Consider the following 57671-nt stretch of genomic DNA (forward strand, 5'->3'; position numbering starts at 1 on the left):
GGCGGTGGGGCGGTGGGGCGGTGCAGGTGCCACGAGCCCAATGAGGTCGCGCAATTCAGGTTTGGCGTTTCAGTCGGGACCGTGTGGGCTGGGTGAAGGTGTGCTCGCAGTTGTCTAAGGAGCAGGTTGAAGGCTTCTGTTCCTTTTGATCTTCAGGCCGCGTCCCCCTGCCTTAGGCTGGCAGAAGAAGAAGCGGGACCCCGGCTCAGGGCGGGGGTGACGGAGGGTTTTGGGCCGGGTTGGGTTTTTGGGTACGCCTGGTGTGCTTGGTGCGTGGGCGGCTGGGCGGGCGAACTTTCCTCCTTGGATCACGTTCTGGTAGCGCTTGGGTGAACAGGGGAGGGTGTATGACCAGCGCGTTGGATTGGAACGGGCGTGTCGGCGATGTCTGGGCCGCGGAATGGCGGCGGACTGATCGCAGTCTGGCGGGCGTGGGTGCCGCGCTGAACGCCGCGATCCTCGACGTGGCGCCGCAGCGGGGTTCGGCGCTGGATATCGGGTGTGGTGCGGGGAACACCGCGCTGGCGCTTGCCGCTGAACGGCCCGATCTGTCGGTCACCGGCATAGACTTGTCGCCTGCGCTGGTGGAGATCGCGCGCGGGCGGGGCGATGGCATTGCCAATCTGCACTTCGAAGTGGGCGACGCGCAGGGCCTGGGCGGGCGCGGTGCCGACCTGATCGTATCGCGGCATGGGGTGATGTTCTTTGCCGATCCGGTTGCCGGGTTCGCAGCGTTGCGCGCGTCGGCGGTGTCCGGAGCGCGGCTGGTCTTTTCCTGCTTTGCGCCGCGCGCCGAAAACCAGTGGACGATGGTGGCCGACGCGGCGGTCGGCAACGATCCCGCACCTGCCGCCGGCTATGCGCCTGGCCCTTATGGCCTGGCCGACGCTGACTTCACGGGCGACGTGCTGCGCCGCGCGGGGTGGGTCGACGCCGCGCCGCAGCTTGCCCCGTTCCGCTATGTGGCCGGCGCCGGGCCGGACCCCGTCGAGGACGCATTGAGCTTCCTGTCGCGGATCGGATCGGCGGCGCGCACGCTTGCCGATGCCACGCCCGAACGGCGGGAGGTGCTGCGCGCTTCGCTGCGTGACGCCTTGACCGAGCATGTCCGCGATGGTGTCGTCGCGTTCGACGGCGCCGCCTGGATCTGGACCGCGACCGCAGGAGAGAGCGCATGATCATCGTCCACCATCTCGAGAATTCGCGCTCGCAGCGCATCCTATGGCTGCTGGAGGAACTGGGGCTTCCCTATGAGGTGCGCCGGTATGAGCGGAACAAGGCGACGATGCTGGCGCCGGCCGAGCTGCGGCGCGTCCACCCGCTCGGCAAGGCGCCGGTGATCGAGGATGGGGATCATGTCATCGTCGAGACCGGGGCGATCATCGAGTATCTGGTCGAAAAGGCCGATGGGCGTCTGGGGGCGCCGGCGCACCGCGCCGATGTGCTGCGCTATCGGCACTTCCTCCATTATGCCGAGGGGTCGCTGATGCCGCCGCTGTTCACCACGCTGATCCTGAGCCGGGTGCCGTTGTTCGGGAAAACGGCGATCAAGAAGTTCCGGCCGATGGTCGAGGTCCATCTGGACTATGTCGAGGGCGAGCTGGCGCAGCGGCCCTGGTTCGCCGGCAAGGAGATGACTGCGGCGGATGTGATGATGAGCTTTCCGCTGGAAGCCGCAGTGAAACGCGCCGGGGCGACGCAGGGGCGGCCGCACCTGGCGGCGTGGCTGGAGAAGATCCATGCCCGGCCTGCGTATCAGGCGGCGCTCAAGGCGGGCGGGCCTTATGCTTATGCTTGAGGGCTAGTTGCAGCGCATTTTAGCGTCGCGCGCCTTTTCGACGTCGTTGCAGCTGGACCCCGGCCTTCGCCGGGGAACTGGAGCGGGTGAGGTGGCGCGCCTGCGTGACCGGGCGCACCGTGGCTCGTCGACGATTGTGGTCGGACTGCCGCTAGCGGTTCCCCGGCTTTCGCCGGGGAACAGATGGGTCGAGGCTTGCCCGCCTTAGTGGCGGGGTTGGCCGTATTCCTGGAAGCTGTCGGCGTCGTCCGGCAGTCCGGCCGGGATGGGGACCACGGGGTCGGGGTTCTCGGGCGTGTCGAGTTGCCCCTCCCAACGCGCCACCACGGTTGCGGCGACGGCGTTGCCGATGACGTTGGTGGCGGTGCGGCCCATGTCGAGGAAGTGATCGACCGCGAGGATCAGCAGGATGCCGGCCTCCGGTATGTCGAAATGCGCGAGCGTGCCGGTGATCACCACCAGGCTGGCGCGCGGCACGCCGGCAATGCCCTTGCTGGTGACCATCAGGATCAGCAGCATCTGGATCATCGTCGCCCAGTCGAGATGGATGCCATAGGCCTGCGCGATGAAGATCGACGCGAACGTCATGTACATCATCGATCCGTCCAGATTGAACGAATAGCCGAGCGGCAGCACGAAGCTGGCGATCCGGGGCGGTACGCCGAAGCGGTCGAGCGCTTCGAGCGTGCGCGGGTAGGCGGCTTCGGACGAGGCAGTCGAGAAGCCCAGCAGGATCGGATCGCGCAGATAGCGCATGAGCATGCCGGTGCGCGGCCCGACGAACAGGAAGCAGGCGCCGAGCAGCACCGCCCACAGTGCGATCAGGCCGATATAGAAGCTGGCCATGAAGAAGGCGAGATCGCCGACCACGCCCAGCCCCTTGGTCGCGAGCGTACGGGCGACGGCGCAGAACACCGCGACCGGCGCGAACAGCATCACATAGCCGGTTACGGTCAGCATGACGCTGACCAGTGCTTCGAGGCCGCGGACGAGCGGCGCGCCCTTTTCACCGACTGCGGCGAGGCCGACGCCGAAGAAGAGCGAGAAGATCACGAGCTGGAGGATGTCGTTCTTTGCCATGGCATCGAGCGCCGAGGTGGGCACGATGTGGATGAAGAATTTGGCAGCGTCGAAGCCAGCGCGGTCGACGCCGCTGGAGGCGGCCGCATCGGGAAGCGGCAGGTTCAGGCCGACGCCGGGCTGGAGCAGGTTGACGAGCAACAGGCCCAGGGTCAGCGAGATGAGGCTGGCGCAGACGAACCACAGGAACGCCTTCAACCCCACGCGGCCGATCGCGCCGCCGCCGCCCATATGGGCAATGCCGACCACCAGCGTGGACACCACCAGCGGGGCGATGATCATCTTGATCAGATGGAGGAACATCTGCGTCGGGATGTCGAAATAATAGGCGATGTCGTCGAGGGTCTTGGTGCCCGCCCCGCCATCGTCATAGGTGACGTTGAGCGCCCAGCCGAGCACGCCGCCCAGCACCAGCGCCGCCAAAATCCACCAAGTAAGTCGCTTTCCCACGCAATCCCCCAAAAAGTTCGCGCCACGGAAGGGGATTGTCGCCGCCGGGTCAAGCGCCCTATCGCTGTCGGCGTGTTTTCAGGGGAGTTTTTGCGATGCCGCTCACCACGCGCCGGCAGATGCTGACAGCGGCCGCAGCGCTTCCGCTGCTGGGGGTTTCGCACGTTGTGCGGGCGGCGGAGCCTGACCTGTCGGGCTTGCGCGACATGACGCGCGATGCGCAGCCGATAACCGTGGAAGAGCGGCGGGGGCGGATCGCCAAGGCGCAGGCGTTGATGAAGGCGGCGGGGATCGGGGCGATCGTGGTCGAGCCGGGATCGTCGCTGGTGTATTTCACCGGGTTGCGCTGGGGGCGGAGCGAGCGGTTGACCGCGCTGGTGCTGCCGGTGGAGGGCGAGCCGTGCATCGTCACGCCGTTCTTTGAGGCGCCGCGCACGCAGGAAGGGCTGGCGGTGCCGGCCGACATCCGCGTGTGGCAGGAACATGAGGATCCGCTGCGCTTGGTCGCGGGGTTTCTGCGCGAGCGCAAGCTGGCGAACCGGCCGATCGGGATCGAGGAAACGGCGCGGTTCTTTGCCTTTGACGGGTTGCGGCAGGCACTGCCTGGGACTGCTATCACTTCGGCCAACCCGGTGGTGCGCGGCTGTCGGATGATAAAGTCGAGCGCGGAGATCGCGCTGATGCAGCGGGCGACTGACGTGACGCTGGCGGCCTATCGCTTCGTGCATGCGCGGATCGAGCGGGGCATGTCGCAGCGCGATATTGCCGGACTGATGGATGCGGCGACCGCGAAGCTGGGCGGGGACCCCGAGTTCAGCCTAGTGCTGGTGGGCGAGGGGGCGGCCTATCCGCATGGCACGCGCACGCCGGCGGCGGTGGCCGACGGGCGCATCGTGCTGATGGATTGCGGGTGCACGGTGCAGGGCTATCAGTCCGACGTGTCGCGCACCTTTGTGCATGGAGCGGCGTCCGCCGAGCAGCGCAAGGTGTGGGACCAGGTCGCGCGCGGACAGCAGGTGGCGTTCGCGGCGGCGAAGCTGGGCACGCCGGCGGGGCAGGTCGATGACGCGGTGCGGGGCTATTATGCGAGCCTAGGCTATGGGCCGGATTACAAGCTGCCGGGGCTGTCGCACCGCACGGGGCATGGCATCGGGCTGGACGGGCATGAGCCGGTCAATCTGGTGCGCGGCGAAGCGACTCGGCTGGCGCCGGGGATGTGCTTCTCCAACGAGCCCGGCATCTACATCCCGGGCAGCTTTGGCGTGCGGCTGGAGGACTGTTTCCATATGACCGCGGGCGGCCCGCAATGGTTCAGCACCCCGCCGAAGTCGATCGACGCGCCGTTGGGGTGATGCGGCACACCGTTTCGCTTGAGCACGGACGCGCCACCGCTTAAGTCGGCGCTCATGACGTCGACCAACGATATCCGCCGCTCCTTCCTCGACTATTTCGAGGGCCAGGGTCATGCCCGTGTTCCGAGCGCGCCGCTCGTGCCGCACAACGACCCCACGCTCATGTTCGTGAATGCGGGCATGGTGCCGTTCAAGAACGTGTTCACGGGGCTGGAGACGCGGCCCTACACCACGGCCACGTCGAGCCAGAAGTGCGTGCGCGCGGGCGGCAAGCACAACGACCTGGACAATGTCGGCTATACCGCGCGGCATCACACCTTTTTCGAGATGCTGGGCAATTTCTCGTTCGGCGATTATTTCAAGGAACAGGCGATCACGCACGCCTGGACCCTGCTGACCAAGGTGTGGGGGATCCCTGCCGAGCGGCTGGTGGTCACGGTCTATCACACCGACGACCAGGCGTTCGAGCTGTGGAAGAAGATCGCCGGGTTGCCCGAGCACAAGATCATCCGCATCGCCACCAAGGATAATTTCTGGGCGATGGGTGCCGATGGCCCGTGCGGGCCGTGCTCGGAAATCTTCTACGACCATGGCGAGCACATCTATGGTGGCCCTCCCGGCAGCCCGGAGGAGGATGGCGACCGCTTCGTCGAGATCTGGAACCTGGTGTTCATGCAGTTCGTGCAGGAAGCCGACCAGATCGTGGGCGACCTGCCCCGCCCAAGCATCGATACCGGCATGGGGCTGGAGCGCGTCGCGGCGGTGCTGCAGGGCGTCCATGACAATTACGACACGGATACCTTCAAGGCGCTGATCGCGGAGAGCGGCGCGCTGACCGGCGCCGCCACGACGGGTGAACATCAGGCGAGCCACCGCGTCATCGCCGATCACCTTCGCTCGTCGGGCTTCCTGGTGGCCGATGGCGTGCTGCCGGCCAATGAAGGCCGCGGCTATGTGCTCCGCCGGATCATGCGCCGGGCGATGCGGCACGCGCACATCCTGGGCGCCAAGGACCCGTTGATGCACCGCATGGTGCCGAGCCTGGTGGCAGAGATGGGCGCGGCGTTCCCCGAGCTGGTGCGCGCGCAGCCGCTGATCGAGGCGACGTTGCTCCAGGAAGAGACGCGGTTCCGCAAGACGCTGGCCAACGGCCTGCGGCTGCTGGACGAAGCGACTGCGGACATGGGCGAAGGCGCGACGCTGCCGGGCGAGACGGCGTTCAAGCTGTATGACACGTTCGGCTTTCCGTACGACCTGACCGAGGACGCGCTGCGTTCCAAGTCGATCAGCGTGGACCGCGCCGGCTTCGACACCGCCATGGCCGAGCAGAAGCGCGCCGCGCGCGCGGCCTGGAAGGGTTCTGGCGAAAAGGCATCGGACGAACTGTGGTACGACATCGCCGACGAGTTCGGCGGCACCGAGTTCACCGGCTATGCCGCCGAGGAAGGCGAGGGCGAAGTGCTCGCGATCTTGAAGGACGGCGTGCGCGTGGAGCGCGCGGCGCAGGGCGAGCGCGTGTCGGTGGTGTTCAACCAGACGCCTTTCTATGGCGAGAGCGGCGGTCAGGTCGGTGACGCCGGCACGATCACCAGCGACAAGGGGCTGCACGCCACGGTGTCGGATACTCGGAAATATCTGGGCCGGGTGTGGGCGCATGAGATGGTGGTGGATGCCGGCGAGATCGCGCTGCGCGACGCGGTGCATCTGCGTGTCGATCATGCCCGCCGCGGCGCGATCCGCGCGAACCATAGCGCCACCCACCTGCTGCACGAGGCTTTGCGCGAGCGGCTGGGCGGCCATGTCGCGCAGAAGGGCAGCCTGGTTGCGGCCGAGCGACTGCGGTTCGACTTCTCGCAGCCGACCGGCATGACGTCAGAGGACATCTCGAAGGTGGAAGCCGATGTGAACCGGCACATCCGCGGCAATGGCAGCGTCGTCACGCGGCTGATGACGCCCGACGAGGCGATCGAAGAAGGCGCAATGGCGCTGTTCGGCGAGAAATATGGCGACGAGGTCCGCGTGGTGTCGATGGGCACCAACGACGATGGCAAGACCTATTCGCTTGAACTGTGCGGCGGCACGCATGTGAACGCGCTGGGCGAGATCGGGCTGTTCAAGATCGTCGACGAAGGCGCGTCCTCTTCGGGCATTCGCCGGGTCGAGGCGCTGACCGGCGAAGCCGCGCGGCAATGGCTGGCGGCGCGCGACGAGAAGCTGCGCGAGACGGCTGCGGTGCTCAAGGCATCCCCCGACGAAGTGCCGGCGCGGGTCGCCACGCTGGTCGAGGAGCGGCGCCGGCTGGAGCGCGAACTGGCCGAGGCCAAGAAGGCACTGGCGCTGGGCGGCGGCGGCGGGGCAGCCCCTGCCGGTCCCGAGCAGGTCGGCGGGGTCAACTTTGTCGGCCAGGTGCTCGACGGGTTGGAAGCCAAGGCGCTGCGCGGCGCGGTGGACGATGCCAAGCAGCGCATCGGTTCGGGCGTGGTGGTGCTGGTCGCGACCAACGATGGCCGCGCTTCGGTGGCGGTGGGCGTGACCGACGGGCTGGGACTGAGCGCAGTCGACCTAGTCAAGGTGGCGGTGTCGGTGCTGGGCGGGCAGGGCGGCGGTGGCCGTCCCGACATGGCGCAGGGCGGCGGGCCCGATGCGGCAAAGGCGGACGACGCAGTGGCCGCGGTGCGCGCGGCGCTGGCGGAGAACCGCGCGGCGACGTGAGCGCGAGCTGATCTGAACCAGGCTGTTCCCCGGCGGAGGCCGGGGGCCAGTTGCAATGCGGTTTGATTTGCAGTCCTCGCTTACCAAGTGCGTGGCAGCTGGGCCCCGGCCTTCGCCGAGGAACTGATTCAGTGTGATGGTTAACCTTTAGTTTTGCGGCAGCAGCCGTTCAGGACGCTTCCTTGCCCAGGCGCACTCGGCGCAGGCGCGGGTCACGTTCGAGGCCGGCGGCGAGGCGGATGGATTTGCGCATCTCGTCGCGCTTTTCGTGGATCGACGCGATCACCGGGCCGACCGCCACGCCCAAGTCGACCAGCACTGCCTCGGACAGCTGGAGTGAGCTTTCCAGCGTTTCCGGTACCGCGTCGGTGACGCCGGCGCGGTAGAGTTCGGCGGCGTGGTTGGCGTCGCGCGCGCGGGCGATGATCGGAAGGTCCGGCACCCAGGCGCGCACCCGCTTGGCGAGGCGGACCGTCAGCACCGGGTCGTCCATGGTGAGGATCAACGCCCGTGCGTGGCCGAGCCGCAGCTGGTCGACCAGTTCGCTGCGCGTGACGTCGCCGAACACGACCGTGAAGCCGTCGCGGCGGGCGGCGTTCACATTGTCGATATCAGCGTCAACCGCGAGGAAGGGCAGGTCGTGGCGCCGCAACATGTCGGCCACGGTACGCCCGACCCGGCCAAAGCCGATGATCACTGCGCCGGGCCCTGCTTCGTCGATCGCGAGTCCCGACGCATCGGTGGGCGTGTTGCGCTCGATCAGGCCGGAGATCATCTGTCCGGCCTTGGCCAGCAGCGGCGTGGCGGTGAGGCCGATCGCTGTCACGGTGGTCCAGAACGCGCCGGTGGTGGGGGAAAGCAGCCCTGCCGCCCCGGCCACACCGAGCACGATGAGGGTGGTCTCGGATGGGCTGGCCATCAGCACGCCGGTTTCGGCCGCGGTGCCACTGCGGGCGCCGGAAATCTTGAGCAGGCCCATGGTCACGCCGGCCTTTACGACCATCACCAGCATGGTCGCGCCGAGCAGGGCGCCCCAGTTCTCGGCAACGAAGCGCAGGTCCAGCCGCATGCCGACGGTGATCAGGAAGACGCCGAGCGCGAGGCCCTTGAACGGTGCGGTGATCGCTTCGACTTCGCCGTGATACTCAGTTTCGGCGATCAAGAGCCCTGCGATCAGGGCGCCGACGATCGGCGACAGGCCCGCCGCGGCGGTCGCCAGGCTGGCGACGATCACGACCAACAGGCTGGCGGCGAGGAACAGTTCGGGGCTCTTGGTGCGTGCGGCCTGGGCGAACATGCGCGGGAGCAGGAAGCGACCGCCGACGAACAGCGCCGCAACGGTAGCGACGCCCAACCCTAGCGTGCGCAGCAGGCCCCACATGCCCGCGTCGCCTGCGGACGGGGCTAGCGCGCCGAGCATGAAGATGATCGGGACGAGCGCCAGATCCTCGAACAACAGCATCGCGAAAGCGGCGCGTCCCACCGCGCTGCTGGTCCCGGCGATCGGGATCACCAGGGCGGTGGAGGAAAGCGCGAGTGCGAGGCCGAGGCCGATCGACCCGCCGGTGCTGAGGCCGGTGAGGTAGAACGCCCCTGCCAGGATGAGGCCGGCGCCGAGCAGTTCCGCCGCGCCGACGCCGAATACCAGCGCGCGCATTGCCCACAATCTTCGGAACGATAGCTCCAGGCCGATCGAGAAGAGAAGCAGGATGATGCCGAATTCGGCGAACGGCTCGATTGAGTGCACGTCCGAGATGGTGAGGTAATAGAGCCAGGGGCTTTCATCGACCAATGCGCCCAGGCTGGAAGGTCCGACCAGGATGCCCACCAGAATGAAGCCGATCACCGGGCTGATGCGGAAGCGGGCAAAGGCGGGGATCACAAGACCCGCCGCGCCGAGGATCACGAGGGCGTCGCTGAGGCCACTGTTCTGGAGCGTGAGCATGGGGCGCATCTAAACGGCTAATGCCGACGATGTCATGCGGCGGATGCGCTTCGGGTGGCGGTTTGGGCCTTGAGAAAAGCGGCGGAAACGAAAAAGCGCGGGAGACGTCGCCGCCTCCCGCGCTTTGTTCGCGTGCCTTGGGCGGATGGCTTACTGCCAGCTGCCCATTGCGGTTTCGAGGTTGACGCGGATCGCTTCGAAGAACTGCTCGGTGGTCATCCAGGCCTGATCGGGGCCGATGAGCAGGGCGAGATCCTTGGTCATCTTGCCGCTCTCGACCGTCTCAATGCAGACGCGCTCGAGCGTCTCGGCAAAGCGAGTCACGTCGGGCGTGCCGTCGAACTTGCCGCGATACTTGAGGCCGCCGGTCCATGCGAAGATCGACGCGATCGGGTTGGTCGACGTCGCCTTGCCCTGCTGGTGCTGGCGGTAGTGGCGCGTGACGGTGCCGTGCGCAGCCTCTGCTTCGATGGTCTTGCCGTCGGGCGACATCAGGACCGAGGTCATGAGGCCGAGCGAGCCGAAGCCCTGTGCGACCTGATCCGACTGCACGTCGCCGTCATAGTTCTTGCAGGCCCAGACGAACTCGCCGTGCCACTTGAGCGCGGAGGCGACCATGTCGTCGATCAGGCGGTGCTCATAGACGATGCCGGCTTCCTGGAACTTCTCCTTGAAGCCTTCGGTCTCGAACACTTCCTGGAAAAGGTCCTTGAAGCGGCCGTCATAGGCCTTGAGGATGGTGTTCTTGGTCGACAGGTAGACCGGCCAGCCGAGGTTGAGGCCGTAGTTCAGCGACGAGCGAGCGAAATCGCGGATCGAGTCGTCGAGGTTGTACATTGCCAGCGCGACGCCGGCGTCCTTGAAGTTGTACACTTCGCGGTCGATCTTTTCGCCATTCTCGCCTTCCCAGACGAGGCGCAGCTTGCCGGCACCGGGCACCTTGAAGTCGGTTGCGCGGTACTGGTCGCCGAACGCGTGACGGCCAACGACGATCGGCTTGGTCCAGCCCGGGATCAGGCGAGGGACGTTGGAGATCACGATGGGTTCGCGGAAGATCGTGCCCCCCAGGATGTTGCGGATCGTGCCGTTGGGCGACTTCCACATTTCCTTCAGGCTGAATTCCTCGACGCGCTGCTCGTCGGGGGTGATCGTGGCGCACTTCACGCCGACGCCATATTGCTTGATCGCGTTAGCCGAATCGATCGTGATCTGATCGTTGGTCTCGTCGCGCTTCTCGACCGAGAGGTCGTAGTACTTCAGATCGATGTCGAGATAGGGGAGGATCAGGCGCTCGCGGATCCACTGCCAGATGATCCGCGTCATCTCGTCGCCGTCGATCTCCACGACCGGCGTTGCAACCTTGATCTTCGACATTGGCTCGCTCGTCCTTGTGTGTTTCGGGTTGAGCGAGCGTCTAGGAGGATGGGGGAGGGGGATCAAGCGCCCTCAGGCGCTTACTCCTTCCAGGCCCACCAGAGCTGTGCCGGCGGGATGTTCCACCATTCCACCTCATGGTCGATGTTCGACCAGTGCGGCGTGAGGAAGTTCCGGACCTTGGGGTTGTACTGATAGACCAGGAAGGCGCCGCCGGGACGCAGCACGTCGTGCGTCGCCTTGGCGATCTGGTCGCCGACACCGGGTGGCAGGGTGGAAAAGGGGAGGCCCGAGGTGATGTAGTCGGCCTGCTCGAAGCCGTGTTCGTTGACGATGCGCTGCACGTCGGCGGCCGAGCCGAGCACCGCGGAGAAACGCGGATCGTCGATTGTGGCGCGCAGATACTGGATGAAGTCGGGGTTGGTGTCGATCACCACCAGCTTCGCGTCGGGACCCAGCTGTTCGAGGATCGGGCGCGTGAACGTGCCGACCCCGGGGCCATATTCGACGAACAGCTTGCACTGATCCCAGTCGACCTTGGAGATCATGTGGCGCACCAGCCGCTGCGACGAGGAGGCGACGGCGCCGACCATCACGGGGTTCTTGAGGAACCCCTTGAGGAACATCACCCAGGGCGAAGGCACGCCGGCCGCGCGGGCACGGGCGCGACGGCGCTTCGCGGCAGCAGTCGATGCGGGCATGAACATCCTTTGATATCGTAACGAAGGTGGCGCAATCGCCTGCAAAAAAGCGAACGAACTTGCAAGCCACGCGGTTGCATTATTTGCGGGACAGGGCGCCGTTTACCGCATCGGGCGAGCGTGAAACTGATCCTAGGAAAGTGACCTGCACCCCGCTACACCCAGGGCATGGCATCGCTAGACAAGCCTCCCGTGGGCACCACCACGGTCAAGTGGCGCTTTCCAGATATCCATCCTGAGGGCCGCAAATACGTCCTGATCGCCGCTGCGGTCGCGCTGCTCAGCCTTTTCGTGTGGGATTTCGTCACCTGGCCGCTGGTGTTCCTGACGGTGGGGGTCGCCGCGTTTTTTCGCGATCCGGTGCGCGTCACGCCACAGGGTGACGGGCTGATCGTGTCGCCCGCCGACGGGCTGGTCACCATGATCGAGCGCGTGCCGCTGCCCCCCGAACTGCGCGGCCCGGGCGCGCTGGGCGAGGCGCCGATGGTGCGTGTGTCCGTGTTCATGAGCATGTTCGACGTGCATGTGAACCGCACGCCCATTGCCGGCACGGTCCGCCACGTCATCTATATCTCCGGCAAGTTCATGAACGCGGACTTCGACAAGGCCAGCGACGAGAATGAGCGGCAGCACTTCGTGGTCGAGGACCGCGACGGGCTGCGCATCGGCTTCACGCAGATCGCAGGGCTGGTCGCACGCCGCATCGTGGCGTTCGCCAAGGCTGGCGACATGGTGGTTGCCGGACAGCGCATCGGGCTGATCCGCTTCGGCAGCCGAGTCGATGTGTTCCTGCCTGACGATTATGCGTGTGACGTCGTGCTCGGCCAGCGGACCATCGCCGGGGAAACGATCCTGGCGCGCCGCGGCGGGACCAAGGCGCAGGGGATTGCGCAGTGAACAGTATTTTTCGCTTCAGTGAGGCAGTTCGACATGCGTGAACCCAAGCTTGACCGTTCGCCCCGCAATCTGCGCTTTACCAATGCCGCGCGCGGGATCCCGCTGCGGGCCGTGCTGCCCAACACCGTAACCGCGCTGGCGCTTTGCTCGGGTTTGACCGCGACCCGCTTTGCAATGCTGGGCAACTGGGAAGTGGCGGTGCTGATGGTGCTCGCCGCCGCAGTGCTAGACGGCGTGGATGGCAAGATCGCGCGGCTGGTTCGCGCGGAAAGCCGGTTCGGAGCCGAGCTCGACAGCCTGTCCGATGCAATCTCCTTTGGCGTCGCGCCCGCGCTTATTCTCTATCTGTGGTCGCTCAATACGCTTGGCCGATTCGGCTGGCTGGTAGCGCTGCTGCTGGCATTGTTCTGTGCGCTGCGCCTGGCGCGCTTCAATGCCGCGATCGACCAGAAGGAGCAGCCGCACAAATCGGCCGGGTTCCTGACCGGCGTTCCTGCGCCGGCCGGGGCGCTGCTGGCGCTGACGCCGCTCTATCTGTGGTTGTGGACGGGGGAAGCGACGCTGGCCGAGCCGGCGATCGTTGCGCCCTGGACTGTGCTGATCGCGGTTCTGATGATTTCGAGCATCGCGACCTTCGCACCCACTATCCGCCTGAAGCAGAATGTGCGTTTCGAAGCGGTCGCGGTGCTGGTCGTATTCGTTGCCGCTCTGGTTTCGGCGCCGTGGCCGACGCTGGCGGTGATGGCGCTCGTCTACCTGGCCGCCATCCCGTTCAGCATTCGCAGCTATCGCCGCATCAGGCGGCTGCGCGCTGCGGCTGTGGACGGTTCGGCATACGTGCCGGCATCGCCCGCACCGTGACCCGGCTGAGCCGCGACGGGAGTGCAGGAAGCTTGCTGACGGGGCGAGTCAGTTCCGCGAAGCGATGCAGCTGCGGACGGACACTCGCGAAGACAGTCCAGAGCGACGCCGCCAGCGCGGCACCGAACAGCAGATAAACGCCAATTGCAGCCATACGAAACTCCTGCCACGCTCGTTGCACGGACACGCCGCACAAGAACCAAGTGATTTCAACGTGCTAACGGGGCAAGACGTTCCCTGCTCCGCTTCTGAACCCTTTATGTTCCATTAACGTTCCGCTTGTCAACGCGGCGTGCTGCATTTGTTCTACTTGCCTGAGGGGTGGGCTTCGGCTAAGGTGCCCGCCTCAACCCCGCATGGGAAGCATCATAAACCGGTGCCGAAGTTGATCCCGCCACACTGGCGCGGATGAATGTCGGTCACTCGCTTCCCAGAGGCTCAACCGGAAGGAGTTATCCCTATGGCGGCACCCGTCGTCTCCATGCAGCAGCTGCTCGAATCGGGCGCGCATTTCGGCCACCAGACGCACCGCTGGAACCCGAAGATGAAGCCTTACATCTTTGGCGACCGCAACGGCGTCCACATCATCGATCTTTCGCAGACCGTTCCGCTGTTCGCACGCGCGCTCGAGTTCGTGTCGTCGACCGTCGCTTCGGGCGGCAAGGTGCTGTTCGTCGGCACCAAGCGCCAGGCGCAGGAGCCGATCGCCGACGCAGCGCGTCGCGCAGGCCAGCACTTCGTCAACCATCGCTGGCTGGGCGGCATGCTCACCAACTGGAAGACCATCAGCAACTCGATCAAGCGCCTCAAGACGCTTGAAGAGCAGCTGTCGGGCGACACGGTCGGTCTGACCAAGAAGGAAGTGCTCCAGCTCACCCGTGAGAAGGACAAGCTCGAGCTTTCGCTTGGCGGCATCCGCGACATGGGCGGCGTTCCCGACATCATGTTCGTGATCGACGCCAACAAGGAAGAGCTGGCGATCAAGGAAGCCAACACGCTGGGTATCCCGGTTGTGGCGATCCTCGACTCGAACGTCTCGCCCGATGGCATCGCGTTCCCGGTTCCGGCGAACGACGACGCCAGCCGCGCCATCCGCCTGTACTGCGAAGCGATCGCCATTGCCGCGACTCGTGGCGGCCAGGATGCGATGCGCAACTCAGGCTATGACTTCGGTGCTGCCGAGCAGCCCCCGGTCGAGCAGGCGCTGAGCGAGCCGGAAGCGCCGGCTGCGGCGACCGAAGTGAACCAGGCCGTCGAAGGCGAGCGCCAGATCGACGCGTAACCGGTCAAAGGCTGTCTCCGAACTGACATGGGGTGCGACTAGGCGCCTGGTCAGTTCGGAAAGCCGACCCATTCCCCGTTCGTGCTGAGCTTGTCTAAGCACCGTTCTTCCTTCCGGTGTCGGCAAGAAACAGAACGGCCCTTCGACAAGCTCAGGGCGAACGGGGTTTTTGATATACGGCTCGGGGCCACCGCAGCCGTCAAGCTAGAGGAAGAGAACATGGCCGAGATCACTGCAGCAGCCGTGAAGGAGCTCCGCGAAAAGAGCGGCGCCGGCATGATGGATTGCAAGAAGGCGCTGAACGAGACCAACGGCGACATGGAAGCCGCTGTTGATTGGTTGCGCACCAAGGGCCTGGCCACTGCCGCCAAGAAGTCCAGCCGCACCGCGGCCGAGGGCCTGGTCGGCGTGCAGGTCGCCGGCACCAAGGGCGTTGCCGTCGAAGTGAACTCGCAGACCGACTTCGTCGCGAAGAACGAGATCTTCCAGACGTTCGTGCGCGACGTAACCGCGCTCGCGATGGAAGTCGGTGCCGATGTCGAAGCGCTGAAGGCGGCCAAGCTGCCCGCCGGCACCGTCGAGGAAGTACTGACCGCGAACATCGCGACCATCGGCGAGAACCAGGTTCTGCGCCGCGCAAAGACCGTGGAAGTGTCCAAGGGCGCGGTGATCCCGTACGTCCACAACGCGGCTGCGCCGGGCCTGGGCAAGATCGGCGTGCTCGTCGCGCTTGAGTCTGACGCCGGTGCCGACGTGCTCGAGCCGCTGGGCAAGCAGATCGCGATGCACATCGCCGCTGCATTCCCGCTGGCGCTGTCGGTCGAGACCCTCGATCCGGAAGTCGTCGAGCGCGAAGCCGCGATCCTGCGTGAGAAGAATGCGGACAAGATCGTCGGCAAGTCCGACGAGGTCGCGCAGAAGATCCTCAACGGGCCGGTCGAGAAGTTCAAGAAGGAGAACGCGCTGCTCACCCAGGCGTTCGTCATGGACGGCAAGACCCCGGTGCAGGACGTGATCGCCCAGGCCGGCAAGGATGCCGGCACCACGATCACGCTGACCGACTATGTCCGCTTCCAGCTCGGCGAGGGCATCGAGAAGGAAGAAAGCGACTTCGCCGCCGAAGTGGCCGCGACCGCCGGTCTGTCCAAGTAAGGACCAGCAACCTGTGACAGGATGCCCGGGAGGCGCGGTCTGCACCAGATCTCCTCGGCATCTCTGCTTGTTCCGGCGGCGCGGCACCTCTAAGGTCCGCGCCGCTTCGCTATCTACGCTCCCCTCGAATCCTAGGCTCCAATGACCGCTTCGCGCTTCCAACGAATCCTGCTCAAATTGTCCGGCGAAGTGCTGATGGGGCAGGGGCAGTTCGGCATCGATCCCGCCACCTGCGACCGTGTCGCCGCCGAAGTGAAGGAAGCCACCGAGACCGGGCTTGAAGTGTGCATGGTCGTCGGCGGGGGCAACATCTTCCGCGGGCTGGCGGGTGCCGCGCAGGGATTCGACCGGGCGAGCGCCGACTATATGGGCATGCTGGCCACGGTGATGAACGCGCTGGCGATGCAGAACGCGCTGGAGAAGATCGGCGTGCAGACCCGCGTGCAGTCGGCGATCCCGATGGCCAGCGTGTGCGAGCCCTATGTTCGCCGTCGTGCCGAGCGGCACATGGAAAAGGGGCGCGTGGTGATCTTTGCCGCGGGCACGGGCCTGCCGTTCTTCACCACCGACACCACCGCTGCGCTGCGTGCCGCCGAGATGAATTGCGACGCGCTGTTCAAGGGCACTTCGGTCGACGGCGTGTACGACGCCGACCCGAAGAAGGTGCCGACCGCGACGCGCTACGACACGCTGAGCTATGACCGCGTCCTTGCCGACAATCTGAAGGTGATGGATGCGTCGGCCGTGGCGCTGTGCCGTGACAACCATATCCCGATCGTGGTGTTCAACATCCGCGAGGAAGGCAATCTCGCCGCCGTGCTGCGCGGCGAGGGCACTTCGACGATCGTTCAAACCCAAGCTTGAATTAACAGGAGCCGGTAATGGCCGCTTACGACAAAGCCGATCTTGAACGCCGCATGGCGGGTGCCGTTGAATCGCTGAAGCATGATCTTGGCGGCCTGCGCACCGGCCGCGCTTCCACCAGCCTGCTCGATCCCGTGACGGTCGAGGTCTATGGCTCGCACATGCCGCTGAACCAGCTGGCGACGGTTTCCGTGCCGGAACCTCGGATGCTGTCGGTGCAGGTGTGGGACAAGTCCAATGTCGGCCCGGCCGACAAGGCGATCCGCTCGGCAGGTCTTGGCCTGAACCCGATCGTCGACGGGCAGACGCTGCGCCTGCCGATCCCGGACCTGACCGAGGAGCGGCGCAAGGAACTCGCCAAGCTGGCCAGCCAATATGCCGAAAAGGCACGCATCGCGGTTCGCAACGTGCGCCGCGACGGCAATGACAGCCTGAAGACCGACGAGAAGAAGGGCGTGTTCGGCGAGGACGACCGCAAGCGCCACGAAACCGAAGTCCAGAAGCTGACCGACGCCACCATCGCCGAGATCGACGCGGCAGCCGCGGCGAAGGAAAAGGAAATCCTCAACAAGTGATGCTGCGGCATCGCCTTGTCTGGTCGGGCGGGGGCGTCCGTGGCTGCTAAGCCGGCGCCCCAGCTCGCCGCTGCGCCCGTGCCGCGCCATGTTGCGATCATCATGGACGGCAATGGGCGCTGGGCGAAGAAGCGGTTCCTGCCGCGGATCGCCGGGCACAAGCAGGGCGTGGAGGCGGTGCGCCGCATCAGCCGTGCCGCGCGGAAGCTCGGCATCGAGGCGCTGACGCTGTACGCGTTTTCCTCCGAGAACTGGCGGCGTCCCGAGGAGGAGGTTCGCGACCTGATGGGCCTGCTCCGCCAGTTCCTGGCGAGCGAGCTTGAGGAACTGATTTCCGAAGGCGTGAAGCTGCGGGTCATCGGCGATTGGCGCCGGCTTCAGCCGGACCTGGTATCGATGATCGATGCGGCGATTTCGCGCACGGCCGACAATCCGGGGCCGACGCTGGTGATCGCGCTGAATTACGGCGCGCAGGCAGAAATCTTGGCGGCTGCACGGCGCCTCGCCGAACAGGTGCAGGACGGCGTGCTCGCCCCCGAGGGAATCGATGCGCAGCGTTTCGAGGCGAGCCTGGAGACGGCCGATCTGCCGCCGCTCGACCTGATGATCCGCACCTCGGGCGAGCAGCGGCTGTCCAACTTCCTGTTGTGGCAGGCGGCTTATGCCGAGCTGTTGTTCGTGGACACGCTTTGGCCCGACTTCGACGAGGCAGCTTTGGCTGCCGCGATCGACCAGTTCGGCAAGCGCCAGCGGCGCTTCGGCGGCCTGTGAGCCGCAAAATGTCCGATCTTGGCACGCGCGCGGTCGTTGGCATCGCGCTGGTGGTCATGGCGAGCGCGGCGTTGTGGGCAGGTGGGCTGGGCTTCTGGCTGATCCTTGCCGTAGCCGCGATCCTGATGATCGGCGAGTGGGCCGGGCTGATGCATGCCACGCTGCGCCAGCGCCGGCTTTCGCAATATGCCCTGTCGGTGCCGCTGGCGATCATGGCGCCGGACATTGCGGCCGGGCCGAGCTTTCTGTCGCTTGGGCTGCTGATCGGTGGCGCCTTTTTCCTGGGTGCGATTACGCGCAGCGGGCGGCTAGCGGCGGGCGTGCTGTATGTCGGGCTGCCGGTGCTGGCGCTGCTGATGCTGCGCGAGCGTGGCGATCAGGGGCTGTTACTCACCTTCTGGGCGATGGCATTGGTGTGGGCGGCGGACACGGGCGCGTATTTTGCGGGCCGGGCCATTGGCGGGCCGAAGCTGGCGCCGCGGATCAGCCCCAACAAGACCTGGGCAGGCTTTATCGGCGGGATGGTGGCTGCGACGGTGTTCGCGCTGGTGCTGGTATGGCGTTTCGATTTGCCGCTGGTGCTGGCGGTGGCGACGCCGCTGCTTGCCGCTGCGTCGCAAGCGGGTGACCTGTATGAGAGCCATCTCAAGCGCCAGGCTGGGGTCAAGGACTCGAGCAACCTCCTGCCGGGCCATGGCGGGATCCTGGACCGGCTGGACGGGCTGGTGTTCGTGGCCCCGCTGGCCGCATTGCTGGTGATTGCGCTGATCTGATGAAGAAGACCATCACTGTTCTTGGCGCTACCGGATCGGTGGGCAGTTCGACGCTCGACCTGATCGAACGCGCGCCCGACCAGTTCGAAGTGCTGGCGCTCACCGCCAATTGCGACGTCGACAAGCTTGCCGCCGCGGCGCTGCGCACGCGTGCCAAGCGCGCGGTGGTGGCGGATGAAAGCTGCCTGGACCGGCTGCGCGATGCGCTGGCGGGCAGCGGCATCGAAGCGTGCGGCGGCGAGGCGGCGATCTGCGACTCGGCGCGGATGGGCGCCGACTGGACCATGGCCGCAATCGTCGGCACGGCGGGCCTGAAGCCGGTAATGGCTGCGCTTGAGGGCGGCAGGACGGTTGCGCTGGCCAACAAGGAATCGCTGGTCTCGGCCGGGGCCGTGATGATGGCGGCCGCGAGCCGGCATGGCGCGACGCTGCTCCCGGTGGACTCGGAGCACAATGCTGTATTCCAATGCCTGGATCGGAGCGCGCCCCAGGCGGTTCGGCGTATCATCCTGACGGCAAGCGGTGGCCCTTTCCGCCAGACCCCGCTGGAGGCGATGCAGTCGATCACGCCGGCCCAGGCGGTGGCGCATCCCAACTGGTCGATGGGCGCGAAGATCTCGGTCGATTCTGCGACGATGATGAACAAGGGCCTTGAACTGATCGAGGCCTATCACCTGTTCCCGGTGGGGGCCGACAAGCTCGACGTGCTGGTGCACGCGCAGTCGGTGATCCATTCGATGGTGGAATATATCGACGGGTCGGTGCTGGCCCAGCTTGGCTCGCCGGACATGCGTACCCCCATTGCCTATGCGCTAGCCTGGCCGGAGCGGATGGAGACGCCGAGCGAACCGCTCGACCTTGCCCGCATCGGACGGCTGAATTTCGAAGCGCCTGACTATGTGCGCTTCCCCGCGCTCAAGCTTGCGCGCGAGGCGCTGGCAGCCGGGGGCGCACGTCCGGCCGTTCTCAACGCCGCCAACGAAGTGGCTGTTGCCGGCTTCCTTTCCGGCGCGGTCGGCTTTCTTGAAATTGCCGCAATCGTTGCCGATACGCTGGACCGCTACGATCCGGCCGCCCCGGAAACGCTCGACGCAGTGCTTGCGATCGACGCCGAGGCGCGCCGCTATGCGGTCGAGCGTGTGAAGGACTGTGTCGTTTGATCGAATCGCCCGGCTTCCTGCTCACCCTCCTTGCGTTCGCGCTGGTGATCGGGCCGCTCGTTTTCCTCCACGAGATGGGGCACTATCTCGCCGGGCGCTGGTTCGGCGTGAAGGCAGAGGAGTTCTCGATCGGCTTTGGCCGCGAACTCGCCGGCTTCACGGATCGCCGCGGCACCCGCTGGAAGTTCTGCCTGTTGCCGCTGGGCGGCTATGTCCGCTTTGCCGGCGACATGAACCCAGCGTCGCAGCCCACCGCCGACTGGCTGGCGCTGCCCGCGCATGAGCGGGCGCAGACCTTTCAGGCAAAGCCGCTGTGGCAGCGCGCGATCATCGTCGCCGCCGGTCCGGTCGCCAATTTCATCATCGCCATTCTGATCCTCTCGGCGTTCGCGCTCGCCTATGGCGACAACCGCACGCCGAGCACGGTCGGAACGGTGCTGCCGGGCAGTGCGGCCGAGCAGGCTGGGCTTCGGCCTGGCGATCAGGTGACGGCGCTGGGTGGCCGTTCGGTCGATACCTATGCCGATATGGTGAAGTATACGCAGCTTCGCCCCGGCGAGGCGGTTACGATCGCCTATCAGCGGAACGGCGAGCCGCGCTCGGTCGACGCACAGATCGGCGTGCGCGTGGAGCGTGACCGGTTCGGCAACGAGTTCCGCATTGGGCGGCTGGGCATCGGCCCGGCCAAGCCCGTGCACGAGTCCGTCAACCTGTTGGAAGCGCCGGTGATCGGCCTGCGCATGACCGGCGACATCATCCAGATGACGGTGGACGGGCTGGGCCAGATCATCACCGGGCGCCGTTCGGTGGCCGAGCTTGGCGGACCGCTCAAGATCGCGCAGGTCTCCGGCGAACGGCTGGCGATGGGGCCGACCGAATTCGTGTTCCTGATCGCGCTCATCTCGATTAATCTTGGATTCATCAACCTGTTGCCAGTGCCTGTACTGGATGGCGGGCATTTGCTGTTCTACGCAGTGGAAGCCGTACGCCGTCGACCGGTCGAGCCGCAGGTGATGGAATGGGCTTATCGGGGTGGTCTGATCGCAATTCTGGCATTGATGCTGCTGGTCACGTTGAATGATCTTGGTGCATTGGGCTTGTGGAAGAATTTGGCCGGCTTGATCGGCTGAAGCGGTTAAGGCAGGGGCGGTATGTTCCGGCGTCGCGTGGGCAGCGGCTTTTCTCGAAATCCGACTTGGGGTGGGATGTGAATATCAAGACTGGTAATCTCGGCACGCGCGCAGTGGCAGTGCTTCTCGCGGGCACGATGCTCTCGGGAACGGCACACGCCCAGGCGGCCGGCCGTCCGGCGCCCGCACCGCAGCCCGCCACGCAGCAGGCGACGCCTGCCGCAGCGCCCGCGCAGGTGGTGCCTGTTCAGGAAGTCCGCACCGTACGCACGCTGCGCGTCGAAGGGTCGCAGCGCGTCGAGCCCGAGACGGTGCTGTCCTACACGCGCCTGCGGGTAGGGGAGACCTACACCAACGAAACGATCGATCAGGCGATCAAGGACCTGCTCGCGTCCGATCTGCTCGCCGACGTCGAGATCGACGGCGCGCTGACCGGCGACCTGACCATCCGGATCAAGGAAAATCCGGTGATCAACCGGGTCGTGTTCGAGGGCAACAAGCGCCTGAAGGCCGACAAGATCCAGAAGGAAGTGAAGCTGTCGCCGCGGCAGATCTTCACCCGCACCGCCGTGCGTGCCGACGTTGCGCGCATCGTCGAGCTGTACCGCCGCCAGGGGCGCTTCGCCGCCAATGTGCAGCCCAAGATGGTCAGCCTGGACCAGAACCGCGTCGACGTGATCTTCGAGATCAACGAGGGTCCCAAGTCCAAGGTCCGCCAGATCAACATCATCGGCAACGAGGTGTTCTCCGACGGGCAGCTGCGCGGCGAGATGGCGACCAAGACGTCGAGCCTGAAGAACCTGCTCAGCTCGAATACGTCCTATGACCAGGACCGTTTGGCCTATGACCAGCAAAAGCTGCGCCAATTCTATCTGACCAACGGCTATGCCGATTTCCGCGTGATCTCGGCCGTGGCCGAGCTCACCCCGGACAAGCGCGACTTCATCATCACCTATGTGGTCGAGGAAGGTCCGCGCTATAAGTTCGGCCCCGTGACGGTCGACAGCGCGATACGCGACTTTGACGACAAGAAGCTCGCCAGCGCCCTCGCGATCAAGGAAGGCGACTGGTACAACGCCAAGGCAGTCGAGGACACGGTCGAGCAGCTCAGCGAGACCGCCGGCGCGTTCGGCTATGCGTTTGCCGATGTGCGTCCCGAGTTCCAGCGCGACCGCGAGAGCCTGACGATGACGATGAACTTCCGCATTGCGGAAGCCAATCGTACGTACATCGAGCGCATCGACATCACCGGCAACCGCCAGACCCAGGACAAGGTGATCCGCCGCGAAATGCGCGTTGCCGAGGGTGACGCGTTCAACACCTTCCTGGTGAAGCGCTCTCAGGACCGCATCAACAGCCTGGGGTATTTCCAGGACAAGTTCGAGATCGAGCGCAAGGAAGGATCGAGCCCCGACCGCATAGTGCTCGCCGCGAATGTGGAAGAGCGCGCGAACGGCGAACTGACGCTGTCGGCGGGCTTCTCAAGCCTCGAGCAGTTCATCCTTCAGGCGTCGATCCGCCAGCGCAACTTCCGCGGCAAGGGGCAGACCGTCTCGGCATCGGTGGACTATTCCAGCTATTCCAAGTCGGTCGAACTGGGCTTCACCGAGCCCTATCTGTTCGACAGCAACGTGGCGCTGGGCGGCACGATTTTCCGCCGCGATTACAACGCGTTCAACTATATCGGCAGCGACCGTTCGACCACCTACAGCCAGGTTTCGACCGGCTTCCAGGTCGTCGCCGGCGTTCCGCTGACCGAATATTGGACGCTGTCGGGCCGCTACCAGCTGGCGCAGGACGACGTCACGCTCGACAAGAACACCTTCTACTCGGACACCGATGGTGACGGAGTCAGGGAGTGTGATCCCGTCATTGCCGGGCGCTATTATTGCGAAGCGGTGGGCAATCGCCTGACCTCGCTGGTCGGCGTTTCGCTGATCTATGACAGCCTCAACAGCCGCCTGCGCCCGACGCGGGGCGAACGCCTGACGCTGGGCGCCGACTTTGCGGGTCTGGGCGGCGATGTCCGTTACATCCGAGGGCGTGTCGACGCGGACAAGTATTGGAACCTGGGCAGCAACTTCATCTTCTCGGTCTCGGCTGAGGGCGGTTACATCCACAGCCTGGAAAGCAGCCGTGGCCCGGGCATCGATCCGGTGCGTATCACCGACCGCTTCTACCTGGGCGAGCCGCAGTTCCGTGGCTTCGACATTCGCGGCGTCGGTCCGCGCGTCCAGCGTATCGGCTTCACGGGCGATCCGCTGACCGGTACGCAGCTGCTGGTCGAGGACCGCGACCGCATCGTCGACGACGCGATTGGCGGCAAGGCCTATTACCTGACCAAGGCCGAGCTGGAGATCCCGCTTGGCGCAGGCGCGCAGGAACTGGGCTTGCGGCCGTCCATCTATGTGATGGCGGGCAGCCTGTTCAACATCACGCGCCCTGCCAAGACGATCGAGTTCGCTCAGGCTGCGGACGCGAGCGGCAAGCCGCTGTTCAACGCGGATGGATCGCCCACGCTGCTGCCCAAGGACAATTTCCTGAAGGACGCGGCAGGCAACCAGCTGTATTTCGCCGGTGGTGTTCCAACGGTTACCACGACTTGCCAGGTCGGCTATTCGGCGTCGCCGAGCCAGCCCTGCGTCGGCACCACGATCAACCCGATCGCCAGCAGCCCGACTGCGCCGTTCTTTGAGCGCTATGTCGGTGACTCGGCACGCCCGAGGCTTTCGGTCGGTATCGGCGTCAACTGGAATTCGCCCTTTGGCCCCTTGCGCATCGACGTCGCCAAGGCGCTGCTCAAGAACGAGGGCGACGATAACAAGCTCATCACTTTCAACGTAGGGACTCAGTTCTGATGATCACCAAGAAGTGCATCCTCGCGGCGATCCTCGCCGCCCCGGCGACCCTCGCGATCGCTGCTCCGGCACAGGCACAGGTTTCGGGTATCGCCTCGGCAAACCCGGCGGCCGTGGTTGCCAGCTCCAAGGCGCTGACGGCAGCCCACCAGCAGATCTCGACGACCTACAAGGCCGCCTTCGACCAGATGCAGCAGCGCCGCCAGACGCTCGAAACCGAGATGAAGCCGCTGATCGCGCAGATCGACACGAACAAGGACGGCCAGGTCAGCGACGCTGAGCTGACCGCCGCGCAGACCGCCAAGAACCCGGCGATCGAGAAGATCCGCACCGCGCAGACCAACGCCCAGAACGACCTGTCGCGCCTGAGCAACCCGGCCGCACGCGCCGAGCTGTTCGCGATTGAATCCGTCCTGCGCCAGTATGAGCCGGCGATGATGCGCGTCGTCAACGCGCGCAAGATCTCGGTCGTGCTCGCACCGGAAGTGTTCCAGTACGCGCCGGATTCGGCCGACATCAGCACTGCGATCACCGCCGAAATCGACAAGACGACCCCGACCGTCAGCATCCAGCCGCCCGCCAACTGGCAGCCGAGCCGCGACACGCAGGCGATCCAGCAGCAGATCGCCCAGGCGGCGCAGATCCGCGCCTATCAGCAGGCTGCTGCACAGCAGCAGGGCGCCGCAGCCCGTCCGGCCGGGACTCCGGCTGCTCCGGCCGCGAACACCAACCGTCCGGCTGAGCCGCGGTGAGCGAAGCGGAAGCGACCGGCGGCACCAACATTGGCCCGCTCGACATCGGGCGGGTGATGTCGGCGCTGCCGCATCGCTATCCGATGCTGTTGGTGGACCGGGTCGAGGAACTCGTCCTCGACCAGCGGATCGTCGCGATCAAGGCAGTCAGCATGAATGAAGGGTTCTTCCAGGGGCATTTCCCTGGGCGTCCGATCATGCCTGGCGTGCTCCAGGTCGAGGCGCTGGCGCAGGCCGCCGGCGTTCTGGCAGTGGAAAGCCTTCAGCTCTCGGGCTCGGGCAAGCTGGTGTACTTTATGTCGATCGACGGCGTGAAGTTCCGCAAGCCGGTTGAACCCGGCGTGCTGCTCCGGCTTGAAGCCAGCTTCGTCCAAAAGCGGTCGCGCGTGTGCAAGTTCGCCGGGAAGGCGTATGTCGATGGCGATCTGGCCACCGAGTGCGAGTTCACGGCGATGATCGCCGATCCGCCCAAGTAAGCAATCCATGCCTCGGTTGCGCAGGCCCGAGCTCTCTGCTAGGCGCGCGCATCCGCTGCCGGTCGGTAACCGGTGGCTTTTTCAAGGAATTCCATCGTGAAGACTGACACGCATCCCGACTACCACATGATCAAGGTCCAGATGACCGACGGCACCGTGTACGAAACCCGCTCCACCTGGGGCAAGGAAGGCGACACGATGCAGCTGGAAATCGATCCGCTGGCGCACCCGGCCTGGGTCGGCGGCCGCGGCCAGATGCTCGATCAGGGCGGTCAGGTGGCGCGCTTCAACAAGCGTTTCGGCGGCCTTAGCCTAGGCAAGAAGTAATCGGCGGGCGGCTTTCGGCCGCTCTCCGTTCTTTCAATCCCCGCATCGTGTCTGCGCCGGCTCCGGCTGCGCGGCATGAGGCGGGGATTTTTGAGTCTTAGCTGGCTCGGGTGCTTGTTCGCCTGCCACATTTAGGTCATCATCCGACTTCTCGCTGAGGATCGGTGATGATCAAGAGCCTCTCAGTTTGCGCGGTATCGCTGATACTCGGAACGCCTGCTCTTGCGGATGAACGGCCGCGTGACAACGCCGTGGTCCCTGGAAGTTCGGGCGTGAAGGTCGATACGGCATCGCTGGGGCCTATTCCGAGCCGAGTGCCGACCGGGCGGTCCTTTGATCGCTTTGCATTGCCCGCCCAGGCGCTGAAGTTCGATCAGCGCACGATGCAACCTGATTTGGTGCCGCCCCTAGCCCGGCCGGCGGATCAGCCCTTCACCGCTGTTCAAGACGATCAGGAAATCACCCGACAGACATCGCTGCGCCTGACGGAGACCACGTCGAGCGATGGCGGGCGCTATGCCGTGAACGAAGCCCTTTCGGATCATCGCAAGCCGCGATTTCGCCGGTCGGCGCTCGGCACGCTGCTGACCTTGCGCCTGGATGGCGAAGCCGAAAGTCCGCCTTTCAGCGTCGGGGGAGGCGGGGTGGCGGCTGCGGTGTGGCAGGCCCTGCCGAAGTCCTGATCACGGCAGGGATAAGCCGGCCTTCAGTCTTCCTGCGCGGCGTGATCGACAAGGTCCATCAAGATTCGGGCCGCATCGCGATCGGCAGCATTTTCGAACGCGACATCGAGATCGGGCGCCGCCCCGAACATGAACATCAAGGACCAGAGCGCGAAGCGGCGACTGCGATCGGTTTCCAGGCCGAACTCGACCTGCATCCGCTCGATGCCTGACTGCAGCGCACCCGGCGCGAGTTGTTGAAGGTCTGCCGTTCCGAAGAACCGCACCATCTGATCGTCGAGTTGCATGAAGCGCGCTCAGCCGCGAGGCTTTGGGCGATTGCCGGGCCCCTTGGGACCGTCCGAACCACGTGGCGGCCGGGGACCATCAGGGCGGCGCGGACGATCCCGCGGGGGCGATCGCCCGTCAGTGGTGCGCTGAGCTGGTGTAGGGCGCGCACCAGCACTGGCCAGCCCGACCGAATAGCCCTCCTTCAACAGCTTGGTGAAGGCGCCGCGGACATTGGCGGTGATGGCGTCCTGCACTTCCTTGGGTAGGTCGGCGAAGGTCGTGTTGCGGTGGATGCCGTTCAGTTCACGCACCAGCAGGTTGGGCAATCCGTTGGAGCCCGCCTTCAGCGCATCGACTGAGTCGAGGAACGCGGAGAACAGGATTTCCTGCATCAATTCGGTGGCAGTCTTCGGCATGGTGAGTCCAACGCTTTGAGGGGACCGAAGGGCGCAGGGAAAGTGCGGCAACGGTAGTTTGCCGAACTAGCCCCCTGACCATAGCAGTCAAGCGATGCCTCCGCGCGCTGGTGCTTCGGCGGTCGCGTGCAACCACATTCATGTAATTTCGCCGTCATATCAGTGATGTAGATGTCTCCGAACGTCGCGGAGAGATCGGATGAACAAGCGTACGCTAGCTCAAGCCCTGGAAGAATCCGCACAGCAGGCGAAAAGCTTTGCCGAGGCGCAGGAGCTTTCGCTGCGCGCCAGCAAGTTGCAGCGGGCGGAGGCTGGCACTCAGGCTTCGCGTCCGCCGCTGCCGCTCTTCCGCAACTGAGCGGCGCCTTCGGCTACTCGCCGCTGAACAGGTTCTTGAACCGGTGGGGCTGCGAGCGGAGATACTGCTCCGGCGCCTTCACCGTTGCGCCGAGATGCGCGGCGGCATGCCAGGGCCAGCGCGGATCGTAGAGCATCGTGCGGGCGAGGGCGATCATGTCGGCGTCGCCGGTCCCGACGATCGCCTCCGCTTGGTCATAGTCGCTGATCATCCCCACCGCGACAACCGGCAGCTTCGTCGCCTGCTTGATATCGCGGGCAAGCGGCACCTGATAATTGGGGCCGACCGGAATGTCCTGACGGGGATCAAGCCCGCCGCTCGACACGTGCACCGCGGCGCAGCCGCGCGCTTCCAGCGCCTGCACAAAGGCAATGGACTGCTCGACATCCCAGCCGCCCTCAACCCAATCGGTGCCCGAAAGCCGCATGGTAACCGGACGCTCGGCGGGAAACGCTGCGCGCACCGCATCGAAAACCTCGAGCGCGAAGCGCATCCGGTTCTCCAGCGAGCCGCCATAGTCGTCATCGCGGTGGTTGGAGAGCGGGGACAGGAACTGGTGGAGCAGATAGCCATGGGCCCCGTGAAGCTGGATCGCGTCCAGGCCGAGCCGCGCCGACCGGCGAGCCGCATCGGCGAACGCGTCGCGCACCCGCTTCAACCCGTCGCGGTCCAGCGCGGTGGGCGCCAGTTCGCCCTCGGCAAAGGGCAGGGCTGAGGGCGCTTCGGTCTGCCAGCCATGCGGGTGGGGCGGCTGGATCTGCTGTCCGCCGTCCCAGGGGCGGGCAGTCGAGGCCTTGCGGCCGGCATGGGCAAGCTGAATAGCGATCCCCATGGGTGACCAGCGGCGGATGCTCTCCACGACCTTCGCCATTGCCGCTTCCGTCGCATCGTCCCAGAGCCCGACATCGGCCCAGGTGATCCGTCCTTCCGGAACGACCGCCGTCGCCTCGATCGTCAGCAAGGCGGCACCCGACAGCGCCAGTTGGCCAAGGTGGATCAGGTGCCAATCGGTCATGCACCCATCGATCGCAGAATATTGGCACATCGGTGCGATCACGATGCGGTTCGGCAGGTCCAGGCCGCCGACGTTGATCGGCTGGAACAGGGCAGGGCGCTTCATCGAACAAAATCCTCCGGTTTGGAGGGCTGAACGCTTATGCCGCCGAGGGCTTCCCATGTTTGGGAAAGAATTTCCTGGATGGCGGAGAGAGTGGGATTCGAACCCACGGTGAGCTTCCACCCACGGCGGTTTTCAAGACCGCTGCCTTAAACCACTCGGCCATCTCTCCGGTGGCGCTCCGCTAGCCGCTTCTGCGCCGCGCCGCCACAATTTCTTGACCGGCCGTTGCGCTTGGGGGTTCAGCGCACGCGCCGGCTGTGCCACACACCACGGATGTTCGGTTGGTTAAGCGCGTTCGGTAGTTCCTCGGCTATGGCCCTGAGCCTAGTGGCAAGTGCCCCCACGGCGCCCGCGCCGGTGCAGGATGAGGCGGGGTTCCAGGCCTATCTCCAGACGCTTGCGCGCCAGGCTGAGCGTGAGGGTGTGACGCGCCGGACCATCGACCTTGTCATGCCCAACCTGACCTACAATCCGCGGGTGGTGGAACTCGACCGACAGCAGCCCGATGGCGGCCCGAACGCGGCGATCCCGCCCTTTGCGCCGTACCGCATCCGCCATGTCGATAATGCCCGCATTTCGCAGGGGCGGGTCGCCTATCAGCGGCAACGCCCGCGGCTTGCCAGCATCGAGCAGGAAACCGGCGTTCCCGAATCGATCATGGTCGCAATTTGGGGACATGAAACCAATTACGGGCGGGTGATGGGCGGCTTTGACCTGCCGCGCGCGCTTGCCAGCCTTGCCTATGAAGGGCGGCGGCGCGAGCTGTTCTCGACCGAGTTCATAGCGACCCTTAAGATGATCGATCGCGGCGTGCCGCGTTCGAAACTGGTGGGAAGTTGGGCCGGCGCGTTTGGCGGTCCGCAGTTCCTGCCAAGCGTTTATCTTCGCCTCGCCCGCGACGGCGACGGCGACGGCATGGCCGATATTTGGACAAGCGAGGCCGACACGCTTGCGTCGATCGCCGCTTATTTCGTGAACGCCGGATGGCGCGCGGGCCAGCCCTGGGGCTTTGCGGTCAGCGTGCCCGCCGGGCTGGATCGCAGCGCACTGGGCAACCGGACCGCGTCGCCGCGCTGTCCGCGCGTGCATGAACGGCACAGCCAGTGGAAGACGGTCGCCGAATGGCGCGCGCTGGGCATCGTGCCAACTGGGCGGGGCTGGCCCGCCGACAACGTTCAGGCGACGCTGCTAGAACCCGACGGCCCCGGCAACACGGCCTATCTCCTCACCGGCAATTATCGCGTGATCCTCGATTATAACTGCTCGAATTTTTATGCGCTGTCGGTAGGATTGCTCGCCGATGAAGTGGAACGCTGACACCGCCGCCCTGCTGCCGCTGATCGCCTTGTGTGTCGGGACGCCTGTCCATGCCGCGCAACGTGCGCCCGGCACGGCGTATGCGCCGCCCGAGACACAGGATCGCGACGCCGGTTTCGCGCCGCCGCCAAGCGAGGGGCCCAGCGGCTCCTCCAGGACGCGCCCGGGCGAGTTCCGCTATGACGAGACCGGCTATGCCGACGTTCGCACTGTGGACGGCGGGGGGGCTGCCGATACGGCGTCGGTGGCCGTGCATCGCTCGCTGCCGGTCGGCACCGTGCTGGAGGTGACGTCACTGGACACCGGCCGCACTATTTTGGTGCTGGTCACCGGGCAGCTGGCGCTGGGTGCCGATCATCCCATCGATCTTTCGACGGGTGCTGCGACTCAGCTTGGCTATGCGCAAGACCAGCGGGTGCCGGTGCGCATCCGCGCGGTGACGCCTTCCGGGCCCGACATGGCCGCGCTTCGAGCCGGCACTGCGCCAAGCCCGCGGGCCGATGCGCCGCCGGTGCTTCTGAACGCGCTTCGCAAACGCTTGCCCGCGACGCCCGCCGCCGTGCCGGTGCGCGCGGCAGCGCCGGTCCGGTCGCCGGCACCCGTGCGTTCACGTGCCGCCGCGCCTGCTCCCGCTGCCAAGCCGGTGGCTGTCCGCGGACGCTATCTTGTGCAGGTGGCCGCACTTTCCTCGCCCGGCAACGCACAAGCGCTTGCGCGGAGCATGGGCGGGTTCGTAAAGCAGGGTGGAGGGCTCCACCGCGTGCAGCTCGGCCCGTTCGCGACCCAAGCACAGGCCGAAGCCGCTCGCGGCAGGGCCGCCCGCGCGGGTCATGCAGACGCGCGCGTCATCGCCGCCAACTAGTTTTCGTACCCCGGGGAACTCGCACACCCATGAAGAAGCTCGCCGCCGCATCGCTCCTCGCGCTCGCTGTCGCCTATCCCACGACCGCGGCAAATCCGCCCTTCGACACGCCGGCACCCATTGCGTACATGGAGGACCTGTCCTCCGGCGCAGTGCTCTATGCCAAGGACGCCGACCGCCGCATGCCGCCAGCATCGATGGCGAAGATGATGACGGTCTATGTCGCTTTTGACCTCATCAAGAAGGGTGAGCTCAAGCTCGATCAGCAGATCGAGGTGCGGCCCGAGACGTGGAAGAAGTGGCATTCGCAGGGTTCGACCATGTTCCTGGCCGTGGGCGAGAAGCCGACGGTTTCCGATCTGCTGAAGGGCATCGTCACCCTGTCGGGCAACGACGCCTGCGTCGTGCTTGCAGAGGGCATCGCTGGCACGGAGGAAGCGTTCGCCAATCTGATGAACCAGCAGGCGCAGCGCATCGGCTTGACCAACAGCCATTTCGGCAATTCGAACGGCTGGCCGGACGAGGGTCGCACCTATGTGACCGCGCGCGATCTGGCGCATCTTGCAGCCGCCACGATCAAGGAGCATCCGGACCTCTACAAGCAATATTACTCGCTGCCGAGCTTCACCTGGGGCAAGACGCTGGGTGCCGGTGCCGCGATCAGCCAAGGCAACCGCGATCCGCTGCTCGGCCGCGTCGAGGGGGCCGACGGTCTCAAGACCGGGCACACCGAGGAGGCGGGCTATGGCTTCACCGGGTCGGCCGAACAGGGCGGTCGCAGGCTGGTGATGGTGGTCGCCGGACTCGACAGCTATGGCGGGCGTGCCGATGAATCAGTGCGCTTCATGAACTGGGGCTTCCGCTCGTGGAAGGCGCGCCCGATCGCAGCCAAGGGCCGCAAGATCGGCGATGTCGAGGTGCAGGGCGGAAGCGACACGACCGTTGGCGTCGTGGCACCGCGCGACCTGAACGCGACGGTGCCCGCCGGCACTTCGCCGCAGATGCAGGGCAAGATCGTCTACCAGGGTCCCGTCAAGGCGCCGATCAAGGCCGGCGCCCACATTGCGGACCTGGTCGTCGAAACGCCTGGCATGCCCACTCAGACGCTGCCGCTGGTCGCGGAAACGGAGATCGGCGAGGCCGGCTTCTTCCGCCGCGCCTGGCAGGGCCTCTGGTCGCTGTTCGCCTGACCCGTTTTCCCTTCCCCGTTCGCGGGGAGGGGATCATGGTCCCGCCATGCTGCTCGGCAATCAACCCGCCCGCGATGCGCTTGCCGCCGCCATGGCTAGCGGCGCGTTGCACCATGCCTGGCTGTTTGCCGGGCCGGAGGGCGTGGGGAAGAGCAGCTTCGCCCACCTCGCCGCTGCGCGCATGCTTGCCGAGGCGCTGGAGCCGCACAAGCTACAGCCTGGCTGGGACGTGCCCGAGAACAGCCAGACCGCGCACCTGCTCGCGTCGGGCGCCCATCCCGATTTCCGCGCGCTAGCCCGGCTTCCCAAGGATGCCGACAAGCCTGACGAGGCGCTGGCCCGGTCGATCACGATTGCCCAGGTGCGCTCGCTCCAGCCGCTGTTCGCCACCAAGCCGGCATTGTCGCCGCGCCGGGTCATCCTGATCGACGCGATCGACGATCTGGAGCGGGGCGGGGCCAACGCGCTTCTCAAGAACCTGGAGGAGCCGCCCCAGGGCACGATCTTCCTGCTGGTCAGCCACGCACCTGGCCGGCTGCTGCCGACGATCCGGTCGCGCTGCCGCCTGCTCCGGTTCGAGGCGCTTGAGGATGGCGACGTCGCGCAGATCCTGCGGGCCGAGCTTCCCGACGCCACGTCTGACGAGATCGACGCGCTGGTCCGCGCGGGTGAAGGCTCGCCGGGGCGCGCGCTTGGCTTCGCTGGACTGGATCTAGCCGCGCTCGAAGCAGAAATGGACAAGCTCGCGACGGTTGGGGACCCGTCCAACGCGCTGCGGGGCCGCCTTGCCAAGCTGCTCGGCAGCAAGGCTGCGCAGCCCCGCTACGAAGCATTTCTCGACCGCGCGCCCAGCTTCATCGCCCAGCGCGCCAAGGCGCTGGCGGGCGAACGCCTGCGCGTGGCACTCGACGCCTATGCCGCGGCGCTCGACCTCGCCGGGGCGGCGCGCGGCTTGTCGCTCGACGCGGGTGCAACCGTGTTCGAAATGAGCGGCCTGCTCGTGCGGCTGAGCGGGCGCTGACGCATAGCGCCAGAGACCGTGTTGCCGACACCGCGCGCGATCCCTAAAGCCGGCGCATGGCGAACCCCTTCTACATCAGCACGGCAATCCACTATCCCAATGGCCGGCCGCATATCGGCCACGCCTATGAGATGATCGCCGCCGACGCGATCGCGCGCTTCCAGCGCCAGCATGGCCGCGACGTGTTTTTCCAGACCGGCACCGACGAGCATGGCCTCAAGATGGTGCAGACCGCGCGCGCGCGCGGAATGGAAGCCCGCGAACTCGCCGACGAAATGTCGAGCTATTTCCGCGAGATGGCGGATGGTCTGGATATTTCGTACGACCGCTTCATCCGCACCTCGGAACCCGAGCATTATGCCGCGAGCCAGTCGATCTGGAAGGCGATGGCCGATGCCGGCGATCTGTATCTCGACCGCTATGAAGGCTGGTACTCGGTCCGCGACGAAGCCTTTTACGAGGAAAAGGAACTGACCGAAGGCGAGGGGGGGCAGAAGCTGTCGCCGCAAGGTACGCCGGTCGAGTGGACTGCCGAGGAGACCTGGTTCTTCCGCCTGTCCAAATACCAGCAGCCGCTGCTCGACTTCTATGCGGCGAACCCTGACTTCATCCGCCCGGAATCGCGCCGCAACGAGATCCTGCGCTTCGTCGAGGGCGGGCTGGTCGATCTGTCGGTCAGCCGCACCAGCTTCGACTGGGGTGTGCCGGTACCGGATAGCCCCGATCACGTCATGTATGTGTGGGTCGATGCGCTGACCAACTACATCACCGGCGCCGGCTACCCGCACGATCCGGAGCGCTTCGCCAAGTTCTGGCCTGCAGACATCCACCTGATCGGCAAGGATATTGTCCGCTTCCACGCGGTGTATTGGCCAGCCTTCCTCATGTCGGCTAACCTGCCGCTGCCCAAGCAGGTTTTCGGCCATGGCTTCCTGCTCAACCGGGGGGAAAAGATGTCCAAGTCGGTCGGCAATGTCGTCGACCCGATGCAACTCGCTGAGCTCTACGGGGTCGACGCGCTACGCTATTTCCTGCTGCGTGACGTGAGCTTCGGCAATGACGGCACCTTCAGCGACGAGGCGATCGTCACTCGCGCCAATGCTGATCTCTCGAACAGCTTCGGCAATCTCGCCCAGCGCACGCTCGCCTTCATTGCCAAAAATTGCGAAGGACAGGTCGAGGAGGGCAGGGCCGAGGAAGCCGACGCCGTGCTCCTCACCGAAGTCGATACCGCCTGCGCCGCCTTCAACGCTGCTTTTGAGGATCTGGCGCTCAGCCAAGCGCTCGAGGCGTGGATGGTCGGGGTATTCGCCTGCAACCAGTATATCGACGCGCAGGCACCCTGGGCGCTCCGGAAAACCGATCCCGACCGTATGCGTGCGGTGCTCCGTACATTGATCCGGGCGATCAGGCACCTCGCCACTACGATCCAGCCGGTGATCCCCGGTTCCTCGGCGAAGCTGTTGGCACAATTGCCGCCGCAGGACGACGATGCCTTCCGCATTGCGCCGCCGATCCCCATCTTCCCCCGACTGGAGCTCCAGCAAACGGAGAACGCGTGAGACTAGCCGACAGCCATTGCCACCTGAACTATAAAGGGCTTGTTGAAGAACAGCAGCAAGTCCTTGCTCGCGCTCGGGAAAGTGGAGTGGGGGCGATGCTGAACATCTCTACGCGCGAGCGCGAGTGGGACGACGTCATCGCGGTTGCCGAACGCGAGCACGACGTTTGGGCATCGGTCGGTATCCATCCGCACGAGGCTGATCAGCATCCCCATGTTGACACGGCCAAGCTGGTTGAGCGTACGCAGCACCCACGCGTCGTCGGTATCGGGGAAAGCGGGCTGGACTATTATTATGACCACAGCGACCGCGAGCGGCAGCAGGCGAGCTTCCGCGCCCACCTCGCGGCCTGCCGCGAGACCCAGCTGCCGATTATCGTTCATACCAGAGATGCCGAAGAGGACACCGCAGAGATCTTGCGTGAGGAAATGGGGAAGGGCGCCTTTCCGGGCGTGATCCACTGTTTCACTGCCAGCGGCGCCTTTGCGGACATTGCGTTGGAACTGGGCTTCTACATCTCGATTTCAGGTATCGTGACCTTCAAGAACGCCCGCGACCTCCAGGAAACAGCAGTGCGGCTGCCGCTCGACCGGCTGCTGATCGAGACTGACGCGCCCTTCCTGGCACCCGTGCCTCATCGCGGGAAACCCGGCGAGCCGGCCTTTGTTGCCGACACTTGCCGCTTCCTGGCCAAGCTGCGCGGAGAAGATCCCGAAGCACTGGCTGAAGCGACGCGCCGCAACTTCCACGCACTGTTTGCCAAAACGCTCGCATGAGCGCTGGGGACCACGTGGCTCCGCTGCGTTCGGCCAACGCTCACGGCTTTTGAGGAAGCGTCGCTAACGTGTTGAAGATACGCATCCTCGGTTCGGGTACCTCTTCCGGCGTGCCGCGTATCGGTAGCGAGTGGGGGGCATGCGATCCCGCCGAACCCAGGAACCGCCGCACGCGCTCCTCGGCGCTGGTAACCACGGGCAGCACCACAATCCTGATCGACACCAGCCCCGACATGCGCGAGCAGCTAATCGCCGCCGATGTCGGCGACGTGGACGCGGTGATCTGGACGCACGATCACGCCGACCACACGCATGGCATTGATGATCTTCGCCAACTCATGCACTTGCGCGACGGCATGCCGGTGCGAGGGCTGGCACGTCCGTTCACGCGTGCGCAGATCGAGAGCAAGTTCAACTATGTGTTTCACGGCCGTGGCGGCTACCCACCGACCGTAGCCATCGAGGATCTTCCGGACTGCATCACCATTGGCGACATCCGCATCACGACTGCGGACCAGCCGCACGGCCGCATCTTCTCCGCGGGCATGCGCTTCGATTTTGGTGGTACTTCAATTGGATATGCGACGGACTTCCACGAAATGACGAACGGGATGCGGACGCTCTACGCCGATCTCGATGTGTGGGTGGTGGATGCACTGCGCCGGGTGCCACATCCGACGCATCCGCATCTCTCCGAAGTGCTCGGCTGGGTAAACGAGTTGGCGCCGAAAAGGACCGCGCTGGTTCATATGGACCATAGCATGGACTATATGAGCCTGGCCGCCGAGCTTCCGCATGGGATCGAGCCAGGCTATGACGGCCTGGAGATACCTGCGTGAATGGTTGGGACAACATCAATGCACTTTGGCTGATCGGCGGCCTGGTACTCGTTCTTAGCGCCCTGAGTGCGCGGCGGCTCAGCTTCGGCATGATCTTTCGGTCGTTGGTATCCTGGGCGTTGATCATCCTCATCGCCGTGCTCGCCGTAGCTCATCGCCATGAACTGGCGGCACTTTGGACGCAGGCGACCGAGCGGCTGGGCATTGACGACCAGAAGGTCGATGGCGACACCGTCCGCATCCGCATGAGCCCCGACGGGCATTTCTGGGCGCGCGTCACGATGAATGGGGTTCAGCGCCGCATGCTGATCGACAGCGGCGCGACCATAACCGCGATCTCGGCAGAGACTGCCCAGGCGGCGAACGTCGCGCCGGGTGCAGGCATCCCGGTGATGATCGAGACCGCCAACGGCACCGTCGCGGCGCAGCGTGGTCGGATCGAGCGGCTGGCGATCGGTCCGCTTGCCACCGAGGATCTGGGCGTGGTGATCTCGGAGAACTTCGGAAAGCTCGATGTGCTCGGCATGAATTTCCTGTCGCGGCTGCACAGCTGGCGCGTCGAGAACAACACGCTCATCCTCGAGCCGCGCCGAGACGCAAGCGACGGGGGCGAGGATGCAACTACTAAACCGGTGAGCCGGGCGTAACGCCGATCGGGACTCTTGAACCCGACCAAAGCGCAGACAAAAACTTACATAATGTATATTATCGTTCTATCCTAAAAGGTGAGGCGAGTGGCGGTATAAGCCAGTACGCACGTTCCTCCGGGCAGCTACCAAGACCCTGATAATCTTACATGATACAAGGAGAAGGTTGTGCGGTTAGGTAGAGCAATCGCGATCGTCGCGGCGATGCTGATGACGTACCCCGCGGCGGCTGAAGAACGCTGGGTCGCCAGCTGGGGATCGGCGCAGATGGTGCCCACCAGCGAGAATCTGCTTCCACAAGCGCGATCGGCGGATTTCACGCTCCGACAGCTCGTGCGACTTTCGACCGGTGGCAAGCGCGTTCGCGTTCGGTTCTCCAATGCCTTTGGTACAGAGCCGCTGGTCATCGGTGGAGCGCATCTTGGGCGCCCGGTGAAGATCGGTGCGCCGGAGCTGGCCGATGCGGGCAGCACCCTCACCTTTGCCGGCGAGCCGAGGATCACCATTGCCGCGGGGGCTGAAGTGTATTCGGATCCAGTAGATATGGCGGTTCGGCCGGCGGAAGACCTTGCCGTCAGCCTTTACTTCCCGCGGGCGCCGGTTGGACAGACGGGGCATCCGGGGTCTCGGGCGACTAGTTTTCTGATTTTGGGGAACGCCGTTTCGGAGCGGAAGCCGGTTGGTGCGGAGGGAAGCGCGCGGTGGTGGGCGCTTTCGGATGTGGAAGTGGAAGTTGGTGAAAGTGCCGCGGCGGCGGTGGTGGCTGTGGGGGACTCGATCACCGATGGCTATGGGGTTGCCCCTGACACCAACACGCGGTGGACCGATGTTTTCGCGGCCAGGTTGCGGGGCGAAGTTGCCACACGGTCCATCGGCGTGGTCAATGCAGGCATTGGCGGCAACCGGATCCTGCTCGACGGCAGCGGCCCCAACCTGCTCGCGCGCTTCGATCGGGACGTGATCGCGCGCAGCGGCGTGCGCTGGGCGATCCTGCTGGAAGGCGTCAACGACCTGGGCACCCTCACCCGCGACGCCCCGGCGAGCCCGCAGGAGCATGCCGCACTCGTGACCCGGATGACCCAGGCATACACGCAGCTGGTCGCACGCGCCCATGCGCATGGGATCAAGGTGATCGGCGGCACGATCATGCCGTTTGGCGGCAACGACTATTATCATCCCGAGCCAGAGCTGGAAGCCGCGCGGCAGGCCGTGAACCATTTCATCCGCACAAGCGGCGCGTTCGATGCGGTGATCGATTTCGACAAGATCATGCGCGATCCGGCACGCCCGGACCGGCTGAACCCCGCCTATGACTCTGGCGACCATCTCCATCCGTCCATCGCGGGCTATCGGGCAATGGGCGAAGCGGTCCCCCTCTCCCTCTTCAAGGCCCCGCGTTCACAGGCGCCGGGAACCCGCCCATAAACAAAGGCGGCGGCGAACACCTAAGTGTCCGCCGCCGAGTGGGGAGTTCAGTTGGACGTCAGAACCGGCCGCGAATACCGACCAGCACGGTGCGACCCGGATTGTAGGAGTTGAAGGTGGCGTTCTCGAACTGGAAGTAGCTGCTCTGCGCTGTCTTCGTGATGTTAATCACGTTGAGGACCAGGGTTGGCAGATAGTCCTTGCCGAACACCTTGCTGAGATCGAGATTGCCCGAGAAGTCGAGCTGCCCGTAGTCGCGGCCGTAATAAGCGGCGAGCGGGATCCCGTTCTCACCCGGATTCACGCCCTGCGATCCTTCGTTGAAGGTATAGGTCAGGCGTGCCGAAAGGCCGTTGCCTTCATAATAGCCGGTGAGGGTGTAGGTGGTTGGGGCAACGCCGAGCGCGATCGCGGGTGCGCCGGCACCCTGCCCCTTCTGATCGATCAGCGTCAGGTTGCCCTGCACGCCGAAGCCCGTCACGCCGACATAGTTGGTCAGGAAGTCGAGCGGCTGGGTGACCTGGAATTCCAGGCCGTTGACGATCAGCTTGCCGTCCGAATTCACCTGCTGCTGCAGGTCGATCAGAACGTCACGCAGCGGCTGGCCCGGCTGAGCGCGGGCCGAGAGCGCGTCGCGCTGCGCCTGGGTGAGCGATTCCACGGTGATGCCGAAGGGCTCGAGGGTGGAAAGCGGCACGGTGCGGGTGCCGTTCACCGTGAACCCGGTGATCGACTTGCGGAACGCGGCGACCGCGATCACCCCTTCCCCACCAGTGTAATATTCGAAGCCCAGATCGATGTTGGTCGAGATGTAGGGATCGAGTTCCTGATTGCCGATCGTGCCGATGTCGGCCGAGGGCGCGACGAAGCTGGCACCCGGCAGCAACGCGTTGGGGTTGGGGCGCGTCAGCGTCCGCGAGAGCGAGCCGCGGGCAACCGCCTTGCCCGCGAAGTCGAAGGCTAAGCTCGCCGAGGGCAGGAAGTTGGAATACACCGAGCGCGAGTTCGGGAAGATGATCGTGTTGGGGTAGCGGCTGCCATCGGGCCGCTGCGCGCCTGCAGGAAGCGTGTTGCGCGCATCGGGAACGCTGATCCGGCCGCCGACGATCTGTTCGGTCCGGACATAGCGCAGGCCGCCATTGAGGCGCAGCGTGTTCTCGCCGATATCGAAGATGCCGTTGGCCTCGGCAAAGGTGCCGGTCACCTTTTCGCGGATCAGACCGCCATTGGCGCTGCTTGCCGACTGGCCGGTTTCCTGCGCCTGCCCCAGCAGCGTGTCGTAGTTGGTGGCGGTGCGGAACCGGTCCCAATCGACAGTGATGAAGCCGTTGTCGCCGGGCTGGAGGAAGCCGGGGACGGCAGCGGTGGGGATCACCGAACCGGCATAAGTGATCGGCGCCCCACCGGCAGTGAAGCCGGTGCCATAGCCCGGGAAAGCGGGGAAGCCGGCCGCGAATGGCGTGCCCGGGACCTGCGTTCCCGGCTGGTTCAGGCCGGTGCAGGGTGTGGTCGCAGTGTTGGGCGAGGGTAACGTTACACTGGGACCGTTGCCGCAGATCGCGTTCTGCCACGGATTGGTGTTGTCGAACGGGGTGATGCGGCGACGCGTGTCGTCATAGGCACCGCCCACCCGGACGCTGAAGCGCTTTTCATCGCCGAACAACAGGCTGCCGCGAATACCCTTGGTTTCGGTCTCGCGCTCTTCACCGTTCAGGTTGACGCGGCCACCACCATTCCAGCCGAAATTGGCCGGGTTGTTGAGGTCGAGGCTGGACTCGATGAGCGGAATGCCGCCGTTGTTGGTGTAGTTGACCGTCGCACCGCTGTTTGGCGGCGTGATCACCAGCACCGTCGGGCTTTCACGGCGGAACTTGCTCTTGGTGTAGTTGGCTTGAAGGTCGCCCTTCACATAGTCGTTGATCTCGAACTCGATGCCCGGGTTCACACCCCAATAATCCTGGGCGTCCTTGAACGGCCGATATTCGAGGAAGAACTGCGAATTGGCGTAGGTGCCGCTGGTGACGACACAGCCCGTGGTGCAATCCGAGCGGTCATAGGTGGTGTTGAGCGGAATGGCGCCGCCATTGCGAACCGCCCAGTTCATCGAGGTGCGGGTGAATTCGGTATCCCGCTTGCCGTACATGCCATCCAGATAGAAGTGGAAGGAGTCGCTCGGGCGCCATTCCAGCGAGGCCAGCCCGTTGTAGCGCTCGCGCGAGCCGACCTCGGTGCGCGGACGGCCCAGGCGCGGCAGCAGGCCGTTGTCGATCTGGGTGATGTTCGCGCCCGGATTGCGGGCCAGCAGGAAGGCCTGATCGATCGGCGTCCCGGTGACGAGGCCGTTGCCGGCGCCGACCGGCACAGTGGCCGGAATGGTGAAGTTGCCGCCGCCGGTGGTGTTGCGCGTGGCACCGGTATTCTGCGTCGCGCTCAGGTTCGGGTTGGTCCAGCCGATGGTTTCAAAGCCGTCGACGCGGAACTCGTTTTTGACGGCGGCGCCGCCGACCAGGATCCCGAAGTCGCCGAAGGTCGCGCTGGCGACGATGTGGCCGCGATAGCCCCATTTGTCGGCCGCGCTGACCTTGGAGCCCTGAAGCCCATAGCTGATATAGGGCTTGGGATTGTCGAACGGGCGCGCCGAGCGAAGGTTGACGGTACCGGCGGCGCCGCCTTCGACCTGGCTGGCGACAGGCGACTTGCTGACCGTCAGCTGTGTGAACAGCTCGGTCGGCAGCAGATCGAGATCGACTTCGCGATTGGTACCCTGTGCGTCGAAACGGACCGAGGCGACCGCGACCGGTGCGCCGTTCAGCAGCACGCGCGTGAAGTTGGTGCCGAGGCCACGGATCGCGACGTTGGCGCCCTCACCCGTCACTTCGCGGCTGATGGTCACGCCGGGGATGCGGTTGACCGATTCAGCGATGTTGATGTCGGGGAACTTGCCGATATCCTCGGCAAAGATCGTGTCGGTGAAGCCGATCGAATTGCGTTTGGCGTTGGTCTGGCTCTGCAGCGAAGCGCGGTAGCCGGTGACGACGATGTCTTCATTGCCGGTAGCCGACGGGTCGGCAGGCTGCGCCTGGGCGCCGGCGTCATCGATCTGGGTCGGGGCGGTCTGCCCCGCCCCGGTGTCCTGCGGCGAGGGTTCGTTGGCGCTGCTGCTCGAGGAGGCAGTGGGTGCATTGTCGGCCGAGCCCTGGGCCTGGGCAAAGGCAGGCCAGGCGGCGGTGGTCAGCAGCATGGTGGTAACAAGCGCCAGCGGACGGCGCACGGCTAACGGGGTAGCGCGAACAGTCATAACATCCTCCCGACCGCATCAACGCTGCACGCCGGCTTCAGCCGGTCATGGTAGCGGTCACATCAAAGGCGTAAGACCGGCGCCGCGCCACTGTCAACGGCTAACCGGGGCACCCCCGACCATTTAGTTTCCCGGCGCGAAGGGGAAGCTTTGCGCTTTGTACCAGTCAAGCGGGTGCGCGGGCTCGGCGACGCCCGCGGGAAGCGGGCGGCCGCTGATCGAGCGGAAATAGGCGATGCTGGCGTCGCGCCACCACTGCGCCTCGCGCTGCTGGACGGCAAGGAAGCTGGCGGTGTGCTCCCAGCGCTCGGCGTCGACATAGGGGCGCAGCGCATCCCATTGCCGCCGCATCGTTGCCACGCCGGCGACGCCCCGGTCGTAGCGCCGCACCAGCGTGTCCCACAGCGTGCTGCCATCGGCCATGCGGCGATCCCACGAGACATGGTGGAACCACAGCAGCAGGTCCTCGCCGGTCTTGTCCGGATCGGCGAAGCGGCGTGCGACGGGCGGGGCATATTGCGCCACGGCGTTGCTGCCGGTGCGGGTGCGATCGAAGCCGATCCCCTTGGCGTCGGCGCGGTGGTAATAGGTCGGGTTCCATTCGGGGCGGGCAAGGTCCGACACCCAAGGGCCGGGGCCGTAATGGTGTCCGGTCGCCATCAGATGCGCGAGGCCGAGCGGAGTCATGTAGTCGACTGCCGCCTGGCGCGACGCCATCATCATCTGGACGGTGGGCTGGACGAAGGCGGGATCGGGGGTGAAGGTGAGGCCTGCCCATTCGCCGGCGACCGCGCGCGGATCCGCATTCGGGTTCCAGGCCAGTCGGCCAAAGGCGTACCAGTTCGCCTGGTCGAACACCGAGCCCGACCAGTTGCGGTCGCTGCCGATATTGGCGACGCCAGCGATGCCCGACATGCGGTGATTGTCCAGCGAGCCGTCGATGACCTTGGCGACGCTCGAGCCGCGGCCCTTGGCGAAGGTGTCGGCCTCCAGCGTCTCTGCAAACAGGCCGCCGAGATAAACGAGGTGCGTGGAGAAGCCGAGATACTCCTTGGTGATCTGGAATTCGACCATCATCGGCGTCTTGGGCATGGCGCCGAACAGCGGATGGAAAGGCTCGCGCGGCTGGAAGTCGATGGCGCCGTTCTTCACCTGGACCAGGACATTGTCGGCGAACTTGCCGTCGACCGGCTTGAACTCGGTATAGGCCTGCTTGGCGCGATCCTCGGGATCGGTTTCGGCATAGACAAAGGCGCGCCACATGACGATGCCGCCATGCGGGGCGACGGCGGCGGCGAGCGCGTTGGCGCCGTCCGCATGGGTGCGGTGATAGTCGCGGGGGCCAGGCTGACCCTCGCTGTTGGCCTTGACCAGGAAGCCGCCGAAATCGGGGATGGTGCGGTAGATCTCGTCCGCCTTTGCCTTCCACCAGGCGCGCACGGCGGGGTCGAGCGGGTCGGCGGTCTTGAGCCCACCAAGCTCGATCGGCGCGGAGAAGCGGGCCGACAGATAGACCTTGATGCCATAGGGGCGCAGCGTGTCGGCGACGGCGGCAGCCTTGGCGATGTAGGGCGCGGTCAGGCTCTCGGCCTTGGCGTTGACGTTGTTGAGCACCGTGCCGTTGATGCCGAGCGAGGCGTTGGCGCGGGCATAGTCGATGTAGCGCGGGTCCTTTGCGTCGGGCAGACGCCACCAGTCCCAGATAGACTGGCCGGAATAGCCGCGCTCGACGCTGCGATCGAGATTGTCCCAGTGGTTGAGGATCCGCAGCTTGACCTTGGGCCGGTCCGTGATGTCGAGGCCGGCGAGCGGCTGGCCGAGTTGCATGCGGCGGATCAGGGCATAGGCGCCGTATAGGACGCCGGCGGGACGGTTGGCGGCGATCACCGTCACGGGCTTGCCGCCCACGGTGACGCTGCGCAGGAGATAGCCCTCCTCCCCCAACCCGCTCAGCGGCAGGCGTTGGGCGGCGATCTGCGGCGCACTGGCGGTGCCGAGAAGGATCGCCCCCTGCCCGCTGCCGGCCTGGCCGCCGCGGTATCCTGCCAAGGCGCGCTCGAGCTCCTGGGCGGCGGCGCGGATGGTGGGATCCTGCTCCCCGGCGAGCACTGCCGCGGGAAGCGCTGCCGATTGCGCTGCAGGCAGCGGACGATAGCGAAGCCAGAGGTCATAGCCGTCCTCGGCCAATGCGGGAGGTGCGGTCAGCGCCACGGAAAATAGCGCAGCCATCAGGGCGATCAGTCGGCGCATTGCCTCTCCTCTTGCCGCTGCTCTGCCGGCGCGGCTTGACAATCAGGGGCTGGGTAGCATGGTAGCGTTATCAGCGACAAGGCGGCACGAGCCGCCGTTCGGGCGCCAAGGCTCAGGAGAGGATATTGATGGACTTGCACGATCTTTCGGGGCTGCGTTCCAGCCGCCGTGCCCTGCTGGGCTGGCTCGGTTCGGCTTCGGTGCTGGCGCTGCATCCCGGCACCGCCTCGGCGGCAGCGGGACCGGTCTACAAGGACCCGCGCGCGCCCGTCGATCTGCGCGTGCGTGACTTGCTGGGCCGGATGACGCTGGAGGAAAAGGTCGGGCAGATCATTTCGCTATGGGCCACCAAGTCGGAGATCATGGTCGAGGGCGGGCTCGAGTTCGATCCTGCAAAGGCCAGCGCGAACTACCCCAACAGCTTCGGACAGGTTACCCGCCCGTCGGACCGGCGCGGCGGGCCGCAGGTGGCGGCGGTCGCCGGCGGAACCGGCGCGCGCTGGCGCGGTGCCGCCTCCACCATCGCCTTCGTCAATGCAGTGCAGCGCTGGGCGACGCAGAAGACGCGGCTGGGCATTCCGGTGATCTTCCATGAGGAGTCGCTGCACGGCTATATGGCGCCGGACGCGACGATGTTCCCGCAGGCGATCGGCATGGCCGGAAGCTTCGACCGCGAGCTGATGCACGATGTGCAGGCGGTGATCGGACGCGAAGTGCGCGCGCATGGCAGCCATCTGGCGCTGTCGCCGGTGGTGGACATTGCCCGCGACCCGCGCTGGGGGCGCATCGAGGAAACCTTTGGCGAAGACCCCTATGTCTGCGGCGAAATGGGCGTGGCAGCGGTGCGCGGGCTTCAGGGCGATGGCGCGGTGCTGGGCCCGGACAAGGTACTCGCGACGCTGAAGCACATGACCGGACACGGGCAGCCGCAGGCGGGCAACAATATCGGACCGGCGCCGATCGCCGAGCGCGAACTGCGCTCGCACTTCTTTCCGCCGTTCCGCGCGGTCGTGGAGCGTACGGGCATCGCCGCGGTGATGCCGTCGTACAACGAGCTGGATGGTGTGCCGAGCCATGGCAACAAATGGCTGCTGACCAACGTGCTGCGGGGCGAGTGGAACTTCCAGGGAGCGATCGTCAGCGATTATGGGGCGGTCGAGGAGCTTGCCACCATTCACCATGTCACTGCGGATCGCGAGGAAAGCGCGCGTGCCGCGCTGGCGGCTGGTGTCGACAGTGAGCTGCCCGACGGGCTGGGTTTCCGCACCCTGGTAGCGCAGGTGCGCGACGGACGGGTGGCGCAGGCGGCGGTGGACGCTGCGTGCGGGCGCATGCTGGCGCTCAAGTTCCGCGCCGGGCTGTTCGAAAACCCCTATGCCGATGCCCGCGTCGCGTCGCGGCTGACCGGCAATGCCGAGGCGCGCGCACTGGCGCTGAAGGCGGCGCACCGTTCGCTGTGCCTGTTAACCAACGACGGCACCCTCCCCTTGTCCCCCGGCGCACACAAGCGCGTCGCAGTGATCGGGCCGAACGCCGCGGTCGCACGGCTGGGGGGCTATTCGGGTCAGCCCAAGGTGGCGGTGTCGCTGCTCGACGGCGTGCGGGCCAAGCTGCGCGGGCGGGCCGAAGTCCTGCATGCGCAGGGTGTGTTCATCACGCGATCAGAGGATCGCTCCGTCGACCTAGTCGAGCTTGCCGATGCGGCTGAGAACCGGCGCCTGATCGCACAGGCCGTCGAGGTTGCGCGCGGCGCCGATCTGGTGATCCTGGCCATCGGCGATACCGAGCAGACCAGCCGTGAGGGCTTTGCCGCCAACCATCTTGGCGATCGCACCAGCCTGGACCTGGTCGGCGAGCAGAACGAGTTGTTCGACGCGCTGCATGCGCTCGGCAAGCCGGTCGTGGTGTGCGCGATCAACGGGCGGCCGCCGAGCTGGCCCAATGTGGTTGCCAAGGCCAATGCCGTGCTCGGCTGCTGGTATCCGGGGCAAGAAGGCGGAACCGCAATGGCGGACGCGCTGTGGGGCGACATGAATCCCGGCGCCAAGCTGCCGGTGACGGTTGCGCGCAACGCCGGCCAGCTGCCGCTTTACTATGACTCCAAGCCGAGCGTCGGGCGCGGCTATCTGTTCGATACGACCAGCCCGCTGTTTCCGTTTGGCCATGGTCTGAGCTACACGCGCTTCGAGATGAGCGCGCCAGTGCTGTCGCAGCCGCGGATCGGCCGCGCCGGATCTGTCGATGTGTCGGTGACCGTGCGTAATGTCGGGCAGCGAGCCGGTGATGAAGTGGTGCAGCTGTACGTGCGCGATGAAGTCGCGAGCGTCACCCAGCCGCTGAAGAAGCTGGTCGAGTTCCAGCGCGTGACGCTGGCGCCCGGTGAGAGCCGCACGGTCAAGATGACGCTCGACCGCCGCGCCTTTGCGCTGTGGAACCGGCAGCTGGAGGAAGTGGTCGAACCCGGCCGCTTCACGATCATGGCAGGGCCGAACTCGGTCGACCTCAAGTCCGTGGCGCTGGAGATCGCCTGATGCCCCGGATCACTGCCGCCCGGGTCATCGTCACCTGTCCCGGGCGCAACTTCGTCACGTTGAAGATCGAAACGGACGAGGGGATCTATGGCCTGGGCGACGCGACGCTCAATGGACGGGAGCTGGCGGTTGCCAGCTACCTGGCCGATCACGTCGTCCCTTGCCTGATCGGGCGCGACGCGCATCGGATCGAGGACGTCTGGCAGTATCTCTACAAGGGCGCCTATTGGCGGCGGGGACCCGTGACCATGGCGGCGATCGCCGCGGTCGATACCGCCTTGTGGGACATCAAGGGCAAGATCGCCGGCCTGCCGGTCTATCAGTTGCTGGGTGGCGCCAGCCGTGACGGGTGCATGGTCTATGGCCATGCCAATGGCCGCGACATCGAGGAAACGCTGGACGACGCCCGGCGCCATGTGGAGCAGGGCTACAAGGCGGTTCGCCTGCAATCCGGCGTTCCCGGGCTCGCCGCCACTTATGGCGTTGCCAAGCATGGCAAGCGCTATGAGCCTGCCGACGCGGACTTGCCGACCGAGAGCCTGTGGTCGACGTCGAAATATTTGCGTTCAGCCCCTGCCCTGTTCGAAGCAGGACGCGAGGCGCTGGGCTGGGATGTGCATCTGCTCCATGATGTGCACCACCGGCTGACCCCGATCGAGGCGGCGCGGCTGGGCAAGGACCTGGAGCCGTACCGGCTGTTCTGGATTGAGGATGCGACCCCTGCCGAGAACCAAGCCAATTTCCGCCTGATCCGCCAGCACACCACCACGCCGCTGGCCGTGGGCGAGATCTTCAATTCGGTGTGGGACGCCAAGCAACTGATCGAGGAACAGCTGATCGACTATATCCGCGCCACCGTGGTGCATGCCGGTGGGATCACGCACCTCAATCGGCTGGCGAGCTTCGCCGCGATGCATAATGTTCGCACCGGCTGCCACGGCGCAACCGACCTTTCGCCGGTTTGCATGGCCGCGGCGCTGCATTTCGGGCTGTCGGTGCCGAACTTTAGCATCCAGGAACTGATGCCGCATACCGCCGAGACCGATGCGGTGTTTCCGCACGCGTACCGCTTTGCCGACGGGCTGATGCACCCGGGCGATGCGCCCGGCTTGGGCGTCGACATCGACGAGGCGCTTGCCGCCAAGTACGAGTATAAGCGCGCCTATCTGCCGGTGAATCGGCTGGAAGACGGCACTGTCTGGGACTGGTGACGCGGGACACCGGCAATTGCTTGCCGCGACCGAATTGCGCGTTATGGTAGCGCTACCCAAGACATTGCGCAGGCGACGCCAGACCGCCGCGCACTAGGAGTAAGGAACAACATCATGCCTCGTTTCAGCGCCATCGCCGCGATCACTCTTTCGCTGATCGGCGGTACCGCCGTGGTCGCGCAGACTGCGCGCCAGGATGGCGATGCTACCCCGCCGCCGAACGCGCGCTACCTGTCGCAGCCGCTGACGCGCGAGATCTTCACCGCTGACCCTTCGGCGCATGTCTTCAACGGCCGCATCTACATCTATGCCAGCCACGACATCGAATCCGGGGTGCCCAACGACGATCTCGGCACGCAATATGCGATGCGCGATTATCGCGTGCTGTCGATGGATCGGCCCGGCGGCAAGGTCACCGTGCACCCCGTCGCGCTGGACTTGAAGGACGTGCGCTGGGCCGGCAAGCAGATGTGGGCGCCCGACGCTGCGTATAAGAACGGCACCTACTTCCTGTACTTCCCGGCCAAGGACAAGCAGGGCATTTTCCGCATCGGGGTCGCAACGTCGAAGTCGCCGACGGGCCCGTTCAAGGCCGATCCGGAGCCGATGCGCGGCACCTATTCGATGGACCCGCACGTCTTCACCGACACTGACGGCACCAGCTATCTGTACGTCGGCGGCATCTGGGGCGGCCAGCTCCAGAACTGGGCGACCGGCACCTACAACCCCGACGCCGGCGTCACCGACCTGAAGCAGGACGACAAGCCTGCGCTGATGCCCAAGGTCGCGCGGCTGGATGCCAGCATGAAGCAGATTGCCGAGCCGCTGCAGGACGTCCAGATCCTCGACGAACAGGGCAAGCCGGTCCTCGGCGGCGACCATGACCGTCGCTTCTTCGAGGCCGCCTGGACTTTCAAGCGCGGTGACACCTACTACTTCACCTATTCCACCGGCGACACGCACAAGATCGCCTACGCGACCGGCAAGTCGCCGCGCGGGCCGTTCACCTATCGCGGCGTGGTGCTGAACCCGGTGCAGGGCTGGACCAACCATCATTCGGCGACGCAGGTCGGCGGCAAGTGGTACGTGTTCTACCACGACACGCAGATCTCGGGTAAGAACCACCTGCGCAACGTGAAGATGGCGCCGCTGACGTTCAACGCAGACGGCACGATCCAGACGATCGATCCGTTCGTTCGCTGATTGGGAAGGCTGGGGCGGCGCTTGCCGTCGCCCTCGTCACGAGTACGGCACGACGCGCAACGTAGGCCACCAGAACGTCATGTGCGGCAGGATCCGGCAGATTCAGCGGGTCAGGCTGTACCGCTGCGGCTGATCCGCGGCGGCGCAGTAGCGCGGCGAGCCGGGTAAACGGGAGAAGAATCTATGCGTCGCTTGCTCATACTAGGGGCCGCGCTGACCAGCGCTACGACCGCCGCGGCGACCGACCTGCCGCGCTTCAGCAACTTCACTTATGAAGGGCGAACCCAGGAGCAAGCGCGTGCGTTACCCGGCGAGTATCTGAACCCGATCCTGTCGGGCTATTATCCCGATCCTTCGGTGACGCGGGTCGGCGATGAGTATTATCTCGCCCTCTCCTCCTTTGCGCACTTTCCCGGGCTGCCGATCTTCCGGTCCAAGGACCTGGTGAACTGGACGCAGATCGGCAATGCCATCGACCGGCCTGGGCAGCTGGATTTTACGGGGATGGGCACGTCCCGCGCGGTTTTCGCGCCCGATATCTCCTTTCATGCCGGCACGTTCTACATCGCAGGGACGTGCGTCGATTGCGGCGGCAATTTCGTCATCACGGCGAAGGATGCGGCGGGGCCCTGGTCCGATCCCATATGGCTGCCATTCGAAGGCATTGACCCGTCCATCTATTGGGAGGGCGATCGCGCCTATATCGTCAACAATCGTGCGCCGGCAGAACCGCCGCGCTATGAGGGACACCGCGCCATCTGGCTGCAGGAGTTCGACTGGCGCGCGGGCAAGATGGTTGGCGAGAGCGTGCAGCTGGTCAATGGCGGCGTGGACATCACCAAGCAGCCGGTCTGGATCGAAGGGCCGCACATCCTGCGCCGCGAGGGCTGGTACTATCTGACTGCGGCCGAGGGCGGGACGAGCGTCAACCATTCGCAGGTCGTGCTGCGCTCAAAGGCGCTGCGTGGACCGTATCGGCCTTTCGCGGGCAATCCGATCCTGACGCAGCGCGACCTGGATCCCGCACGCCCGCATCCGGTGACGTCCACCGGCCATGCCAAGCTGGTGCAGACACAGCGTGGAGACTGGTGGGCGACGTTCCTTGGTGTCCGGCCCTATGAAAGCGACTATTACAATATCGGCCGCGAAACCTTCCTGCTGCCCGTCACCTGGAAGGACGGCTGGCCGATCATCCTGCCCAAGGACAAGCCAGTGCCGTTCACCGCGCCCAGGCCGAACCTGCCGCGCCAGCCGCAAGCGGCGACGCCGACCAGCGGCGACTTCTCCTATGTCGACGAGTTCGACGGCAAGAAGCTCGGTCTCGCCTGGATCGGCATACGCACGCCCAAAGCGCCGCTGTATCAGCTTCGTGCCGGCGAGCTGGTCCTCAATTCCGGTACCCGGCTGGGGGATCTGTCGGGTGCGCCGGGTTATGTCGCGCGGCGGCTTCAGCACCATGTCGCGACGGTAGCCACGACCGTGCGCTTCTCACCGGATAAGGATGGAGAGCGCGCTGGCCTCGCGGCGGTGCAGAGCGACCGCAACCACCTGTTCTTCGGGGTCACGCGCCTTGGCGGGCGGACTTCGATCGCCCTCTACACGAGCGATGACGGCAAGGAGCAACTGGTCGCCTCCACACCAGTGGCGAGCGGCACGCCGGTGACGTTGACGATCCATGCGGACGCAGGAACGATGCGCGTCCAGTACAAGGTGGGCGGCGAGACCAAGACGCTTGCGAGCGACGTGGATACCCGCTTCCTCAGCACCAAGGTAGCAGGCGGCTTTGTCGGAACGCTGATTGGTCCCTATAGCTGGGTAGCGCCTTCCTCGTAACGCTCAACCAGGTCCCCACTATATGGCATTCACCAACATCGAGCGCCTTGCCGCCATCATGGCTCGCCTGCGCGATCCAGAGCATGGCTGCGAGTGGGACTCGGTTCAGACCTTCGCCACGATCGCGCCGTTCACGATTGAAGAAGCCTATGAAGTGGCCGACGCGATCGAGCGTGACGACATGGCGGAGTTGAAGGACGAACTGGGTGACCTGCTGCTCCAGGTGGTGTTCCACAGCCGCATGGCCGAGGAAGCAGGACACTTCACCCTGGAAGACGTGGCGCAGTCGATCAGTGACAAGATGGAGCGCCGCCACCCGCACATCTTCGGCGATGAGGCCGAGGGCGGGCATTACCGCTGGGAGCAGATCAAGGCCGAAGAACGTGCGGCAAAAGGCTCAACCAGCGCACTGGACGGTGTCGCGATCGGCCTGCCCGCCCTGCTCCGCGCCGAGAAGATCCAGAAGCGTGCCGCGCGAACCGGGTTCGACTGGCCCGACCCGACCGGCGCCCGGGCAAAGATCGAGGAGGAAATCGCCGAAGTGGAAGGCGCGTCGGAGGACACTCGCGAAGAGGAAATCGGCGACCTGCTGTTTTCGGTCGTGAACTGGGCCCGCAAGTTCGGCATCGATCCCGAAGCCGCGCTGCGCCGTGCCAATGGCAAGTTCGAGACGCGCTTCAAGGCGATGGAGGCCGAGGCCGGCGACGCATTCGCAGGGCTCGACCTGGAGGCGAAGGAAGCACTCTGGCAGCGGGCGAAAACCCGATCCTGATGGATCAGGCGTGGCGCGTGCCGAACCGCTCGAAATCGCTTGGCGCCATCCGAACTTCGTAGACGACCTGGTCGCCCTCTACCCAGTGATCGCACACATCGCCATGCTGATGCAGCCAGGCCGCCCCTGCCCCATCGGCCGGGTCGAGCGGGATGGTGTAGCGGCGATGCCCTTCGGTCAACCTGCCGGCAATCGTCTGGATCAGCGCGTCCACGCCTTCTCCGGTGACGGCTGAGATCGGCATGACGTTCTCACGCTTTGCCGCGGCTTCCAGCAAGCGCGCGCGCTCTTCCTCGTCCACCAGGTCGAGCTTGTTCCAGGCTTCGAACCGCGGCGTCGCCTCGGCAACGCCCAGCTCGTCCAACACCTTCTCGACGTCTACGCGCTGCGGCTCGGTATCGGGATGCGCGATATCGCGGACATGGATCAGCAGGTCGGCCGAAACCACTTCCTCCAGCGTCGCCTTGAAGGCGGCAACGAGTTGCGTCGGCAGTTCCGACACGAAGCCCACCGTGTCCGACAAGATTGCCTTGTCGATCCCAGGCAAGGCGATCTGCCGCAGCGTCGGGTCCAAGGTGGCGAACAGGAGATTTTCTGCCATCACCCCTGCCCCGGTCAGGCGGTTGAACAGCGTCGACTTGCCGGCATTGGTATAGCCCACCAGTGCGATCACCGGCCAGGGCGCGCGCTGCCGCCGGTCGCGGTGCAGCGTGCGCGTGCGGCTTACCTGATCGAGTTCGCGACGCAGACGCGCCATGCGGTCGCGGATGAGCCGCCGGTCGGCCTCGATTTGGGTTTCACCGGGGCCCCCGAGGAAGCCGAAGCCGCCGCGCTGCCGCTCAAGGTGCGTCCAGCTCCGGACGAGCCGGCCGGCCTGATAGTCCAAGTGCGCGAGTTCGACCTGCAGGCGCCCTTCGGCGGTACGCGCACGCTCGCCAAAGATTTCGAGGATCAGGCCGGTTCGGTCGATGACCTTGCAGCCCATCGCGGTTTCGAGGTTGCGTTGCTGCACCGGCGTCAGGGCAGCGTCGAAGACCGCGAGTTGCAGATCCTTGTCGCGGACCGTCTCGGCCAGCGCTTCGACCTGACCGGACCCGATCAAGGTGCCGGGCTTGGGCTGCCGCAGCTTGATTGCGACCTTTTCCTGGACCTGGACCCCGATCGCAGCGGCGAGGCCGGCAGTCTCCTCAAGACGCCCCTCCGCGTCCCGAGAACTGCCACCCATGTCGGGATAAACCACAATTGCCTGTGCACCCCGGGCGAATTCATCGGGGTCGCGATCAAAACCGGTGCTCATGAAAGGTATCAATCGTCGTCGGAGCCGTTCGTTTCCTCGGCGAGGTTGAGCGGGTGCGCCGGCTGGATCGTCGAGACGGCATGCTTGTAGACGAGCTGCGCCATGCCCTCGCGCTGGAGCAGCATGCAGAACAGGTCGAATGCGGCAATCTGTCCCTGCAGCATCACGCCGTTGACCAGGAACATGGTAACATTTTCCTGCTGCCGCCGGACGGCGTTGAGGAAGATTTCCTGGAGCACGGGGTTCTTGTGCTGATACTCACCAGCCGCTTCGAGCAGCGAGGTCAGGTCCATCGGCCCGGCCGGCATGATCGTGGAGATCGCGTGCTTGTAGATCAGCTGCGACTGGCCATCGCGGCGCAGCAGCACGGAGAAATTGTCGAACCAGGTCACGATGCCCTGGAGCTTCACGCCCTTCACCAGAAACATGGTCACTGGCGTCTTGGAGCGGCGAAGCGAGTTGAGGAAAAGATCCTGGAGCGAGGTTTGCTTCTCGGCCATCAGCTTTGAATCCTTATATTATTGGCGGGATCTGTCCGCTTAGCGCCGTTTCCCGGCGTCAGAGTCCGCACCACCCTGGCGCGTTGTGGCACCGTAGTTTCTTCGCGAGGCTTCGTCCACGCGCTAATCGTCGCGGGTATCGGTGATCCCGAGCAACTTGAGCTTCCGGTGGAGGGCCGAGCGCTCCATGCCGATGAAGCTGGCGGTTCGCGAGATGTTGCCGGAAAAGCGGCGGATCTGGACCCGCAGATATTCGCGCTCGAAACTTTCGCGGGCTTCCTTCAGCGGCGCGCCCATCATGGCACTCGCCCCCATGGCGCTGCCCGCATCGGTCGACGCGCCGAGCACCTCGGGCGGCAAAAGGTCAAGGTCGATGCGGCCGATGCGGTCTCCCGGCGCCAGGATCACGGTGCGTTCGACGATGTTGCGCAGCTGGCGGACATTGCCCGGCCATTCATAGCTTTGCAGCGCGACCATCGCATCGGGCGCGATTTCCGGCGTCGGGACGCGGCGACCATTGGCATAATGCGCAACGAAATGCTCGACGAGCACGGGAATGTCCTCCCGACGCTCGGTCAGCGATGGGATCAGCACCGGCACGACGTTGAGCCTGTAGTAGAGGTCCTCGCGGAAGCGGCCGGCGCTGATTTCGGCCTGAAGATCGCGCGAGGTCGCCGATACCACTCGTACGTCCACCTTGACCGTGCGCGTGCCGCCGATGCGGCTGAAGCTTTGGTCGGTCAGAACACGAAGGATGCGCGCCTGCGTGGCCAGCGGCATGTCGGCGATTTCGTCGAGGAACAAGGTGCCGCCATGCGCCTGTTCGAGCAGGCCGGTGCGGATCAGGTCCCCGCCCTCCTCGACGCCGAACAGGTCTTCCTCGCCGCGTTCCGGCGTCATGCGCGCTGCGCTTACGATGACGAACGGCGCGTTGGTGCGCTGGCTCCATGCGTGGAGCAGGCGCGCTGCGACTTCCTTGCCGACCCCGGGTCCGCCGGTGATCAGCACGCGGCTGCCTGTGGACGCCACGCGCTTGAGCGTCGCCCGAACCGAGTTGATGGCCGCCGACGTTCCGGTCAGGTCATTGTCGCGTCCCACCGAAGCACGCAGTGAAGCGACTTCCTGGCGAAGCCGCTCGGTCTCGGTTGCGCGCTCGACGAGAAGGAGCAGCCGTTCGGCCTCAAAGGGCTTTTCGATGAAGTCGGACGCGCCCCGGCGGATCGCGGCGACCGCCGTGTCGATGTTGCCATGACCCGAGATCACCAGCACCGGGATGGAGGCGTCACGGCGCTTGATCTCGTCAAGGAGTTCCAGGCCGTCCAGGCGGGAGCCCTGAAGCCATACGTCGAGCAGAACGAGGCTCGGCCGGCGTTCAGCGATCGCTTCCAGGGCCGCATCGCTGTCGGCCGCACCGCGCGTGGCATAGCCTTCGTCTTCCAGCACGCCCGCCACCAACTCGCGGATGTCACGTTCATCGTCGACGACGAGAATATCAAGGCTCATGATCTGCGGTTTCCACTGGACGTGAGTGCTGCCTGGCGCGGCTGAGTAGCATCGGCTTCTGGGTCGGCGTTGGCGGCCATGCGGTCGAGCGCGTCGATGTCGAAGCACAAGGTCACTACGGTTCCTCCGCCCGCCCGATCGGCAAAGGCTATGGTGCCGAAATGCTCCTCGACGATCTTGGTGACGATCGCGAGCCCGAGGCCGGTGCCCCGGCTGCGGGTGGTCATGTAGGGCTCGATGATGCGGTCACGGTCCGGCGGCAGGCCGATGCCGTTGTCGGCGATGGTGACCAGCACCTTTGCGCCGCGTTCGGGATGCAGCGTGAGCACGACCTCGCCGGGGTCCGTCATGCCCTTCTCCATCCGCGTGTCGATCGCTTCCACCGCGTTCTTCACGATGTTTGTCAGCGCCTGTCCGATCTGGCGGCGGTCACAGACGATGCTGGGTGAGTCCTCCGGCTCCTCGAGCACGAAGCGGATCGAGGGGTGCGCAACCTCCTGGAGGAACATCGACTGGCGCACGATGTCGAGCAGCGACTCGCGGCGGAATACGGGCTTGGGCATGCGGGCGAAGGACGAGAATTCGTCCACCATGCGCCGGAGATCGCCCACCTGCCGGACAATCGTCTCGGTCAGTTTGGCGAAGGTCGTGTCGGACGCGTCGATCTGTTTGCCATAGCGCCGCTGAAGCCGCTCGGCTGCGAGCTGGATCGGCGTGAGCGGGTTCTTGATTTCATGGGCAATCCGCCGCGCCACGTCCGACCAGGCAGCCCGCCGCTGGTCGACCAGCTGCTGGGTGATGTCGTCGAAGGTCAGCACGCGTCCCTGCTCGTCAGAGGTCACCTTGACCGCCAGCGTGCGTGCGTCCCCGCCGGTGGTGATCTCCACCACTGCCTCGCGCTCCTCACCGTCGAGCAGCGAGTCCAGTTCGGGAACTATGTCGCGCAGCTGCCGGCCGACCAGATCCTCTCGGCCAAGTCCCAGGAGCGAGCGGGCCGACGCGTTCATCAGCCGCACGCCCCGGCTGGCGTCGATCGCGACGACACCCGCGGACACGCCCGAGATCACGGCTTCGATCAGGACACGCCGGCTTTCGGCCTGCGCCGTTGCCGAGACCAGCGCCTGGGTCTGCGCCTGCAAGCGCTCGGTCATGCCGTTGAACGCGCTGCCGAGCGTGGCGATTTCGTCGGCATTCTTCGCAACGGCGACGCGCGCGTCCAGATGCCCTTCCGCGACTCGCCGCGCCGCATCGACCAGTTCGTTGATCGGGCGCACCAGACGGTCTGCCGCAGTGAGCGCAAAGAACACCACCAGCGCGATGATGATCAGCGAAATGACGAACAGGACGAGGTTGAACTGTAGCTGGATGGACCGGGATCGCGACAGCAAGGCGTTATAGTCAGTGAACACCGACTTCACCCGGCCGAGCCGGATCGCCATCTCGTTCGCGTAAGGCTCACGATAGGAATAGAGATAGAGCTCGGTGTCGGGGACCCGGGTCAGCGAATAGGTGAATTTCGGGTTGGTGCCGACGACGCTCAGCTTGCCGTCGTTGATCTTCTTTATGTCCGCAGGACTGACGTCGAGCATCAGATTACGGTCGGAATTGTTGACCAGCGCCTGGGTCTGGATCTCCCCCTTGCTCGACAGGGAAAAGAGCAAGCTGCTCGAGAGGCTGCGCTGGAACACCGTCCACGAGAAGCTCGCCTTGAACTCGGGCGTGTCGATCACATAGCCGGAATTCAGCGCACGATTGACGTCCCGCGCCAGGGCGATGTTCTCATTGTCGACGTACTGAAGCAGCTGCGCATAGGATTCCTCGGCGAGGCCGCGGGAGTTTTCGAGCAGGCCTTGCGCGCGTCCCGAGAACCAGAACTCGGCTCCCGATTGGAACAGGATCGAGGCGACCACCGCCAACAGAACCGTGGGTACCGCCGCCAGAACCGAGAAGATCGCCACCAGCCGCAAGTGAAGCTGAGCGCGCCCGCCTCCTGGCAGCCGCGCGGCTCGCTTCAGTGCGACCCGCCGGCCGATCAGCACGATTAATGAGCCGCACGTAATGAGGTTCGCAACCAGCAACGACGCCACGAGCGGAGGGGTAAGCAGCCGCTGCGGCGTTCCCTGTTTGGCAACGATCAGGTAGGTCGCGCCTGCGATGATCAGTGCAACTGCGAGCACCAGGAGTTCGATGGCTGGCGTAACGCCAAAGCGCCGCTGACGCGGTTCGGTATGGGCGGTCTGCTCGGGAGCCAAATCCATCGTGTTCTGAATACAACGCAACCGTTGCTCAGAAAACACATTATTTCAGTTTAACGATACTCAATTGGCGTCTGGCGGAGAATCGCCGCCCAACCCGATGTGCAGCGTGTCCATGCGCTTGCGCAACGTGTTGCGATTGATGCCAAGCGCCCTCGCCGCGCGAAGCTGGTTTCCACCATGACGCACCAGCATCGCCTCGATCAACGGACGCTCCACTTCGCCAATGACGCGATCATAGAGGGTCCCATCGTCGAGCGCGTCCGGGTTCTCTACCGCAAGCCGGTCCAGCCAAGCGCGGATCGCCGTGTCGATGCCGGCGTCGGTTCCAGCCGCAACCGGCAGGCGAACCAGCCCCAGTGCATCACGAATGGCCTGCCCATCGATCCGGTCATCCCGGGCGAGCGCGGCCACGCGGCGCATGATGTTCTCAAGCTCGCGCACATTGCCGGGCCAGTCGTGCCGCTCCAGGATGGCGACAGCGTCCTGCTCCAAATGCTTGCGGGGCAGACCATCCTGTACGGCCTGATCGAGAAAATGGCGGGCCAGCAGAGGAACGTCCTCTCGCCTCTCCCGCAACGCGGGCAAGGCGATCGGGACGACGTTCAACCTGTAGAAGAGATCTTCGCGGAATTGGCCCGATTGAACGAGTTGCGGCAGTTCCTTGTTGGTGGCTGCGACGATGCGCACGTCGACGCGGATCGTCCTCGAGCCCCCCACGGTGGTGAACTCCCCGGTTTGCAGGACGCGCAGCAGGCGGGTCTGCGCGTCCATGGGCATGTCACCGATCTCGTCGAGGAACAGCGTTCCGCCCGATGCCTGTTCGAACTTGCCCGCGACCCGCGCCTGGGCGCCGGTAAATGCACCACGTTCGTGGCCGAACAGCTCTGCTTCGATCAAGTCACGCGGGATCGCGGCCATGTTCAACGCGATCAAGGGCGCGCGCCGGCGGGGGCCTAGATCATGGATCGCCTTGGCCACCAGCTCCTTGCCCGTGCCCGATTCGCCGCTGATCAACACAGTCAGGTCGTTCGACACCACGCGCGCGATGATACGATACACATCCTGCATTGCCGGAGAGCGTCCGATCAGCGGACCTGCGGCGGCCTCGCTCGACGCGAACTCTTCAGTGCCACTCCGCCGCTTCGCCAACGCCGCGCGAACAGTCTGGCTCAACACGTTCAAATCAAATGGTTTGGGCAGATAATCAAAGGCGCCGACTTCAGTGGCGCGAACAGCGGT

Annotated in this window: 48 protein-coding genes and 1 tRNA gene (1 of these 49 running past the window's edge); 34 read left to right on the forward strand and 15 right to left on the reverse strand. The window is 65.4% G+C overall.

The features are described from left to right. The first annotated feature begins 347 nt into the window (after positions 1-347). Together LQ953_RS12460 and LQ953_RS12465 are read left to right on the forward strand one after the other, a co-directional pair. Positions 348-1178, forward strand: coding sequence for a class I SAM-dependent methyltransferase (locus tag LQ953_RS12460; protein WP_231031233.1), 831 nt, complete (start codon positions 348-350; stop codon positions 1176-1178). After that, positions 1175-1798, forward strand: a complete 624-nt coding sequence (locus LQ953_RS12465; RefSeq protein WP_231031234.1) for a glutathione S-transferase family protein — start codon at positions 1175-1177, stop codon at positions 1796-1798. The genes LQ953_RS12460 and LQ953_RS12465 overlap by 4 nt, the downstream gene beginning before the upstream one ends. A gap of 204 nt (positions 1799-2002) precedes the next feature. On the opposite strand, the gene LQ953_RS12470 is transcribed toward LQ953_RS12465, so the two are convergent. Then, the gene (locus LQ953_RS12470; RefSeq protein WP_231031235.1) at positions 2003-3328 is read right to left on the reverse strand and encodes a dicarboxylate/amino acid:cation symporter; all 1326 of its coding nucleotides are present in this window, start codon (positions 3326-3328) and stop codon (positions 2003-2005) included. A 95-nt stretch (positions 3329-3423) separates the two neighbouring features. Here LQ953_RS12470 and LQ953_RS12475 point away from each other — a divergent pair, with 95 nt between their 5' ends. Both LQ953_RS12475 and alaS read left to right on the forward strand, forming a co-directional pair. Continuing rightward, a complete protein-coding gene (locus LQ953_RS12475) occupies positions 3424-4680 on the forward strand; it encodes a M24 family metallopeptidase (protein ID WP_231031236.1) in 1257 nt (418 codons plus the stop codon). Positions 4681-4734: 54 nt separating this feature from the next. After that, positions 4735-7392, forward strand: a complete 2658-nt coding sequence (gene alaS / locus LQ953_RS12480) for an alanine--tRNA ligase (RefSeq protein ID WP_231031237.1) — start codon at positions 4735-4737, stop codon at positions 7390-7392. Positions 7393-7561: 169 nt separating this feature from the next. On the opposite strand, the gene LQ953_RS12485 is transcribed toward alaS, so the two are convergent. The 3 genes from LQ953_RS12485 to LQ953_RS12495 all read right to left on the reverse strand — a co-directional run bounded on the left by LQ953_RS12485 (position 7562) and on the right by LQ953_RS12495 (position 11412). After that, positions 7562-9337, reverse strand: coding sequence for a cation:proton antiporter domain-containing protein (locus LQ953_RS12485; protein ID WP_231031238.1), 1776 nt, complete (start codon positions 9335-9337; stop codon positions 7562-7564). Between the two features lie 150 nt (positions 9338-9487). Next, positions 9488-10711: an NADP-dependent isocitrate dehydrogenase gene (locus LQ953_RS12490; RefSeq protein ID WP_231031239.1), complete on the reverse strand. Its 1224-nt coding sequence runs from the start codon at positions 10709-10711 to the stop codon at positions 9488-9490. A gap of 80 nt (positions 10712-10791) precedes the next feature. After that, entirely contained in the window at positions 10792-11412 is a 621-nt protein-coding gene (locus LQ953_RS12495) for a class I SAM-dependent methyltransferase (RefSeq protein ID WP_231031240.1), read from the reverse strand. 168 nt (positions 11413-11580) lie between these two features. On the opposite strand from LQ953_RS12495, the gene LQ953_RS12500 reads away from it, so the two are divergent. From LQ953_RS12500 to LQ953_RS12570, 15 genes are all read left to right on the forward strand, one after another. Further along, complete coding sequence (locus tag LQ953_RS12500) at positions 11581-12309, forward strand: phosphatidylserine decarboxylase (protein ID WP_231031241.1); 729 nt, start codon at positions 11581-11583, stop codon at positions 12307-12309. A gap of 33 nt (positions 12310-12342) precedes the next feature. Then, complete coding sequence (pssA, locus tag LQ953_RS12505) at positions 12343-13170, forward strand: CDP-diacylglycerol--serine O-phosphatidyltransferase (protein ID WP_231031242.1); 828 nt, start codon at positions 12343-12345, stop codon at positions 13168-13170. A gap of 460 nt (positions 13171-13630) precedes the next feature. Continuing rightward, positions 13631-14452: a 30S ribosomal protein S2 gene (rpsB, locus tag LQ953_RS12510; RefSeq protein ID WP_231031243.1), complete on the forward strand. Its 822-nt coding sequence runs from the start codon at positions 13631-13633 to the stop codon at positions 14450-14452. 219 nt (positions 14453-14671) lie between these two features. Next, positions 14672-15604 (forward strand): translation elongation factor Ts, encoded by a 933-nt coding sequence (tsf, locus tag LQ953_RS12515; protein ID WP_231031244.1) that lies wholly within the window; start codon positions 14672-14674, stop codon positions 15602-15604. A gap of 141 nt (positions 15605-15745) precedes the next feature. Continuing rightward, positions 15746-16468: a UMP kinase gene (gene pyrH / locus LQ953_RS12520; protein ID WP_231031245.1), complete on the forward strand. Its 723-nt coding sequence runs from the start codon at positions 15746-15748 to the stop codon at positions 16466-16468. A 17-nt stretch (positions 16469-16485) separates the two neighbouring features. After that, positions 16486-17043 carry a ribosome recycling factor gene (gene frr, locus LQ953_RS12525; RefSeq protein ID WP_231031246.1) on the forward strand — a complete coding sequence of 186 codons (558 nt, stop codon included), beginning with the start codon at positions 16486-16488 and terminating at the stop codon, positions 17041-17043. Between the two features lie 102 nt (positions 17044-17145). Continuing rightward, positions 17146-17814 carry a polyprenyl diphosphate synthase gene (gene uppS, locus LQ953_RS12530; RefSeq protein WP_231031364.1) on the forward strand — a complete coding sequence of 223 codons (669 nt, stop codon included), beginning with the start codon at positions 17146-17148 and terminating at the stop codon, positions 17812-17814. A gap of 8 nt (positions 17815-17822) precedes the next feature. After that, positions 17823-18587 carry a phosphatidate cytidylyltransferase gene (locus LQ953_RS12535; protein WP_231031247.1) on the forward strand — a complete coding sequence of 255 codons (765 nt, stop codon included), beginning with the start codon at positions 17823-17825 and terminating at the stop codon, positions 18585-18587. Then, positions 18587-19747 (forward strand): 1-deoxy-D-xylulose-5-phosphate reductoisomerase, encoded by a 1161-nt coding sequence (locus LQ953_RS12540; RefSeq protein ID WP_231031248.1) that lies wholly within the window; start codon positions 18587-18589, stop codon positions 19745-19747. The genes LQ953_RS12535 and LQ953_RS12540 overlap by 1 nt, the downstream gene beginning before the upstream one ends. After that, the gene (gene rseP, locus LQ953_RS12545) at positions 19744-20877 is read left to right on the forward strand and encodes an RIP metalloprotease RseP (protein WP_231031249.1); all 1134 of its coding nucleotides are present in this window, start codon (positions 19744-19746) and stop codon (positions 20875-20877) included. The genes LQ953_RS12540 and rseP overlap by 4 nt, the downstream gene beginning before the upstream one ends. A gap of 137 nt (positions 20878-21014) precedes the next feature. Continuing rightward, positions 21015-23735 (forward strand): outer membrane protein assembly factor BamA, encoded by a 2721-nt coding sequence (gene bamA, locus LQ953_RS12550; protein WP_231031365.1) that lies wholly within the window; start codon positions 21015-21017, stop codon positions 23733-23735. After that, the gene (locus tag LQ953_RS12555) at positions 23735-24487 is read left to right on the forward strand and encodes an OmpH family outer membrane protein (protein WP_231031250.1); all 753 of its coding nucleotides are present in this window, start codon (positions 23735-23737) and stop codon (positions 24485-24487) included. The genes bamA and LQ953_RS12555 overlap by 1 nt, the downstream gene beginning before the upstream one ends. Continuing rightward, positions 24484-24963, forward strand: coding sequence for a 3-hydroxyacyl-ACP dehydratase FabZ (gene fabZ, locus LQ953_RS12560; RefSeq protein ID WP_330999424.1), 480 nt, complete (start codon positions 24484-24486; stop codon positions 24961-24963). Before LQ953_RS12555 ends, fabZ begins: the two co-directional genes overlap by 4 nt. A gap of 96 nt (positions 24964-25059) precedes the next feature. Beyond that, on the forward strand, positions 25060-25290 hold the full coding sequence (gene rpmE / locus LQ953_RS12565) for a 50S ribosomal protein L31 (RefSeq protein ID WP_184083675.1): 231 nt from the start codon (positions 25060-25062) through the stop codon (positions 25288-25290). A 167-nt stretch (positions 25291-25457) separates the two neighbouring features. Beyond that, entirely contained in the window at positions 25458-25973 is a 516-nt protein-coding gene (locus tag LQ953_RS12570; protein ID WP_231031251.1) for a hypothetical protein, read from the forward strand. Positions 25974-25996: 23 nt separating this feature from the next. Here the strand turns inward: LQ953_RS12570 and LQ953_RS12575 are convergent, their stop codons facing one another. Further along, positions 25997-26260: a hypothetical protein gene (locus LQ953_RS12575; protein WP_231031252.1), complete on the reverse strand. Its 264-nt coding sequence runs from the start codon at positions 26258-26260 to the stop codon at positions 25997-25999. 9 nt (positions 26261-26269) lie between these two features. Beyond that, positions 26270-26659: a hypothetical protein gene (locus tag LQ953_RS12580; protein WP_231031253.1), complete on the reverse strand. Its 390-nt coding sequence runs from the start codon at positions 26657-26659 to the stop codon at positions 26270-26272. A gap of 199 nt (positions 26660-26858) precedes the next feature. Here LQ953_RS12580 and LQ953_RS12585 point away from each other — a divergent pair, with 199 nt between their 5' ends. After that, on the forward strand, positions 26859-27017 hold the full coding sequence (locus LQ953_RS12585) for a hypothetical protein (protein ID WP_231031254.1): 159 nt from the start codon (positions 26859-26861) through the stop codon (positions 27015-27017). A gap of 13 nt (positions 27018-27030) precedes the next feature. Here LQ953_RS12585 and LQ953_RS12590 read toward each other — a convergent pair whose 3' ends face one another. Both LQ953_RS12590 and LQ953_RS12595 read right to left on the reverse strand, forming a co-directional pair. After that, positions 27031-28137 carry an NADH:flavin oxidoreductase/NADH oxidase gene (locus LQ953_RS12590; RefSeq protein ID WP_231031255.1) on the reverse strand — a complete coding sequence of 369 codons (1107 nt, stop codon included), beginning with the start codon at positions 28135-28137 and terminating at the stop codon, positions 27031-27033. A 79-nt stretch (positions 28138-28216) separates the two neighbouring features. Then, positions 28217-28306, reverse strand: a tRNA-Ser gene (locus LQ953_RS12595). A gap of 143 nt (positions 28307-28449) precedes the next feature. On the opposite strand from LQ953_RS12595, the gene LQ953_RS12600 reads away from it, so the two are divergent. From LQ953_RS12600 to LQ953_RS12640, 9 genes are all read left to right on the forward strand, one after another. Then, a complete protein-coding gene (locus LQ953_RS12600; RefSeq protein WP_231031256.1) occupies positions 28450-29454 on the forward strand; it encodes a lytic murein transglycosylase in 1005 nt (334 codons plus the stop codon). Next, positions 29438-30316 (forward strand): SPOR domain-containing protein, encoded by an 879-nt coding sequence (locus LQ953_RS12605; protein ID WP_231031257.1) that lies wholly within the window; start codon positions 29438-29440, stop codon positions 30314-30316. The genes LQ953_RS12600 and LQ953_RS12605 overlap by 17 nt, the downstream gene beginning before the upstream one ends. 29 nt (positions 30317-30345) lie before the next feature. Further along, a complete protein-coding gene (locus LQ953_RS12610; RefSeq protein WP_231031258.1) occupies positions 30346-31506 on the forward strand; it encodes a D-alanyl-D-alanine carboxypeptidase family protein in 1161 nt (386 codons plus the stop codon). 46 nt (positions 31507-31552) lie between these two features. Then, positions 31553-32527: an AAA family ATPase gene (locus LQ953_RS12615; protein WP_231031259.1), complete on the forward strand. Its 975-nt coding sequence runs from the start codon at positions 31553-31555 to the stop codon at positions 32525-32527. Between the two features lie 56 nt (positions 32528-32583). Beyond that, positions 32584-34089 (forward strand): methionine--tRNA ligase, encoded by a 1506-nt coding sequence (gene metG / locus LQ953_RS12620; RefSeq protein ID WP_231031260.1) that lies wholly within the window; start codon positions 32584-32586, stop codon positions 34087-34089. Further along, positions 34086-34865, forward strand: coding sequence for a TatD family hydrolase (locus LQ953_RS12625; protein ID WP_231031261.1), 780 nt, complete (start codon positions 34086-34088; stop codon positions 34863-34865). The genes metG and LQ953_RS12625 overlap by 4 nt, the downstream gene beginning before the upstream one ends. 71 nt (positions 34866-34936) lie before the next feature. Next, a complete protein-coding gene (locus LQ953_RS12630) occupies positions 34937-35704 on the forward strand; it encodes an MBL fold metallo-hydrolase (protein ID WP_231031367.1) in 768 nt (255 codons plus the stop codon). Next, on the forward strand, positions 35701-36351 hold the full coding sequence (locus tag LQ953_RS12635; protein WP_231031262.1) for a retropepsin-like aspartic protease family protein: 651 nt from the start codon (positions 35701-35703) through the stop codon (positions 36349-36351). Before LQ953_RS12630 ends, LQ953_RS12635 begins: the two co-directional genes overlap by 4 nt. Positions 36352-36519: 168 nt before the next feature. Beyond that, positions 36520-37776, forward strand: coding sequence for an SGNH/GDSL hydrolase family protein (locus tag LQ953_RS12640; protein ID WP_231031263.1), 1257 nt, complete (start codon positions 36520-36522; stop codon positions 37774-37776). Between the two features lie 58 nt (positions 37777-37834). Here LQ953_RS12640 and LQ953_RS12645 read toward each other — a convergent pair whose 3' ends face one another. Both LQ953_RS12645 and LQ953_RS12650 read right to left on the reverse strand, forming a co-directional pair. Continuing rightward, positions 37835-41074: a TonB-dependent receptor gene (locus tag LQ953_RS12645; protein ID WP_231031264.1), complete on the reverse strand. Its 3240-nt coding sequence runs from the start codon at positions 41072-41074 to the stop codon at positions 37835-37837. Between the two features lie 123 nt (positions 41075-41197). Next, positions 41198-43324 carry an alpha-glucuronidase family glycosyl hydrolase gene (locus LQ953_RS12650; protein ID WP_231031265.1) on the reverse strand — a complete coding sequence of 709 codons (2127 nt, stop codon included), beginning with the start codon at positions 43322-43324 and terminating at the stop codon, positions 41198-41200. Between the two features lie 128 nt (positions 43325-43452). Here LQ953_RS12650 and LQ953_RS12655 point away from each other — a divergent pair, with 128 nt between their 5' ends. The 5 genes from LQ953_RS12655 to mazG all read left to right on the forward strand — a co-directional run bounded on the left by LQ953_RS12655 (position 43453) and on the right by mazG (position 50874). Then, on the forward strand, positions 43453-45855 hold the full coding sequence (locus LQ953_RS12655; protein WP_231031266.1) for a glycoside hydrolase family 3 N-terminal domain-containing protein: 2403 nt from the start codon (positions 43453-43455) through the stop codon (positions 45853-45855). Further along, the gene (gene manD / locus LQ953_RS12660) at positions 45855-47066 is read left to right on the forward strand and encodes a D-mannonate dehydratase ManD (RefSeq protein WP_231031267.1); all 1212 of its coding nucleotides are present in this window, start codon (positions 45855-45857) and stop codon (positions 47064-47066) included. Before LQ953_RS12655 ends, manD begins: the two co-directional genes overlap by 1 nt. A 114-nt stretch (positions 47067-47180) precedes the next feature. Then, positions 47181-48269, forward strand: coding sequence for a glycoside hydrolase family 43 protein (locus tag LQ953_RS12665; protein ID WP_231031268.1), 1089 nt, complete (start codon positions 47181-47183; stop codon positions 48267-48269). 183 nt (positions 48270-48452) lie between these two features. Next, complete coding sequence (locus LQ953_RS12670; RefSeq protein WP_231031269.1) at positions 48453-50102, forward strand: glycoside hydrolase family 43 protein; 1650 nt, start codon at positions 48453-48455, stop codon at positions 50100-50102. A 22-nt stretch (positions 50103-50124) separates the two neighbouring features. Continuing rightward, the gene (gene mazG / locus LQ953_RS12675) at positions 50125-50874 is read left to right on the forward strand and encodes a nucleoside triphosphate pyrophosphohydrolase (RefSeq protein WP_231031270.1); all 750 of its coding nucleotides are present in this window, start codon (positions 50125-50127) and stop codon (positions 50872-50874) included. 4 nt (positions 50875-50878) lie between these two features. Here mazG and hflX read toward each other — a convergent pair whose 3' ends face one another. From hflX to ntrC, 5 genes are all read right to left on the reverse strand, one after another. After that, on the reverse strand, positions 50879-52171 hold the full coding sequence (gene hflX / locus LQ953_RS12680) for a GTPase HflX (protein WP_231031271.1): 1293 nt from the start codon (positions 52169-52171) through the stop codon (positions 50879-50881). Between the two features lie 8 nt (positions 52172-52179). After that, positions 52180-52671, reverse strand: coding sequence for an RNA chaperone Hfq (hfq, locus tag LQ953_RS12685; RefSeq protein ID WP_231031272.1), 492 nt, complete (start codon positions 52669-52671; stop codon positions 52180-52182). 123 nt (positions 52672-52794) lie between these two features. After that, the gene (ntrX, locus tag LQ953_RS12690; protein WP_231031273.1) at positions 52795-54174 is read right to left on the reverse strand and encodes a nitrogen assimilation response regulator NtrX; all 1380 of its coding nucleotides are present in this window, start codon (positions 54172-54174) and stop codon (positions 52795-52797) included. Next, positions 54171-56432 carry a sensor histidine kinase NtrY-like gene (locus LQ953_RS12695; protein ID WP_231031274.1) on the reverse strand — a complete coding sequence of 754 codons (2262 nt, stop codon included), beginning with the start codon at positions 56430-56432 and terminating at the stop codon, positions 54171-54173. Before LQ953_RS12695 ends, ntrX begins: the two co-directional genes overlap by 4 nt. A gap of 60 nt (positions 56433-56492) precedes the next feature. Beyond that, positions 56493-57671, reverse strand: the 3' portion of a protein-coding gene (ntrC, locus tag LQ953_RS12700) for a nitrogen regulation protein NR(I) (protein ID WP_443026578.1). The gene runs 258 nt beyond the window's last position; only the last 1179 of its 1437 coding nucleotides appear in the window; the start codon falls outside the window, past its right edge; the stop codon is at positions 56493-56495.

The sequence above is a fragment of the Sphingomonas sp. IC-56 genome, from assembly GCF_021043375.1.
In the GTDB taxonomy this organism is placed as follows: domain Bacteria; phylum Pseudomonadota; class Alphaproteobacteria; order Sphingomonadales; family Sphingomonadaceae; genus Sphingomonas.

What these genes read in the sequence shown, in the direction of transcription:
- pyrH (WP_231031245.1), top strand. Translation starts at nt 15,746, where the DNA reads ATGACCGCTTCGCGCTTCCAACGAATCCTGCTCAAATTGTCCGGCGAA.
- bamA (WP_231031365.1), top strand. Translation starts at nt 21,015, where the DNA reads ATGCTCTCGGGAACGGCACACGCCCAGGCGGCCGGCCGTCCGGCGCCC.
- hflX (WP_231031271.1), bottom strand. Translation starts at nt 52,171, where the DNA reads ATGAGCACCGGTTTTGATCGCGACCCCGATGAATTCGCCCGGGGTGCA.
- manD (WP_231031267.1), top strand. Translation starts at nt 45,855, where the DNA reads ATGCCCCGGATCACTGCCGCCCGGGTCATCGTCACCTGTCCCGGGCGC.
- LQ953_RS12670 (WP_231031269.1), top strand. Translation starts at nt 48,453, where the DNA reads ATGCGTCGCTTGCTCATACTAGGGGCCGCGCTGACCAGCGCTACGACC.
- frr (WP_231031246.1), top strand. Translation starts at nt 16,486, where the DNA reads ATGGCCGCTTACGACAAAGCCGATCTTGAACGCCGCATGGCGGGTGCC.
- LQ953_RS12655 (WP_231031266.1), top strand. Translation starts at nt 43,453, where the DNA reads ATGGACTTGCACGATCTTTCGGGGCTGCGTTCCAGCCGCCGTGCCCTG.
- LQ953_RS12600 (WP_231031256.1), top strand. Translation starts at nt 28,450, where the DNA reads ATGGCCCTGAGCCTAGTGGCAAGTGCCCCCACGGCGCCCGCGCCGGTG.
- LQ953_RS12535 (WP_231031247.1), top strand. Translation starts at nt 17,823, where the DNA reads ATGTCCGATCTTGGCACGCGCGCGGTCGTTGGCATCGCGCTGGTGGTC.
- LQ953_RS12695 (WP_231031274.1), bottom strand. Translation starts at nt 56,432, where the DNA reads ATGGATTTGGCTCCCGAGCAGACCGCCCATACCGAACCGCGTCAGCGG.
- LQ953_RS12615 (WP_231031259.1), top strand. Translation starts at nt 31,553, where the DNA reads ATGCTGCTCGGCAATCAACCCGCCCGCGATGCGCTTGCCGCCGCCATG.
- LQ953_RS12475 (WP_231031236.1), top strand. Translation starts at nt 3,424, where the DNA reads ATGCCGCTCACCACGCGCCGGCAGATGCTGACAGCGGCCGCAGCGCTT.
- LQ953_RS12500 (WP_231031241.1), top strand. Translation starts at nt 11,581, where the DNA reads ATGGCATCGCTAGACAAGCCTCCCGTGGGCACCACCACGGTCAAGTGG.
- LQ953_RS12570 (WP_231031251.1), top strand. Translation starts at nt 25,458, where the DNA reads ATGATCAAGAGCCTCTCAGTTTGCGCGGTATCGCTGATACTCGGAACG.
- LQ953_RS12485 (WP_231031238.1), bottom strand. Translation starts at nt 9,337, where the DNA reads ATGCTCACGCTCCAGAACAGTGGCCTCAGCGACGCCCTCGTGATCCTC.
- LQ953_RS12495 (WP_231031240.1), bottom strand. Translation starts at nt 11,412, where the DNA reads ATGCCCGCATCGACTGCTGCCGCGAAGCGCCGTCGCGCCCGTGCCCGC.
- LQ953_RS12605 (WP_231031257.1), top strand. Translation starts at nt 29,438, where the DNA reads ATGAAGTGGAACGCTGACACCGCCGCCCTGCTGCCGCTGATCGCCTTG.
- LQ953_RS12580 (WP_231031253.1), bottom strand. Translation starts at nt 26,659, where the DNA reads ATGCCGAAGACTGCCACCGAATTGATGCAGGAAATCCTGTTCTCCGCG.
- ntrX (WP_231031273.1), bottom strand. Translation starts at nt 54,174, where the DNA reads ATGAGCCTTGATATTCTCGTCGTCGACGATGAACGTGACATCCGCGAG.
- LQ953_RS12610 (WP_231031258.1), top strand. Translation starts at nt 30,346, where the DNA reads ATGAAGAAGCTCGCCGCCGCATCGCTCCTCGCGCTCGCTGTCGCCTAT.
- LQ953_RS12665 (WP_231031268.1), top strand. Translation starts at nt 47,181, where the DNA reads ATGCCTCGTTTCAGCGCCATCGCCGCGATCACTCTTTCGCTGATCGGC.
- rpsB (WP_231031243.1), top strand. Translation starts at nt 13,631, where the DNA reads ATGGCGGCACCCGTCGTCTCCATGCAGCAGCTGCTCGAATCGGGCGCG.
- alaS (WP_231031237.1), top strand. Translation starts at nt 4,735, where the DNA reads ATGACGTCGACCAACGATATCCGCCGCTCCTTCCTCGACTATTTCGAG.
- uppS (WP_231031364.1), top strand. Translation starts at nt 17,146, where the DNA reads ATGGACGGCAATGGGCGCTGGGCGAAGAAGCGGTTCCTGCCGCGGATC.
- pssA (WP_231031242.1), top strand. Translation starts at nt 12,343, where the DNA reads ATGCGTGAACCCAAGCTTGACCGTTCGCCCCGCAATCTGCGCTTTACC.
- LQ953_RS12645 (WP_231031264.1), bottom strand. Translation starts at nt 41,074, where the DNA reads ATGACTGTTCGCGCTACCCCGTTAGCCGTGCGCCGTCCGCTGGCGCTT.
- LQ953_RS12585 (WP_231031254.1), top strand. Translation starts at nt 26,859, where the DNA reads ATGAACAAGCGTACGCTAGCTCAAGCCCTGGAAGAATCCGCACAGCAG.
- LQ953_RS12540 (WP_231031248.1), top strand. Translation starts at nt 18,587, where the DNA reads ATGAAGAAGACCATCACTGTTCTTGGCGCTACCGGATCGGTGGGCAGT.
- LQ953_RS12490 (WP_231031239.1), bottom strand. Translation starts at nt 10,711, where the DNA reads ATGTCGAAGATCAAGGTTGCAACGCCGGTCGTGGAGATCGACGGCGAC.
- LQ953_RS12460 (WP_231031233.1), top strand. Translation starts at nt 348, where the DNA reads ATGACCAGCGCGTTGGATTGGAACGGGCGTGTCGGCGATGTCTGGGCC.
- LQ953_RS12555 (WP_231031250.1), top strand. Translation starts at nt 23,735, where the DNA reads ATGATCACCAAGAAGTGCATCCTCGCGGCGATCCTCGCCGCCCCGGCG.
- hfq (WP_231031272.1), bottom strand. Translation starts at nt 52,671, where the DNA reads ATGGCCGAGAAGCAAACCTCGCTCCAGGATCTTTTCCTCAACTCGCTT.
- metG (WP_231031260.1), top strand. Translation starts at nt 32,584, where the DNA reads ATGGCGAACCCCTTCTACATCAGCACGGCAATCCACTATCCCAATGGC.
- LQ953_RS12590 (WP_231031255.1), bottom strand. Translation starts at nt 28,137, where the DNA reads ATGAAGCGCCCTGCCCTGTTCCAGCCGATCAACGTCGGCGGCCTGGAC.
- LQ953_RS12650 (WP_231031265.1), bottom strand. Translation starts at nt 43,324, where the DNA reads ATGCGCCGACTGATCGCCCTGATGGCTGCGCTATTTTCCGTGGCGCTG.
- tsf (WP_231031244.1), top strand. Translation starts at nt 14,672, where the DNA reads ATGGCCGAGATCACTGCAGCAGCCGTGAAGGAGCTCCGCGAAAAGAGC.
- mazG (WP_231031270.1), top strand. Translation starts at nt 50,125, where the DNA reads ATGGCATTCACCAACATCGAGCGCCTTGCCGCCATCATGGCTCGCCTG.
- LQ953_RS12575 (WP_231031252.1), bottom strand. Translation starts at nt 26,260, where the DNA reads ATGCAACTCGACGATCAGATGGTGCGGTTCTTCGGAACGGCAGACCTT.
- LQ953_RS12465 (WP_231031234.1), top strand. Translation starts at nt 1,175, where the DNA reads ATGATCATCGTCCACCATCTCGAGAATTCGCGCTCGCAGCGCATCCTA.